The sequence below is a fragment of the uncultured Dialister sp. genome (genome assembly GCA_900314595.1).
Taxonomy (GTDB): domain Bacteria; phylum Bacillota; class Negativicutes; order Veillonellales; family Dialisteraceae; genus Dialister.
In genome coordinates, this window is the sequence record OMVW01000010.1 from 1 (window position 1) to 46,061 (window position 46,061).

Below are 46,061 nucleotides of genomic sequence, written 5' to 3' on the forward strand. Positions count from 1 at the left end.
TCCCGTCTCCCGGACAACGTACAGCCATCTCGGACAACTGCTATTTCAAAGTTGTTTCAAATGCAGTTCAAGCCCGCAGGGCTGATGGAAATATATACTTCGTGCCGCTTCATGAATTGTGCGGCACACCTTCCCGATTCCCGTTTCCCGTCTCCCGGACAACGTACAGCCATCTCGGACAACTGTTATTTCAAAGTTGTTTCAAATGCAGTTCAAGCCCGCAGGGCCAATGCAGGGTGGGTGGGCGGGAATAAAAAATCGTGCCGCTCTACGAATTGTGCGGCACACCTACCCGACTCCCGTTTCCCGTCTCCCGGACAACGTACAGCCATCTCGGACAACTGCTATTTCAAAGTTGTTTCACCTTCAGTTCAAGCCCGCAGGGCCAATGCAGGGTGGGTGGGCGGGAATAAAAAAATCGTGCCGCTTCATGAATTGTGCGGCACACCTCCTCGACTCCCGTTTCCCGTCTCCCGGACAACGTACAGCCATCTCGGACAACTGCTATTTCAAAGTTGTTTCAAATGCAGTTCAAGCCCGCAGGGCTGATGGAAATGGCACACCTACCCGATTCCCGTTTCCCGTCTCCCGGACAACGTACAGTCATCTCGGACAACTGCTATTTCAAAGTTGTTTCAAATGCAGTTTATATACCATTACAGCTTGTTTACTGAAAATTTTCTCCTCGTATGTTATGATAATAAAAATAACAACAAAATAAATTTTAACTTTCAGGGGGAATTATGCAGAAAATCAGAAAAGCGGTCATTCCGGCTGCCGGATTCGGCACCCGTTTCCTGCCGGCTACGAAGGCTATGCCGAAGGAAATGCTGCCCATTGTGGACAAACCCACCATTCAGTACATTGTAGAAGAAATCCTGGCCAGCGGAATCGATGAAATCATTATCGTCAGCGGTCATGCAAAGAGAGCCATCGAGGATCATTTCGATTCCTCTCCGGAGCTGGAACAGCACCTCTATGAAGGCGGAAAAATGGACATGCTCCGGGAAATCAGGAAAATTGCAGACATCAAAGTATTCTACGTCCGTCAGAAACATATGAACGGACTGGGAGATGCCATCAACTGCGTACGGGACTTCATCGATGGAGAACCCTTCGGAGTCATTCTTGGCGATGATATTGTTTACACAGGAAACGGAGAACCGGCCCTCCGGCAGCTCATGGACCAGTACGAAAAGACAGGAGGCACCGTCATCGGCTGCCAGACCGTCCGTCCCGAACAGGTTTCCTCCTATGGAATTATCGACGGAATCAAAACAGACGATCCGAACCTTCTCCGCGTGGCAGATATGATTGAAAAACCATCCATCGAAGAAGCGCCCAGCAACTTTGCAGCCCTGGGACGCTACGTCATCACCCCGGACGTCTTCGATATCCTGGACCAGACCAAACCGGGCAAAGGCGGAGAAATCCAGCTGACCGACGCCCTGAGAGTCATGGCCAAAAACGAAGCCGTTTACGCCTATAACTTCAAAGGCAAAAGGTACGACACAGGAAATAAACTGGGCTTCCTCAAAGCCACCGTCGAATTCGCACTCAGAAGAGAAGACCTGGGCGCCGATTTCAAAGCCTACCTCAAAGAAGTAGTCAGCAAATTCTGATTGGAAATAAAAACACCCTGATGCATAGCATCGGGGTGCTTTTTATTTTTTACATATAAGTTCCCAGTTCCGAGTTTTACATCAACCCACCCGCCCACCCCTCATCAGGCCCTTTGGGCCGGGATTCATCTATCTCACCTGGCACACATGAGGCCGACTGCCCAAACTTACAAGTGACAATTGGCTCTATCGGAAAGCGAGTGGCGGTGGGAGGACGAACACGTCGTAACGCCAGCCATCTCTGTCAACAAAAATCACAAGCAGATAAAACCTTTCGCGATTGGCTCAATCGCAAGCCATGCCCTGCGGCAGGCTCTCCCTGGGGAACACCGCGAAGCGGTGAGAGGGGAGCGACGGGAATTTGCCGAAGGCCAATGCTTCACTCGGATCTCGGAACTTCTATGCAAGCCATTTCGCACCCCTCCCCCTCAGCCTGCTTCGCAGCCAGCTCCTCCAAGGGGGAGCCTTTTCGCTATTGACTAAAAAGTCAGCCTTGCCCGGCGTCCAGCCCTCCTCGAAAGGAGGGCTCCGAGATAGCGGTGGGAGGACGAACAAGTCGAAACGATGGAGCGCAGGAGCGACAAAAATCAAAAGCGGGCGAAAATCCCATCAATACTCGCGGCGCTTTATCATTTTTATGCGCCGCACCTTCCCGATAACCACGATTCACGTCAATCACGATGCGATCATTTGACAATAAGCTGCATCGATATCATTTTAAATTCAGTCAGGCTTCAGATGCTCCCCAGGGGGAGCCAAAGCATCAGGCGGCCGAAGGCTGCCCAAAGGGTCAATCCACCCTGGATAGGGGGGATGCCAAAGGCAGGGGGGATGATTTATGCTTCCAACGCAGTAAGAACTTTTCAGCCACAATTGCAGGGAACCCTTAATCATCCTATCCGTCAGCTGCGCTGACACCTTTCCTATCCAGGGAAGGTTGACCGATTTGCCGCCTTCGGCGGCTTAACCATCCGGCGGCCAAAGGCCGCCTATTCGGGGGGGTGGGCGGGTGGGCTAGTGCAGCCTGCCGAAGGCTAATGTTTGACTGGGAACTGGGAACTTCTATGCGAGCAACTGTGGGCGGGCGGGCTGACAGGACCTGCCGGAGGCTGATGGAAAAATTCGGAACTCGAAACTTATATGTGAGCCAATTTGGGTGGGGGGGCTGATGAGAAACTCGCAACCGGCAGCTTCCATGTGAGCCATTTCGCATCTTCCCTCCTCAGCCTGCACATAAGAAAAAGCACTGACTCAAAAAGCCAGTGCTCTTTTTTATTCGAAATGGAATGTCTCTTTTATCCCCAGCCATTTCGTATCTTTATCCGAAAGGTTAATGGGTGTTCCATCTTCCAGTACGTATCCTTCTCCGGAAGCGTTTCCTTTATATTCTCCCGTCAGTTCCGGCCAGACGATCCCGATTTCCGGATCGTTCCATGCCATTCCCCCTTCGTCATTCGGATGCCAGAAGTCATTGACTTTATAGCAGAATTCTGCCACATCGGAGAGGACAAGGAATCCATGGGCAAATCCCTCAGGAATGAGAAACTGCTTTTTATTTTCTTCGGTCAGTTCCACTCCGTACCATTTCCCATAGGTGGCGGAATGTTCACGCAGATCCACTGCCACATCGAAGACTCTGCCTTTCACCGCACGGACCAGTTTACACTGGGGATAATACTTTTGGAAATGAAGTCCGCGAAGCACGCCTTTCGTAGACATGCTCTGGTTATCCTGTACGAAATTGATATGGAAACCGGCTTCCTCCATATCCTTCTGATTGTAAGTTTCCATGAAATATCCGCGGGCGTCTCCGTGGACAGCCGGTTCGATAATGCAGAGACCTTCAATGCCTCCCACGTTTTTTGTTACTTTAATCTGTCCCATGATTTGTCACATATCCTTTCTGAAGTTTTTATTTTTAGGTTTTAGTTTGTAGTATTCCCATCACTAATGGAACCCACTAAGCACTATAAACTATAAATTATTCAATTCTGATAAATAACGTGCAAGTGCATCCTTCCAGTCCGGCAGCGGAGTAAATCCCATTTTTACCAATTTACTTTTATCGAGTCGGGAATTGAAAGGCCTCTTAGCTTTCGATAAACCATACTCTTCCGTCGTCACAGGAATGACCCTGGTCGAGTATCCCGCCTGGCGATAAATTTCCTTTGTAAAGTCATACCAGGAAATATATCCGCCTTCATTGGTTGCATGGTAATAGCCATACTTATCGGAGAGAATCATATCCACCAGGAGTCTTGCCAGATCATAAGTATAAGTCGGTGTACCAATTTGATCGTTCACAACTCTGACTTCGTCGTGCGTCTTCCCCACGTTCAGCATGGTCTTAATGAAATTTTTCCCATTAATGCCGAAGACCCAGGCGATGCGGACGATGAAATATTTCGTCAGGATGGAAGAAACTGCCTTTTCCCCGTCCAGCTTAGTCTGGCCGTACACATTGAGAGGTGCATAGTCTTTTTCATCCGGATCCCAGGGCTTTGTTCCCTGTCCGTTGAAAACATAGTCGGTAGAAAGATAGAGCATCTTTGCATCCACTGCTTTCGCTGCTTCTGCCAGGTACCGGGTCCCGTCCACATTGACTGCTTTTACCTTTTCCCTCTTATCCTCATCTTCCGCCGCATCCACCGCCGTCCAGGCTGCACAGTGAATGATCGCATCTGGCCGGATAGATTCCACTACTTGTTTTACTGCTTCAAAATCGGTAATATCCAGCTGCACATACTCCATGGAAACCACAGGAGACCCATCCTGCGCACCTCCATAAGAAGCTTCCATCCCGCTTCCTATCCCTTCAATACCTCTTTTATATAACTCATTCATCACATCATGGCCCAGCTGGCCGCTTACTCCCGTAACTAGTACTTTCATGGTATTCGCTCCTTTTTCAATACTACGTCTAGTATATCATATTGCTCCCATTGAAGTTGCCAGATTAACCCATTAAAAAACCCAGTTTCTCAAAATTGCCATGCAAAAAGCCGCCCGTGACTCGCGAGCGACTTTTTGCGTTAACCCGGAAAAGGTCAGAAAGTTCCAGATACACTCTCCTGACATCTCTTAAGACTTTTTTATCTTTCTTTTATGAGAAATCATTTTTCAGTGCCTGCACCCTGATATGAATTAGGCCTCTTATACAACCAGTCTGTAAAAATCTTATACACATCCGTGCTGGGACCAAAAGCCACTGTATGTGGACAAGCACCTTTACTTTTACAGTAATTCTCTAACCTTTGTGCATGATCAATGGCTATTGATTCCTTTCCCTTCAGCTGATCATAAACAGTACCGTCTGATTTCTTATACCCTGGGATATATGTATCCAGACAATGCAACACATCCCTGTTACTCATATATAAACGCGTACTATAGGTAAAATGACAGATATACCATATTTCAAAGCAGGGATTAGAAACAATCAGACGCAAATTATCTTTGTTTAGAATAGCGTCCGCCGTTTTCAACTGCTCATTTTTACGCTCATCGAAATCGGTATCCACCAGGCAGACTGCCAAATCTTCTTCGCCAAGTTCATATTCTTCGTAAACTTCTTTCAGATGTTTGGCCATCGTTGGCGGATCCGTTTCTGTTCCCGGTACCGTCCAGACCAAAGTATCCTTATTCTGAAAATGATGAAAATAAAGGGTTTCTGTCTTATTATTACCTTCTGCACATAAAAGAAGAACCCTATTGGTCTTCCGTTTATTAGTGTTTCTTGCCTTCTTCTGATACCCTTTTATTCTTACCATAAAAGCTCACCATCCCCAATATCCGGAATAGCACCGTAACGTCCCAAAAGGTAAGCTTTTCTCAGATCTTCCTGTCCCCTGTCCGGGAATTCATCCAGAGAATACAACTCTGACTCACCGGTATTCTTGTCTTTCTCAACGAAATAAATCTGATCCCTCCTCATGATTTTGGTAGAAAGCAATTCCGACGTATGAGTAGAAATAATGAGTTGCGAGTGACCTTTATTTATATCGGGGTTATGAAACAACCCAACCAGGAAAAGCACAAGCATTGGATGAAGGCTCGTATCAAATTCGTCAATACATAATATATGGCCACTATTAAAAGCAGCTCTCAATAAAGGGCTTAGACCTAACAGACCCAATGTTCCTTTCGACTCTAAATCTCTGTCCAAAGCATAAGTAGTATTCTCACCACTCTTACGTATCCGATGATTCATCGTGACGGTCCAGGATTGTAACTTATCACCAATCAATGGAGATAAAACAGGAGAAATAGGAGCAGGAATATGCTGTATGATTTCCTCCTTCCTTATTTCTTTGGAATGGAAATCATAATCATCAATATTTATATCTGCTTCATGCAAAAGTTGGCAAACGAATTTTTTTAATTCATGTTTTTCATCCTGTTCATCTTTAGCAAATAATGGTCCGGCCTGCGTCAGAAGTTGTTCATAATTACTAGTATAAGTATCTATTTGGTTAAACCATGAAAAAGGAATAGCCGTTTCTTCGCAGTTCCAAGCAGTAGCCGTCGCAAGGAAAAGTTTATTTTGTGTATTCCGCTTGATTACCTCTGTCAGTTCCTTTCTTAAAGAACGGTGTATATAGTAATCATTTTCTTCGCCAGTCCGCAGTCCCCTTTCAAAAAGAGTTGTCGGACGAGATGACAGGTACTTATACAGATACTCCGTGTATACTCTTTCTTTAGTTGCAGAGAAGCCATAAACATACTTCACGTGGTGAATTGTAAAGACAAACTCAAATGAAGACGGCTGGGACCTGCTTTCCTCATCAAACAGAAAAGGAATAATCCCATTAATTGGCTGACCCTGTTGCATAACATTGGAATTTCTCACCATCAGAATTGCTGCAGTTAAAGCAAAAAAAATATTACTTTTTCCTGCCGCATTGGCACCAAAAATCACAGCTGTCGGAAGGATCCGGCTACCCTTATCCTCAATCAAATTATCACTATGAGCTGTATCATTAGAAGCTTCCAAAGACAAGACAGCACGTTTCTTATAAGATCTGAAATTTTCCACGCTGAATTGTAATAACACAAAAATCACCTCTGATCCTGAGGATTTCACATGAACTTACAAAATTCCATTTAGATTATATCATCCCCCACCACCGTTGAAAAGTCAGAGCCGGCCAGACTTCTGCCCTTACCTGAAAGCAAGATGGAGTATCATTTAAATTTTATAAAAGCCCCAAAGCAGCTCACACCCGAGCCATCTTTTGAGACTTTTAAAATATCTTCCTCTTTTTAAGTATCCCCCACATAATTGCTGTAATCGTTGTTTCCGTAATCATGAGAGACACAGCCGCTCCTTCGGCTCCCCAAAGTTTTATTAGAGGAATGATGATGATCAGATTCAGCACCGCTGCCAGGAAGAGGACTCCGCTGTATTCTTTTTCCATATTAAGGGGCAGCATGGTTTCATAGCCCAGGACGTTGCTCATGGCCACCACCAGTGGGACGAAGGCCATGATCTGAAGGAGGCGGATGGAAGGGATGTACCTTTCCCCGAAAAGCCAGGGCACGCCCCAGGGGGCGAGGAGAATCAGGAGGATTCCGCCTATGAGGCCGCAGGCGATGTAGATGTAGTACTGCTTCTTCAGGAAAGCCAGTGCTTCCTCTTTTGACTTTTCCATCAGTCCGGAAATATAGGGATAGATGGCCAGATTGATGGCGCCCACTCCGCTCCGGATGCACAGGATCAGCTTATCCGCCCCGCTGTAATAGCCGACTATCGTATGATTTGTGAAAATCCCCAGCAGCACGATATCCGTAGTGGTATACAGATTGACTGCCAGACTGGAAATAAAGAGTTTCCACCCGTCCCTGTACAGTTTGAAAATAGTGGAAATATCCGGTTTCCTCAGAAGGCCGGGGAAAGAGCGAAAGAGGAGACCCAGAGAAAGTACACCTGCCATAATTCCCGTGCAGGACATCAGGAACGCACAGACCACATAATCCGAAGGCTCCCGGACCAGGAGGAAAATCCCGCCAAACGTCGTAAACCGCCCCGCCAGATTAAAAATCGTAATATACCGCATCTGCTGGATGCCCTGAAAAAACCATATGGGAAAGAAGACAGTCCCCAGCACGTCCGTATATAAACCTGAAGTCCCATAAAATTATATCCAGGTCGGAACCTCAACTTCCATTGCATCGTAAAGTGAAGCTTGTTTCTTTGTGATCTCAGACAGATGATGAGCTCTGCCTGGCTGCTGGTAATATTCGATGATGTACAGGTCATCAAGCAGGGTCTGCATTGTGTAGGACTTGAATAGATCGTGGTCATCCATGTGCTTCTTGATGTATGACAGGTACATCAGAGCCACAAACTGGATAAACAGCTTACCTCCTATGTTTTCCCTGGAGACTGCAAGCATACCATCTGGATGTTCAGTCATTCTTTCTGATTACCAAAAGATTTGTTAATCAGGTTCTTTTATTGAATATTTTTATAGTTTCCATTAGTTCATTTGTTCTGTTGATTATATAATCACTCAATCTCTTGTTCAGTAATTTGTCCTGAATAGTCCTATATCAGATTATAATATGCATTAAATTTAAATAATTATAAGTAAATTCCGATAAAATCCAGTGTTCGATTTTCCAATTATTTCCCCAAGTCCCTTGAATTACAACAATTAATATACTAAAATATAGCTGAGCAGAGATGCTCCATGAAAAGCGGCATGTTAAGCTGTACTGCATCCAGGCAGGGTAATTTCTGGGACATATTGATATCCGAAAGGGTATCGCGCCCGCACCGGGGAGATAAGGTGAGTCCACGCCGGGGACTTTAATTACCGGCGACTACTGATACCCGGAAGGGCATCGCGGCTGACAGCCAGCATAAAACCGCTTAATTCAAACACACGCATCAGCTGTTATGCTGATGTTTTTTTTGTCAAAAGGCAAGTATGAATAAGGCGAAACTCACTCAAAAGCAAATAAACCAGCTGCAGTTGATCAGGCAGATATGTGCAGCCGCAAAATCATATAAAACCCAGCTTGTCGGTAAGACATTCCTATACATTTTTGATGATAGATATATAGAGGTCATGTTTAAAGTCACAAACTTCCGACACCTTACCGGAGTACAATCATCTTTATCCGCCAGAGAATTTTACATTAAAGCCATCAGAAACCAACTGCAGACCAATCAGATTTCCTTTTCATCCAATCATCCCTATGAGTTGTGCCTGAAAAAGATAACCCATATTACCGACATTGCCAACCTTGCACAGTCGGAATCATTTATGCTTGAAGAAATAACGACCCAAAGCAAGGCCTATAAATTCGGCACCACGGACCTGAACTTCTCCTTATGCCTTGACCTGGAATATGACAATCATCACAATCCCAAAGGCCCCTACTACGTCGCCCAGTCCCTACGTGATGAGGACTGCTTCTCCAGGAGCAAATCAGTCTTTGATATTACACATATATTTGCCAAAAGAAACGACGAAAAACTATATTCCATACCCATTTACCCCAGCCAGCCGAAGCAGCCTGTTCCAGAAACAGTCAAAGCACTGCTCTCGGAAGACCTGCTGAATTCATACCAATGCCTGTAACAACCATGAACTTAAAATTTCATTTCCTCATTTTCATAATTCGCGTGCCAGACCTCCAAAACAGATTTCAGCCAAAACAATGAAACGATTACGACACCATAAAAGCCTTCCCTTACAAGAAGGCTTTTTCCTCCCCAGCCCCTATCTCCCTCGGACGATCTTGGCATCATAGAACACGCCCCTCACCCGGTCCCCTGCCCGCCGGAGATCACAAAGAAACAGCCCCCCTATGCCGCAATGGAAATTGAAATTCTGACCTGGAAATAATGGATTGGCACTTCATCATTCACGCTAAAAGCCGCCCGTGCCCCCACGAGCGGTCTTTCTCCGTTGTCTAAAATTGGTCTTTTTATCTCAGCCATTATTGGTCATTTTATTTGGAAGTTAAAAATATCTTATAAATTATAATTATACCGACTCTTCATAATTATACCGATTCTTCTGCATCTGATTTAACAGTTTTATCTTTTGTTAGAGTTATATTTCCTCGCGTCTGAGGGTATCTATCTGTAAAGTATATTCCATTTAAATACTCTAAATCATCCTTTTTCTCATAATCTAGTATATTAAACCCATTGTACGGCTGTGTATTGATCTCCTTTTCTCTAGTTTGATTTGAATAAGAGAATTGAAGTGAAAAATTGTCCTTTCCTTCATTTTTCAACCAGACCAAATCACTTTTCGAAGACGATTTAGGGAAGTAACATTTACATGTCATTTCTGTCCAGCTTTGTTTTATAACCAGAGTCATATCTACTTTAACCGGGTTACCAAATTTATCCTTAAAATTAGATTCTAACTCACCCTTCCATGTACCATTAAGATCACAAACATTTGTCAGACGTTTAAACAGCGAAAATTTCCATAAATAATCATTAAAAACTTTTGATAAAGCCCCGTATATTAAACCAACGGAAACGGAATTACTCAAAACACCTCCATTAAAAAGTGGCATTATCATTTTCACCAATTGGTCAACAATCCCCAGATTCATTAAGGACAGGCTCAAAAGGGTTACGTTCAATATATATGTTAAAACGATGCTTAAAAGCACGGTATAAAATATGACTTTTGCTCTTATCCTTGTGCTAAGTCCATAATTACTCATTTTATCCTCTTTATATACTGCGATTCTATAAAAAATGGGGATTGAGAAGTAACCTTGCCAACATAAAGATCCGTCTGACCGACAATCACCATAAACAACTCTGGAAACACACTACTGCCATCTTTGAGTATAGTTGCAAGCAGTTGCCGGTCTGTAGTTGAGGGAATTGGCCTTTTTTCCGGGTGCGTATGCCACTCTCCAAGATAATTGACTACGCCCTTGCTATGTTTCCAATACTCATTTATTATCTCTTGTCCTGTTTCTTTACTTCTTACGAAACTAGTGCGAGTTGCTTTATCCTTTTCGGAAGGCTTCGATATGGCTGATATAATATATCTGCTTTTATTCAATTCCTTCTTGCCAAGCAATATCCCTCCACTTTCATTATCCAAGGATGATGTTTGGCAAAAGCGATTAAGCATCTTAATTATATGTTCTGGTATTATTAAGCATGTATCCTTCAGCAAAATTTTCATAATAAATCAATCCACACGATTAATATAAAATCCTGAGTCCATTTTACCTTTCCAGAATGGGTTAATTTCAAAAGATAGACTTTCATCTTTCAAATTTTTCCCAAACCAGGTGTAAACGTAATTTCTAGCTTTATTTTTCTCCACATAAGTATCAGTAAAATACTCCAGAAAATCATAAATAAATTTCTTTAGCTCAATAATTGAGTATGGCATAAAAGTCGATTGACAGCCGGATTCTCTTTTTAGAAACTGTTGGGCATTCTTTATAACCTGATATTTGAAATTCAACTGACTATCAAACAATTCATCATATACTTGCTGATGTTTCGAAATAATTATAGCATGCGCAGCTGCCACAAATGGCTCCACCCAAACAATTATAATTGGCTTATTTATTATGCCAGCATTGAAATCTTTCAGGATTTTATATTCAAAAGGATAATCTCCTACAGCTACAAATACAAAATCCACCTCGTTGAGCTCGATAGACTTTAATTTTAAAAATTCAAAACCATCAATTGCAAATGTACGACAATCAATATTAGGATTTTCTTTGATCAACTTTTCTTTTATCGCATCGACTTTATGGTTTCTTAAATACTCATAACCGCAATAGTGCCTTGCCAGATTATCTGCCTTCAGTGTATCTGCATCTATAAGTGAAAAATGCGATGTGCCGCAATCTTTAAAAGCTTCCACTAAAGAGCTGCCAACAGACCCGCAACCAATAATTGCTATTCGCTGTAACTTTTTCCACAAACCTACGCCTCCGCGATTAAATAATCTTTCCTGATTCATATTAGTTAAACTCATCCGCATAGGGCTGCAAATTTTATTATTATAACCAAGCAGTATGTAAGCTGGAACACGAGCATTTCTAAATCCATGTATCCGCGTCTTTATAATCCGATGCATGAAAGGTAATAGAATAGGCTCTGTCTCACCAATATCAAGAATAACCAAGTGCCTCTTCCCAAGATTATTATCAAGAAACTTATTATATGCTGGAAATGCTTTAGAATCCTTTTTGATCATCGAATAGAATCCCAAATTAGTCTTCGGCAAAGGAAAAGAAATTTCCTGATGAAAAGGTAAATATAGGCACTGAATATAATCATCCTTGGCAGCATTTGTTCCATAAATATGATCATAATAATGCTGAAGCAAAGTACAATTATCCGCAACATAAATAATTTTTTTGAGCCATATTCCAGGTAAAGTCGTAGGTTCATCATGTTTGGAAAGGATGCTTTCTACAATATGAAAATCCTGATCATCAGACTTTAGATTCCAATAGGCTGAAATTTCATCATGAACATCATTCCCGTTTATGCCTTCAAATCCATCTTCAATCGCTTTCCTTGCCAAGTAAAATGTGGACACAATCAAGCCAATTGGATTTTTAATATCAGGAATAGATTTAGAAGTATCAAATAAGCACAACTTACAATCAGAGCCAACATGAGGAAGCTGCGGCAATTTTTTATATGAATCCTGAGCGATATAAATATCCGGGAAAGTATAAGGAAAGGCCTCACCCAATTTGCAAATCAATTCTATTTCATGCTGATGGAGCTGAAAGTGTGCGGAAATTTCACGGCGAGGCAAGGCCAGATTTACCTGAGTAAAGCCAGTATCACCCAGTTTCTCAAGTAATAGTTTATGCAGATCTTCCGTCATGACGGAGTACTCCGGGCATAGATGTTCTTTCATAACAATCTTCTGAATCACCATCCTTCGGATCTTCCCCTAAAGGAAATCTATCGCCAAACAATTCCCGCATCTTCAGGGACGCATCCCTGCGGCTGGTACATACAATAGCATCTGCTAAGCTATCCCTTAAATCCGTCAACCCATCCATGATACGCTTTTTATCTGATTCACTTTTAGCGAGAAATAAGTCGTCATAAGGATCAGCCGGTTTGATACAAGTAAAATTATTACTTAATTCTGTTAGAATTTCATTCACTGTAGTGTAAAGGCCTTTTTCGTCCCGGCCCTCATATACATCAATATTCTCAGCAGCCAGTACCGTGATTTCAATCCCCTTCAATGGAATGCCCGAATAATCTTTCCAGGCCTTAATATACCTTACGATTCTCCTGAGCTGCTCACCATTATCTTTAACTTTATCCCTGAACCAATCAGTTAATGCTTTGGGATCACTCTTTGTCCATCCTTTATTCTTATGTGCCAAATAGGGTACTTCTTCCCAATTATTGTAAATATAAATGGGGTAATCTATGTGATGATCATCTGCATAAACCACCCTGACACATGTATCTTTATCTATCGTTTTATTTGTATGTCCTTCTACAGCGGATTTTATCCAGGTATGTACAGTAAATGGAGCCGGATATTCGTCAGGATCATCATCACTGTAACCCTGAAGATACACACCGTCATCAATATCATACTCATTACCATCAATAGGATTTACTGTAGTCCTCATCGCAAAAGAGCCCTGACCACAAAATTTCGGCTGATTTTTCTTTTTGTATGAAAACCAGCTTTTTATTTCCTTTCGTAATGCATTTCTGCTTTTACGAAGGCTATCCTCCTTACTCTTTGTAAGTTTTATATTATCATCAAATTCACAAAACAAATCGTTAATGTCTGCCATTCTAATCACTGTCTCCTCTGTATAGAAATAAATATATTCCAAACTCTATAAAGATGGTTTTACATTTTTAAAAATGCGTTTGTTTGATTCTCAATATATAGTATCATATCATTATAGCGAATACAATGTATATTCATCATAAGGAGGCCCTTGCCAAAACCAGTCAAAATAAAAGCATCTATTCAAAAGAGCATATGCCTTTTATTATTCTTCTTACATCAAATCCATCTGATATTCCTTAAATTCTTATCCTGAAACATCATTTCACGTGAACATGAATCCCACAATACCGATTTTAAAAATAGCTTAGCTTACTATTTCTTTAAAAAGTCTGTCAAGCTCCCTTCCCTGCCATTTTGCCAATCACAAAAATAATCGTCACAAAAGTTAATATCCTGGATAAAAAAAGAATCCCAGGTTTTTTCTAACGAAATGAAGATACCTGTTGGTGATCCATAAAGAAACACTATTGCACCAATATTGCCGGATATCTTGAGAAATATAACCCCATGGCTAAGAGGTGATAACTGTAGATACTGAAGCAATGGTTCAATAGACTTCTCTAATCCGTTTGGTTTTTGCCCTTTTTCAGCAGGGATAAAATAGTTTCTCATCACATTCTCATTAAGGATGGCATTTCTGAATCCATCAAATCTGGCATCCAGCACAAATTCCTGTCCTTTGATCATCGCCAGGCAGTTGAATACAATTTTTCCCAAAACAATATACATAGACCTGATATCAATTTTTAAACGAATATCCATATTCGCCAATCCCGAATGATACTCTGGCAAGTTGTCAGATTCATCAATATTCATATTATCGGAATTCTTGAGTATCCAACTTTTGATTTCTTCTGTTTTAGCCTCTGCTTCCTGATCCGAACAATTTTCATGTACTCCTATATATAAGGCTTTCCCATCTATACCAAGTATATAGCAATTCTTTAAAGAATCATCATTTTCTCTAACAATTCGTACGTTTCCCTTGCTACTCTTTACCAGATTTGAGAAGTAAGTCATCGCTTCAGCCGATGTTACTATATGAGTTTGATCCCGAAGATCATGTGTAATAGTAACCTGATATTTCCCATCCTCCCCTGTTCCAGCCACTAAAATCTGCCATATAGTACAAGGTACCCTTTTCTCCATATACCCAAGCACTATATGACTGTCCATTCTAATAAACCCTACCTGATGCTTGCGACTATGACTTTTGCGTCCCGAAGGGCCATATAGATTTCTTGGTAAAAAGACATGAACTGCATTGTGTATAAAATTTTCTTCATGTACCGAAAACCGATGATTGACCTCATCACTCACATAACCCTTCGGCAGCATTTTTAAGCCCCCGATAGCCTTTGGGAAAACATGCTCTCTTTCTAAGAAATGTGCCTTCTCATCATCATAGAGTGAATAAATGCATTTGTTCATAACTTGCCCTCCATGAGTATAACTTTTTAATTTTTTATATTCCAAATTACTTACCTTAGTAACTTTTACTGACATCAAATTGATTTCAGTACTCCATTTACTATCAGTATACCATCGATTCACGTGAAAAAATCTCCTCACACAAATAGATACTGTGTAAGGAGATTTTTTATTTCTTATCAAATGGAATTACTTACAATCTTCTTGTAGGAATGGAATACGCTTTATATAAAGCTTTATAATACTTATCCTTCAATGATGGATCCCGGCGGAGTTTATTCATGCAGTCTTTATAGGCTGTGCTTTGATGCGTATTGGATATTATTAATTTTCTTCCGTTAGGGGCTGGAGCGCCATTTTTATCCTGAAGTCCCATAAAATTATATCCAGGTCGGAACCTCAACTTCCATTGCATCGTAAAGTGAAGCTTGTTTCTTTGTGATCTCCGACAGATGATGAGCTTTGCCTGGCTGCTGGTAATATTCGATGAAGTCCAGGTCATCAAGCAGGGTCTGCATTGTGTAGGACTTGAACAAGTCATGGTCATCCATATGTTTTTTGATGTATGACAGGTACATCAGGGCCACAAACTGGATAACCAGTTTGCTCTCGAAGTTTTCCTCGGAACTTATGGATATACGTTTCATGCCCAAGCAATCCTTCAGACTTTAAAAGAACTTTTCAAACAAATCCTTAGTACAGTCAAGCCTCAAAGGCATAGAAATAATTTTAAAAACACAAAAAAGGCAGCAATTATGCGGGTTTAGCGCACTGCTGCCAATGTAAATCATGCTGACCTAGATATAAAAACAAGGGACTTCAGGATATAACTATATAGTGATAATAAAATCAGACTAAATAATAACGTCCCAAGAACAACAATAATGTATTACTGAGCTTTGGGATTTTTTTATTTTCATCTATTATATAGAAGTATCCTGCTTATTTTTGGGAATCGGTCCACGACCAGACATATAATAACACTGATTGCTAGTATGCAGCACCATAAGAGAATAACTTTTAACGGCATAAGCATATGGACCGCTGTCAGCTTCCTGGAGATCAACATACAGAATGGGAAATGAATCAGGTAGATGCCGAAAGAATTTCGGCTGAGCCAGTTCCAAGCTTTTTGAAATGGATAATGCCCTCTACGAGAGAAAAGTTCAAAAATGCATAGAGTACAGATGACCAGAAATCCATAGTTATACCACACATTATAATTGACACCTTTCCAATGAGCAGCCATTTGAAAAACCACTGTAAAAATAAATGATACAAATCCTGCAATTGCCAGAGCAGAAGTAGAAAATTGCTTCAGCATTCCCTTCTTCATACACCAGCCGAGGATGATATAAAGTCCATACATTCCTCCGGCAAAGCCCAGATCAAGGGCGGGCCCCCAGGGTACATCAGGCCTTCCCATTATTCGCCGAATAAGAGAAAGCACAGGCAGCCCGAAAGCATAAACCGAGAGGAGTCCGATAGGAAATCGAAGAATTTTAGAATTCAGGTTATTCAAAGCCCTGGCGGCAAAAGGGATGCATATATAAAGTCCAATAATCATGGGCATATACCACATATGCCCCATCCGTACCTGACGGATTAAAAGAACATCTTCTATGAAGCTCAAATTGTTCCAGTGAGTAAAATGAGCCGCGGGAAGAAATATATCATAAAGGACGATCCAAATTTCTGTAGTCATCAGCATGCCAAGCCAGTTCTTTTTCCAAAAATTTATACACCCTTTTGCATCATAATAACGATCAAGAAGAAGGTAACCAGAAAGGAAAAGAAAGAGAGGAACCCCAAGCCGTCCTATAGTAAACGCTGTTACAGCAAAGCTTGAAGATATCAAACTCATGTTATTCAGTTTAATTGGAATCATGGAATATAAATTTTCTGTGGAATGAACTAAAAGCACCATAAGAATGGCTAAAGCCCGTACCGTATCCAGCCATTCAATTCGCCCATTTTTTCTTGTCTTGCCAAATTTATCCAACATATATCCTCTGCCCTTATCAACCTTCAATAATATAGAAATTCATCTGGAGTATATTACATTTATATTACATACTAATCCCAGGTTGCCTTGTCAACCCCTTATTGAAAATATATAACTCTAAAATTATTTGTATAAATGATGTTCAAATCCTCCAGTGAAAGTTTACATCTTTTGTTCTGACCAATAACTGTAATATTGCTATTATTCCTTATGATAAAAAGCTGTATACCATTTATATAAAAATGATATACAGCTAATATTAAATACTACATCTCAGAATTATATTTTGCATTAATTTCATTTACCAAAAGTGCATATCCCAAGGCTAGCAAAACCCAGTAAGCATATAATACATAAATAGTTTCCCCAATACCCGATGCCAGTATGCCAATCAAGGATATTAAGAAGAACCCGGTATCCATACGATTTTTGTCGTGCCACAATAGTTTCAGAAGGCCAATGATAAGAAATACGGGAGGGAAAAGCCATGCCAGAAGTCCCAGAATGCCGGTTTCAGCAAAAAGGACGGTATAGTTTCCCAGCAATGGAATGCCTACATGAAGAATTCCTTTTTCATGAATTCGCTTAAACCACATTTTCATTTCATATGTCGGTTTACCATAGTGTTTCATTTTGTCGACAACGTAAGGACTGCGTAAATTATAACCCACACCCAATAATGGATGCTCCAAACCCACAGTAAAATCAGCTTTCATTACAGAAAATCTTGTTTTATTACTTCGCTGATCAGAAGAGCCTAAAGATTTTAAATTCGAATCAACATAGGATTGGACGGCAGCATTCATATCTTTCTTTGGCTTTGTTGGCTTTGCAGGACTCTTATTTGGTTGTTTCTGGGCCTGTGAAGGAGTTGCCTTTTTCGTTCCTTTAGTTTGCTGTTGAATTACAGTAGGCTTTGATTCAGACAGATTCGTATATGCGACAAAACCCACCGCACCTGCGAAAGTTATTAATGAAATCAAGCCAATAATCAAAGCATTGATGACAAATTTTCTTGAACGATTATATAAAACATACAATCCTAATAGAACAACTTCTCCTAAAAACAAAGCCACTGCGGTTCTTGCATTTGTTAAAAACAGGAAAAAGGTAAAAGCTGCAATAATGATTCCAACTGCGATTTTCTTTTTAAGATTTATAATTGTTACAAATTCGTACCATAAAAAAGGTAAAGCAAATGAAGCATAAATGCCAAAATGAGAAGGTTCCGGGAAAATAGATCGTAATTGATTTTTCCATAGCAGAGGAGGATACCAGCTTCCATTTTCTTTTATGACATGTAAAATTGGATTAATTATCGTAAGTGCCCTTTTAGCCCATTCAAAATGTGCTAAATAAGCGGTCTCGATGCATGAATAAGCTATCATAACCAATGATGAAATAATGATACACTTAACAACAATATTATAATATTCTTTTACATTCTTACAGCACCAGGTAAAAAGTACATAGGAAGCGCCAAAAGTCAGGAAAGCATTGATTATAAAGAATTTTAAGTACCTGGCAGCTATCCATACTTTAGTCAACTGTGCTGATGTTATCGGTAATCCGTGATGATTTAAAAAATTTAGAACAACTGGAATTTTCTCAATTTGTCCAGGGCCGTGTAAAATGGCATCCATGTAAGGATATATTGTCAACCCATGGCATAGAGAAATAAAAAGAATACAGAAATAAACAAGGAAATAGAAACAAGAATACCTAGCTTCCCGAGTAAATTTCAGGCTTCCGTCTTTATGCGTCTTCCATAAAGTATAGGTTTCAAAAATTAAAGCTGCATATAAAGGATATATAACTAACCTGGATGTATAGTATCCACCCATTCCCCAAAGTGGAAAATTCAAAATTGTCGGAATTTTCGTAAATATGATACATATAACTATCAATGAAAAAAGAATTTTATGTACTTTTTCGATATTTGCCATTTCCCACTCTCCAAATAACAGGTTACACCCTATACAGTTCAATTCATGCCTTATCAACCATTAGATCTTTAAATACTATAACACAAGTCTACTCTTAACCCAATAGATTTTCGCCCCAAAATTAGTAAAAAAATCTTGTTAATTAGCTTTCTCATACTTCATAGTAATTTCTCGATTCAAAGTTTAATGAAAATTTTACCTTTCAGGATATTGTAGAAAATATTTTTCTGGAAGATGGATTAGATTCCCCCATTCGTAATCAGTTTCAGGTGGTGTAAAGCCCGGATGCAGGCCATTAGCAGGCGTAAAAGTCATTTCTCCGAAAAGGGTTTTCCCACTAATAGAATAGAGATCTACACGAACATAATCAAAACCTTCGCTCAGTCTTCTTGCAACGTCAAGCATTTCCTGCCAATTATCCGGACACTGTGGAGAATGGCTTGCATCATAAGAAGGGTAAACTCCTTCTGAAAATGGCAGTTGCTTCCATTCCAAATCAAAAAATGATTCATAAGCTGTATGCTTTTCCAAATTCCGGTCACCAATAAGTTGCAAAAATACAGGTTCCCCATCAAAGCAATGTATTTTATAATCGTAAAGATTACCATCCATCTGCTTTATGAACTTTTCTGCAATAATTTTACGAGGAATATCTCGATACTGCATTTCGAAATTTTCAAAGCAGAATGCAAAGTTCAGTTTCATCCAAAAATCAAACTTGGCTTTGGCAGCTTTAACATCAAAATTTTTTTTATCGGAAACCACAAAATTCATTCCACTGCCATGATTTGTCTTAAGTGCAAACTGATCTGGCAACTTGGAAAAATCAATATCATCAAAACTATCCCATGCACCAAGAAGAGGCACAAGTATATCTTTTCTCCCCGTGCGTTCTTCTACGAAACTGCGAACCAGATATTTATCTGAAAGTTTTGTTTTCAGCGGTGTCGCATCATAAATCTTTAACCACTGTATTTTCTCATCAAATGACTTCGGATTCTGTAAGTTTAAGTCTCTTCCAATCACCTTTTTGAATGTTCGCTTGAGATTCTTCTCAATCTCCGGTAAAGTCATCCTGCTGCAAACTTCTTGTCTCTTTAATAAATATGTTTGACTATCCCCGGTTAGCTTTGATTTTATATGTTCGGCGACAACGCTAAATCCAAATTCTTCCCATTCATCCTTCAGGTTTCCTAAACGCATATGTTAAAACCTCCATTATTAAAAACTTTGTTTCAGACAAACAGCAATCTATCCATATTTCACCCTGTCTTGTAAAATGCACTCCACGTTTATCAGGAGATAATATTTTGTAAATTAATAATTATTCTACTTAAGCACTGTTTTTGAAATTTAGTAAGAGCATATGCCAGCAATAAGCTTCCTATTACCCCGCAGAAAAAGGCGACAAGATTAATTTGAGGAGTATATCCACCCCATGCACTAGCTTTAAAAGCCTTGATATTAAAATTAGAGTAAATATTTACTCCCCTGATAAAATTCGATAGTATATGTAAAACTTCGGAATATTCATGAAAAACGTATGCGTTGCCATGACAGTATAAGTATTTTCAGCTAAAAAATTGATTTCTTTTCTTTCACCAATTTTAGAAGAAAGAAAAAATGATACTTCATACCAAAATAAGATTCCTGTCATTGATGTTATAACCGGCAATATCCAAGAATGAAAATTATTCATTCCCACTGTTGCAGGAAAATTAATATTATAAAAGCATCCTAAAGTTACATTGATACCCACACAAACCAGGCACACTATTAATCTATTAAATCTTTGAATATATGTTTCCAAGTATCGATGGAAATAATAGCCCAAATGAAAGAATTGTAAATAAAATATAGTCCTTAAAGCTGCCAAATAATAAATGTTTCTTTTGTGGTAACCATGCATGCATAAATAAACTGCCAAACAGCCACCTATCACTACGAGAACTAAAAATAAAGTGTTTACGACTAAGTCATTGTATCCAGATTTAGAAGTCGGTAAAATCGAACGCCCAAAATAATGGACCATTTTGAAAACTATATTATAACTAATAGATACCCAGAACAGCATTACCACAAACCACAATGCGCCAGTAATAGAACAGGTCGAATCAACAAGCATTGCATAAATTACCCGATCATGCGACATGGGCTTATACCAATCAACAATGCCAGCTGCTAAAAGAGCATAGCTGACTAATTCACCTATAAATACCCATCCAGCATATGGCACTATAAGCCGTTTTGCTTTATGTATAATATTTGAAATAAATGGCATCGAGTGATAAAAATAACCAGATATAAAAACAAAAAGAGGCATATAAAAAGAATTATAGGGAAATATATTATTTAACATCCCCAACCGATAGCCGGTATGATTATCCACAACCATTAAAATAGCAATGGCCTGCATGTATTGGAATATCTGGTTTCTTTTTGCCATAGGGCTCACATCTTAACAATAAAACAAAAGTGAATTGACGAAATTATTTTTAAATTAAACACTAAAGCGGCTTAATAAAAAATTAATGTGATAATGATAAGCTTTATAAATCCGCCTATCAACCCAGGATTCATAATTTATAAAACAATTAAGGATTAACTATTTATAACTCCCTGTAAGTACAATTTGAATGCTTTCCTAAGATCCTCCCTACGTAATGCAAATTCTACAGTAGCTTTCAAAAATCCCAGTTTATCTCCAGTATCATATCTTTTACCAATAAAATTATAAGCAAAGACTTTTTCCGTATGAGCCATGGCACGAAGTGCATCAGTCAGCTGAATTTCTCCACCTTTTCCAGGGTTCGTCTGATCTAGTACGTCAAACACATCTGGTGTAATGACGTAGCGGCCGAGGGCAGCAAAATTGCTTGGTGCTTCTTCTATTGACGGTTTTTCAATCATATCCTTCACTTTGACCAGATTCGGATCATCTGTAGGAATTCCATCAATAATTCCATAAGCGGAAACCTGTTCCCGTTTAACCGTCTGGCAGCCAATGACTGTACATCCAGTCTTATAATACTGATCCATCAGTTGTTTCAGAGCCGGTTCGCCATTTCCTGTATAAACAATATCATCACCCAGAATGACCCCAAATGGTTCTCCATCCACAAATTCCCGAGCGAGGCGAATCGCATCCCCCAGGCCATTCATATGCTTCTGACGCACGTAGAATACATTAATGGAAGAAATCTTCCGGATTTCCTTCAGCACCGCCATCTTGTTATGTTCATACAGATGCTGCTCCAGTTCCGGAGAAGAATCGAAATGGTCCTCGATGGCCCGCTTCGCATGACCGCTAATGATCAGGATTTCATTGATCCCGCTTTCAATGATTTCTTCCACAATATACTGAATCGTCGGTTTATCTACGATAGGCAGCATTTCCTTTGGCATAGCTTTTGTTGCTGGTAAAAAACGAGTGCCAAATCCGGCCGCCGGAATCACTGCCTTTCTAACTTTCTGCATAGTAAATTACCTCAAATGAGCGCATTAAGATGTAACTTTTTCAGAGTAAAATTAAATCAAAATATGTTTTTTATGTAATACCCAGGCCATTGCTAAAGTCACAAAAGATTCAGTACACATCATAGAAATACAAACCCCAGCTCCATTTGCCAAATATATCAATGGAAAAACGATAATAGTATTCAATACTGCAGAACTGATAATTATTCGGCTAAATTCTTTATTCATACCATATGGCAACATAGTTTGAACGCCAAAGATTTGACTCAACGATACAACAAATGGAATCATAGCCAATAAACGAAGCATTATAATAGAATCTTCATATCGTGTCCCCAATAACAACTGGATAATCGGCCCAGCAAAAATGAGTAAAATGAGTGAAATAATTAAATTCCCACCACAATATAACTTCATTACCCTTCTAATAAAACTAAGTGCCTGATTTTTATCTTTTTCAATCATCTTACTGATATGCGGGTATATAGCTTCTGTTACAGGTGCTAATCCACGCCTTACCACAGTAATAATCTTTTTTGCACTACTAAAATATCCAACTATTGTGTTATTGGTGAGCATACCAAGAAATACAACGTTACTTCCCGTATAAAGATTGATTGCAATATTTGAGGCAAAAATATCCCACCCATCATGCAAAGCTTGTTTTACACCTTCCCATTTTGGAAGGCGGCAAACATCAGGGAATCGTTTCCATAAGAGTATCCATGAAATAAAACCTGCAATAAGAGATGGAATCGACTGTAGCAAAGCTGCCCAAAGGTAATCATCCTCAGATTTCACAATAATAAATATTCCTAAAGCCGTAACAATTCGGGCAATTGCATTGACCAGAGTAATATACTTCATCTGCTGAATTCCCTGAAAAAACCAGACCGGTGATATAACGCTTCCCACTACACCAATATATACAACTAAAAACAGTTCAGGCTCATATGTTGTGTAAGTTCCTGCATACCACAGTAAACATGCAAGAGGAATAACGCTGATCAAGAGCAGCAATATCTTAGCACCAAAGATAGAAGAGAATACACGTCCTCTATCACCCACTTGATCATGCTTGGCAATATCGCGAGGTCCAGTCATATTAAAACCATAATCGGTAAAAAGGTTAAAATATGTAATAATACTTTGGGCAAAAGCAATACTGCCAAACAAACTAATCCCTATCGTTCGAACCAGGTATGGAAAAGTCAAAAATGACACTACATATTCAAAACCTCTAATTGCAAATAAAGAAAAAATATTTTCAATTAAAAGTTTATAATTCTTTATTTTACTCATTTCCACTCCATGAATATAGGAATCAAAATATTTAATTCAAAAAATTTATTATTGGCTATAAATCAAACTTACTTTCTCCTTAGAGAATAAACCAGTCTGAAAATGCATAATCCGAAAGAGTAATTTTTTTGAATCAACCCTAATTTACCTAAATTTATTCTTGAAACATAATTTTTAAATTTTTCTCTGAATGGAGTATCGAAATCTTTTAAAAGTTTATCTTTATCTGAATTACGTATAACAATATATGCTCTGAATAAAAAGTTATACATATTTGATAACTGATTGAAAAGATATTTACTATTAGGTGAGGTAAAATCATTACCATAAATTTCATTATAAAGGGAAAATAGTTTATCTATAACATGCATCAGATCCTCTATATGTTTATACAATCCTTCCGGACTTACACTTTGTCCATCCACTCCTAATCGATGCTGGTAAATTGCTCCCGGGAGAAAAGCCAAAGTTTTACAATTCAACATTGCATAAAAAATTAACTCATTGTCTACATAGAAACAATGCTCACTGATATTTATTCCCGACTTTTTTAATAATTCAACTCGCACAGTCATTGTATGCATGGGATAGGACGGAACTTTAGTGTTTACTAAATCCTTTAACTGGTATAATGTACGTTCTTTGAGATTTCCATACACATGAACCAGGTGTATCGAACCTCCATATACTTTATTGTAATTATTAATAACCACATCAGGGTTTTGATTTTTTAAAAAGGTAATCAATTCATCAAAAGCACGTACGTCAACCCAATCGTCTCCATCTACGATTTTAAAATATTTGCCGCGTGCAGCTTTAAATCCTGTATTGATTGTTGAACCATGTCCACCATTTTCTTTTGCAATTAATCTGATTGTTTCCGGATACCTTTTCTCATACCTGCGAACGATTTCTGCCGTATGATCCTTGGATCCATCATCAACAACAATAACCTCAAAATCATCCAGAAAATTGGATTTTATAAACGAATCCAAACATTGTTCAATTACATCTTCAACATTATAAGCAGCAACTGAAACAGTTAATATTTTACTCATAAAACGCTCCATTTCCTCAATAAAAATATAGTAACAAACTTTTAAATACTACTTGTCAGAAAGGATTTCCCGATAGAACGAGTAAACATTACGAATATTGGATTCATTAGAAAAAAATTGGACTGCCTGTTTTTGCGCAATCTCTGCCATTTTCTGATATGCATTTTTATCCAAGTCAGCTGCTTGAATCATTGCTTTCGCCAGACTCTCTGCTTTTCCCATATAGGGAAATCCTCCCGTAATATCCAGAATTTCCTTTGTCCCACCTGTATTATGACCAATAACAAGACAGCCGGAAATAGCCGCTTCTGCAGTCATACGGCCAAACCCCTCAAAGCGCGAAGCCACAATCAAGGCTCTTGCTTTTCTCATAAATGGCCTTACATCTTTTTGAAATCCTATAAAATCTACAGCTTTTAAACATCCATAACGGTCCGCATCATCTTTTAATTCCTGTATATATTGGGGATCACCAAACCCCGCAATGACTAACCGGTAGTTGGGGTGTTTTTTATAAAATATGGCAAAGGCTTTTACTACTTCTTTATGCCCCTTCTCAGGCGAAATTCGACTGCAGCACAGGAAATAATTTTCTTTATTCAAATCCAGATATGAATCTGTTACGGATAAACATCCATTGTAAATACATCTGGCAGAAAAATCATTTCCCAGATGGAAATACCTGAGGATGTCTCTGGTAATAGCAATTACATAACTATCATGGAGTTTATTTATAAAGCCTTCATAGCTTGGCTCTATTTTCCAGTAAAAATCTTTTGTTTGATATTCTCTCAAATGCCAAATATGGGGAATTCCCAATTTTTTTGCGACTCTATAACCAGCCTGCAGCACGCCGACATTTGTATGGATAATGTCTGGCTTAACCTCGGCAACTATATCTTCCATATCCTTTAATTCCTTATAGGAAGAGTAGGATTTTGAAATCGGATTCTTCTTAAGGATATACTTGACTATCTTTTTAAGTTTTCTAAGCCCATGATAACATGATACATCATCATGCACATAGGAAGTAATGTGAGCATAATAATATTTTTCGATTGCTTCTCCGGCAGATTCTTTAAAACTCACATCAACTAATTTATTTGGTGATGCTATGTAACATTTGACCCCTTTTTCATGAAGCCCTTTAACCAAGTTGATGAAGGAAATATTTCCCCCTCCCATAATGGTTGTATTAAGAACAAAAAGCACTTTCATAATTTCCCCTGATTTGTATTTCCGATATATTTATGAATTACTCATACGGAAATCCATTTACTTTGTAATTCATTCCATCGTTTAATTACTCTTGCCGGGCTTCCCACAGCAATACTGTTTGGAGGAATATCGTGGGTAACGGTACTATGGGTACCAATTATAGTTCCTTCGCCTATAGTTACACCCGGTAAGATTGTAACAAATTCCCCAATCCAGACTCTGTCCCCAATTTTAATAGGCTTCCCTTCTAAAAGACACCGCTTCAATGGCGGTTGAAATGGACTGCTCTGGTTTACTCCTGAATAATTCCCATGGTTATGATCTGTAATGTAAATTTTACTTCCCATAAGGACATCATTGCCTATATCTATCCGAGTTATGCACCCAATATGGACAAATTCCCCTATGCTCACCCGATCACCGATAATAATTTCAGGTTTGAAATGCTGAAGCTGTGTTCCTTTATAAGTATCATAAGCTTGAAGCCAAAGATGCGTTGAAAATCCGCACTGTTTCCCTATATGAATATATTTTTCACCCCCTGTCCTTGCGTTAAGAGGAAGAGCAACACGTGTATGAAAATGATAATAACCATGCAGGTATAGAGGTATCATCCTGCATATATGAACAAAGCGACTTATGATACACATGCTTTATATCCTCAAACCCGATCAGTCAATTACAATTTACAAAACAGCTGAATTTTTTTAACCGTCAATCCCTTTCAAACAGGTCTCTGGTGTAAACCTTATTTTTCACATCATCTAAACAATGATTATACCGATTCGCTATAATTGCACAGCTTTCTTTTTTGAATTTTGCCAGATTATTGACTATGGCACTTCCGAAGAAGATGGATCCGTCTTCCAGGGTCGGTTCGTAGATGATGACTTTCACGCCTTCTGCCTTGATGCGCTTCATCACTCCCTGGATGGAGCTCTGGCGGAAGTTGTCGGAGTTGGACTTCATGGTGAGGCGGAAGACGCCAATCGTTGCATCGGGATCGGAAACGCCTTTTTTCGGGTCAAAACCGGCCAGCTTCAGCACCTGATCGGCGATGAAATCTTTTCTGGTGCGGTTGGAGTCGACTATGGCTTTCACCAGATTTTCAGGAACGTCCGCATAGTTGGCCAGGAGCTGCTTCGTATCCTTGGGCAGGCAGTAGCCGCCGTAGCCGAAGGAGGGGTTATTGTAGAAGAGGCCGATTCTCGGGTCCAGGCAGACGCCTTCGATGATCCGCTGGGTATCGAGGCCTTTGACTTCTGCATAGGTATCCAGTTCATTGAAATAGGAAACACGCATGGCCAGGTACGTATTGGCGAAAAGTTTCACCGCTTCTGCTTCGGTGAAACCCATGATGCGGGTAGGAATGTCAGCTTTGATGGCTCCTTCCTGGAGAAGAGCTGCAAAGGTATGAGCCGCTTTTACCAGTCGTTCATCGGAAAGGTCCGTGCCCACGATGATCCGGCTGGGGTAGAGATTATCATAGAGGGCCTTGGATTCCCTGAGAAATTCCGGGCTGAAGATGATATTTTTCGTGCCCATCTTTTCACGGATCGCCTTCGTATAGCCTACGGGGATGGTAGACTTGATGACCATAATGGCATCCGGATTATATTTCATCACCAGTTTGATGACTGCTTCCACGGAAGAGGTATCGAAGAAATTCTTCTCACTGTCATAGTTGGTGGGGGTCGCGATGATGACCATTTCCGCCTGGGTATAGGCTGCTTCCGCATCGAGGGTAGCGGTGAGGTCCAGTTTCTTTTCTGCCAGGTATTTTTCGATATAGTCGTCCTGGATAGGTGACTTCTTTTCGTTGATGAGTTTGACTTTCTCCGGGATAATATCCACAGCCATCACATGATTGTGCTGGGATAGAAGGGTGGCCAGGGAAAGGCCTACGTAACCGGTGCCTGCAATTGCTATATTCATTAACGTTCTCCAATAATTTAAAATAATTTCTTAAAGATTAAAACTTTTTAGCATACATTTTTTCATAGTAATGAAGATATTCTCCAGAAACGATTGGTTTCCACCAGTCTTCATTTTCCAGGTACCAGTGAATGGTCTTCACGATACCATCGGCAAATTTTGTCTCCGGCAGCCAACCTAGTTCGGCGTGAATTTTTGCAGGATCGATAGCATAGCGGCGATCATGGCCTTTCCGGTCTGTCACATAATGAATCAGACTTTCCGTCTTGTCCAGTTCCTTGCAAATGAGCCGTACGATATCAATATTCGCCATTTCATTATGGCCGCCGATATTGTACACTTCCCCTACTCTGCCATGTTCCAGAATGAGATCGATGGCTTTGCAGTGATCTTCCACGTACAGCCAGTCGCGGACGTTCTTTCCATCTCCATAGACGGGAAGCGGTTTGTCATTGAGTGCATTATTGATCATCAGGGGAATCAACTTCTCCGGAAACTGATAGGGGCCATAGTTGTTCGAGCAGCGGGAAATGGTCACCGGCAGGCCATAAGTCCGATGATAAGCCATTACGAGAAGATCGGCTCCTGCTTTCGAAGAGGAATACGGGCTGGATGTGTGAAGAGGCGTCTTTTCCGTAAAGAAAAGGTCCGGGCGGTCCAGGGGCAGATCACCATAGACTTCATCCGTAGATACCTGGTGATATCTTTCGATACCATACTTCCGGCAGGCATCCATGAGGACAGATGTGCCGATGATGTTCGTCTCCAGGAAAATGGTGGGATTTTCGATGGACCGGTCCACATGGGATTCGGCGGCAAAGTTTACAACAACGTCAGGATGCTCTTCTTCGAAGAGTCCATATACTGCATTCCGATCACAGATGTCCATTTTCACGAAACGGAAATTGGGCTTATCCATGACAGGAGCCAGGGTGGAAAGGTTTCCTGCGTAAGTCAGCTTGTCCAGGCAAATCAACCGATAGTCCGGATGAGCTTCCAGCATATGGAATATAAAGTTCGATCCGATAAACCCGGCACCACCGGTTATAATCATAGTCTTCGTCATAATACCCTCTTAGTTTAAATATTCGTTCTTACTTTTCCTTCAGCTACCGATTTCAGATATTGACCGTAGTGAGTCTTTCCGTATTTTGCTGCATTTTCAAGCAGCTGCTCTCTGGAAATCCACCCATTGACGTAAGCGATTTCTTCCAGCATGGCAATGGGAATACCGGCACGATTTTCTACAGCTTTTACAAAAACTGTCGCATCATAGAGAGAATCGACTGTCCCCGTATCAAGCCAGGCGAAACCGCGGCTGAGCGTTTCCACATGGAGCTGGTCCTTTTCCAGGTAAATCTTGTTAAGATCCGTAATTTCCAGTTCTCCCCGAGCCGATGGTTTTATAGTCTTTGCATATTCACAGACATGATTGTCATAGAAGTACAGGCCAGTCACCGCATAATTGCTCTTCGGGTGTTCCGGTTTTTCTTCGATAGAGACGGCTTTGCCTTCTTTGTCAAATTCAATCACTCCGAACCTCTCGGGATCGTCCACATAGTACCCAAAGACGGTAGCTCCCGATGTCTGGGACGCTGCATGGCGGAGCATTTTCGTCATACCGGCTCCGTAGAAAATATTATCTCCCAGAATCATGGCACAGGAGTCGCCGCCGATGAATTCTTCTCCCAGGATGAAGGCCTGGGCCAGACCGTCCGGAGATGGCTGCACTTTATACTGCAGATTCAATCCATAATGGGAGCCGTCACCCAGAAGGCGCTGGAAATTCGGCAAATCCTGAGGCGTGGAAATGATGAGGATATCCCGGATGCCTGCCAGCATGAGGGTGGACAGGGGATAATAAATCATGGGCTTATCATAAATGGGAAGCAGCTGCTTCGAAGTGACGAGAGTCAGCGGATAGAGACGGGTCCCGCTGCCACCGGCTAAAACGATACCTTTCATAATACACTCCTTAATTTCTGGATTTCATAATAGCTTCTTTAATTGCTTCAAGATAGCTATACTTCCATTTTAAGTCCGGTTCCAAATATGCCCCTTCCGCCCATTCATTCCAAGCATTCAAAAAAATGAAATTGTCATCTAAATCTGTTCTACTATTCATTTCCTTAACCAGATCAATTAACCATGACTCAAATAAGTCTGGCGTTGATCCGTCAAGTATGGTTCCGGTATTTTTCTTTCTTGCTGTATTATCCCACATAGGACATGCGGCACGATACATTCTGCTTGTATTGTGTTTAAAGTATTTCTTATTAACCACAAAATCTTTATAGTCAAGAATTTTTCCATAGAATTCATCACAAACAAATTGTTTGGTCTCATTAATTTGCTTCATATCTTTCAGCTGAGGACCAGGGGCAAACTCACTAACAGCATCAAATCCTAATGATAAATAATCTTTCTCATAATCATCATGATCTGTTAATGAACACATAACATATAAATCTCTTCCAATTTCCTTTTTCACCCATTCCTTCCAATAAGTAATAACTTCTTTTGGAGATGGAACATTGGATGGCTTATGAATGAGAAGCACAGGATTTCCATTTATTGTAATATAATTTTCCTTTAAAAATAAGTTAGTACAAGAACGAATAAATTCTTTATAACTTTCTATTGTAGGGCTTTGTTTAATGAGCGGAACATCGGAATTACCATTCCATTGTTTAGTCCAGTTTGCATTCACCCAGCTAATCATAAATGGAAAATCAATGGATGAATCATTTACGAAGTTATCAAATGGTAAATCCAGTAGTCTTTCACCATCAAACCAATAATAATAGAAACAGAACCCATAAACTCCATGAATTCTAGCCAATTCAATTTGACGATAAATATTATCCTGTACCCTTAAATCATAAAACCCTAATTCTCCCGGGAGTCTTGGTTGATATTGCCCAACATACTGGGCAGCAGCTTTAGAAACATTAGTCCATTCAGTAGTACCTTTCCCCCACCATTTTTCATTATGCTTATCCGGGTAGTACTGTGGGAGGTAAAAAGCTATGAATTTGGGGTCATCTTTCTTTAAGTCAAAATATGGACCCTGTGGAAAATCAATAGAAAAAGAATTACTATAATCCTGAATTGCCAATACCTGTTTCGCATAGGCAACTGTTGAATTCAAGTTCATCTCACCTTTGCTGGTACCTCGCACTAAGCCTTTAATTTTATAAAAACCATTCTCCTTTATAGAATCAGGCAGTGGGCTTTCCCACCAAAGTCTCTTCATTAATGAAAAACAGCGTTTCGAGAATTTTTCATTATTTCGATTCATACATGTACTCCAAAAACATATCTATAACTTAATAAAGATGAAATTAATAAATTTAATTCTGGAAATAAAATTTTGAAAATATTGAAACATTACAAATTATTTCTTATCTTATTTATAATCTAGGACACTTTGGAGGTAATTCTTTGAACTATTAATATAATTTAAAAGATTTTCATCCACATGATTCCAATCAATCTTCTTTTCAAGTATGTCTTCATAAAGCATATCATCCATAGCGCGCTCCTTTAATCCGGCCTCTTCCAGCAGGCTCAAGATTCTTTCGCCATTAGGCTTAGGAACAACACTTACAAAGTTCTTATGCATAATCAGACTAAAAGCCGTAGCATGAAATGAGCCACACACCACAGCTTTTGAATAGTAAATAATAGAAAGAAAATCTTCTGGTCCCATATCTCTAACCATTTGATCGCATTCGCAACGCTTGGTGAACCCACCACATAAAACAACTCTCAAACCTTTATTCTTGTAATACTTTACCAGTTCCGAAATTAGCCGGCTTTTGAGTGGGGGTATGTATATCATTACATAGTCTTTATCCATCCAAGGTTGTTTCTTTATAAAGGGCATGTAATCTTCTTTATTAAGTAGAAACACAGGATCGCATACCCACTCAACTTTTCGATTTAACTCTTTGCTCAATATCCCTGCTGTAGATTTCTCTCTAACTGCGATATGCCGAAAGGCTGGAAGCTCCCTCTTCAGGATAGTCATATTTTCGTTATCAATAACTTTCTTCCCAACAGAGGTAGAATAGGAGATTTTCTCTCCATCTTCTACAAAATGAAGATAGAATGCCATATCATGGCCACATTTATAATCGGTATTCCAAAGCTGATCACTGCCCGCTATAAATACATCTCCTTTAAAATGCGCCTTTTCCAAATCGCTCTCGCTCTTCACTTTTTCAGTTAAATCCATATGACTTTCAATAAAATTGTTGAATTTATAATCTCTGTTGCGAAAATCCTTTCCAAAAAGGATTTTCTTTCCTATAAGCTTCAACCAGGATCCTTCAGTATAAAAATAGTTTGGACGATAATCAATAATCTGTACATTATTATCCTTATTATCCTTCTGCAAATATTTCTGCAAAGCATATGCCTGGAATACGGACCCAGGATTATACATGGCATGTATAGTAATGATTTTAATGTCCATTTCTTTTCCTCCAGGTATGTACTCTATAAATCAGACTATCAGGTAATAGTCTCATTAACCAATGTTTTCGAATTATCCATTTATATTTTTGCTGAAATCTATTTTCTAGTTCATCATACCCTTTATCCCGCCAGATAGATAAAATTTTATCTCTATTTGCTGGTCGTGGTGTCGGGCGTCTTAAGCAGCCATTATTACTTACAATGTCATTAATACCTGTGGCCACTATATGAAAATTTTCTCTGATTTTTTCAATCATCAATTTGCCTTTTTCCGTATTGGTAAGTGTTCCTGAAACATAAACTTCCAATGGAAAGTCTCCTTTGTGATATTGCGACCAACCCCAATAATCACAAATGGTTATATCAGAAGTACGCTTTGTTTGTGCAAAAGGACATGTGTAACAACTTTCTCTATAATTCGCGCCCATCTGAAAGAAATAATTATAACTATCTTCTGCCCAGTAACAAATCCGTTTACTAGAACCTTTAAATTCCATCGAAATAAAATAATTCATATTTTCATGAGCATCATGCTTTGCGCGAAACGTATACTGTATAAGATTACCATTCTTTTTCTGCATTGAGACAAGATAATCATCAAAAAAAGTCTGGCTTGGTACACCATGGCATACCAAATCAACAAGATAGAGATTTTTCGTGTCTATTCTTTTCAGGAACCGTTTTAGAGCCGCTACTTCGCAAGGAGTCCCTGAAAAAAGGACCGGAATTCTTTTTAGAAGATTTCTTTTAACTTCGCGATAAATTTGACCCATATCACTCTGGAGATACTTTGATTTCTGCATTGCTGGGATGTCTTCAAGGTTATCCACTATTACATGGCGTACTTTAAAATTTTCATCCATGATGCAGCCAGCAACAACTCCTCCCTGCCGGATCATCTCCTTAGCCAAAGCTATAAATACTCCGCCTGAGGCAGAATGGAACTGATCATCATCATTTTTATTGCGAAGTGCCCATGCTTCAAGAGGACTATGAAATATGGACTGATCTTCTTTATTCAAAATCGGACATATACTGGAACAGGCACCACAGTGAATACATTTTTTCTCATCTATACAAGGGATAGTAAACCCCATGTCATCCTTGCCATAAGAAAGAGCCCCCACAGGACATATGTTGATGCATGCACCACAGCCACAGCAGTTTTGTTTTTCAAAATCATCACATACGGTCTTTTTCATTTAGTACAATCTCTTTTTGCCACAATTAATTAGACATCTTAATATATGCCGAATTCATGCTTGGAATCAATCTTTCCAGTTTCAATAATATCGGCAATTCTTTCACTGGCATGTCCATCACCATAAGGATTGGATGCATGACACATAGCTCTATATGCCGATTGATCTGTAAGCAGTCTAGTAAATTCTTCATATATTTTTTCTTCGCTGGTTCCTACAAGCTTTAAAGTCCCTGCCCGGATACCTTCTGGCCTTTCTGTGGTATCACGCATCACAAGGACTGGTTTACCAAGGGATGGAGCTTCTTCCTGGATACCGCCGGAATCTGTAAGAATCAAGAAACTGTGCCCCATAAAGTTATGGAAATCAAGGACGTCGAGGGGTTCAATCAAATGAATACGATCCTCACCCTGAAATACTTCCGTTGCAATTTCTCGAACAGCAGGATTCATATGAATGGGATAAATTGCTTTAACATCCGGATGTTCATTCAAAACTCTCTTTATTGCCTTGAACATCTGACGCATTGGCTGCCCCAAATTTTCCCGACGATGGGCTGTAATAAGGATCAAACGAGAGTCTTTCGCCCATTCAAGTTCAGGATGAGAATAGGATTCCCTCACCGTTGTTCTTAAGGCATCACAAGCTGTATTTCCTGTAATCCAAATCTTTTTAGGATCTCGCCCCTCTCTGACAAGGTTATCACGAGAGAGCTTAGTCGGAGCAAAATTATATTGACTAATCAGAGATACTGCTTCCCTATTGAATTCTTCCGGATAGGGAGAGTAAATATTGTATGTTCGAAGGCCAGCTTCAACATGCCCCACTGGTATTTGGAGATAATAGCAAGCAAGTGCTGTAACAAAAGTAGTCGAAGTATCCCCATGAACAAGTACCACATCAGGTTTTGCATTTCCCAGAACTACTTTAATTTTATTCAGAATTTCAGTGGTTATATCAAAAAGAGTCTGTCTGGGTTTCATGATAGAAAGATCATAATCCGGGACAACCCCAAAAACCTCCAGCACAGAATCAAGCATCTGACGGTGCTGACCAGTTACACAAACTATGGTCTTAATATTTTCCCTTGCTTTTAACTCATTCACCAAGGGACACATTTTTATTGCTTCAGGCCGAGTTCCAAAGACCAGCATCACAGATTTCATGTATAACCTCTTTTATGATGAAAACAATACTAAAATTCATTTTGGACTTATAATTCAAGATTCTTGCCACTCGATTTTAAAATCTGGCCAAGGCCGATTTAATTTTACCCTGATCATTTAGAACTTTAGCAATTAATCGTTCTGCAATATCATTAAATTGATCTGGGTCATAAGATTGAATAAAAGATTGCAACCTTACTCTAAGGTCGTCATCTTTATCCAGTGCAAACCCCAAATGATACTTTTCAACAACTTCGGCCAAATATGTTCCAGTAGAAACTATCATAGGTTTCTTAAAAATAATAGAATCATAGAGCTTATTTGGCAGAGCACTGGTCACTTCAATTTTATTATTTCCATATACAGCATTGATAATATCTATATTTTTATAAATATCAGGCTTTTGGTCATTGTTAAAAGCTCCGTCAAAAGAAACATTCGAAAAATGTTCTTTTTCACAATATTCTTTTAGATGACATTCAGGATATACTCTACCTATATATTTAAAGTGAAATTTCAAATCATTTTTTAGCTGATTGATTAATCCTCTATTGATATCCTCATACCGAATAACACCGATGAACCCAATGGTAATTTTTTCCTTGCCTTTCAGAGGCTCTGCCTGAAAATCACCACTAAGATTACTTATATTATGATTAATCATTAACTTTGGGCTATCCTCAAGGAAGCGTAAAAATCCTGCTGATGAAATCGTGGAAAATGCAGAATTATTAATGAGTTTCATTACTCTATTTTTATAAAAGGAATATTTCTCGTAAGTATAATCACGAATATCCAGTACAAAATGACCTTTATACTGATTGAGAAGAACGTCGCTCAGTAAAAAGCCAGGCATGGTATTTAATATAATGATTCTGTCATATCTGCCTCTACGGATAATCTCCTTCAGCGTATTGCGATAGTAAAAGAATGCGGGAATTTTTTTATATTTCTTTCCTCCCAAGGTACAGATTCTGTGAATAATAAATTCATTCCCACTTCTCTCTAATGGAGCATTAGAAAAGCGATCCCAAAACACAATATCATAATCATTACCATTTCCCTTAATGGTATCTTCGTACAGCTTGCTATATGGTGTCATCGTTCTGGGATGAAATGCTGCTATCAATACTTTCATTTTTATCACCCTTAAGGCATGTTCTTCAATTAACTATTTTTTGTAAACTTCCTGAGAATAAATGCCCCACCTTTTTTCAGCCAGTTCTGCTTTTCCAGGAAGGAGACGTTCTGTTCTTTATAGGGAATTCCCTGCTTTTCGAGCCAAACGTCGAGGAGAAGTTCACTGACGAACCCATAGACCCTGGATTCATAGACGTCATAGCCTGTGATGTCCAGCCGTTTTTCCAGTTCGAAAAGGATGCGGAACATCCAGGTGCAGTAGTGATCGTAGCGGTCTTTTCTCATGACGAACATATTAAACATGTGGGCCCAGGTGCGGTTCATCACTTTTTTGAAAGCTGCATCGTACTCCGGGTACATTTCATGGATGATCTGCTGCGTCATGTCCAGGCCTTCTCTGTGATGGGCATGGATGTAATGAGAGTAATTGGATTCGATGTAGTATTTCCGTTTATCAGCAACAACTACACTGTATTGAGACAGGATCTTTTCCCATTCCGCGCCGGTCAGGATCTGTTCTTTTTTCTTTTCTACATTCCTGACTTCTTTCCGGGTAAAGTACCGGCGATAATGGCAAAGTCCGATATAATCGGCATCCAGATTCTTCCACGCCCAATAAATGGCCGTGAGCTCACAGAAATGGGGATTCTTAGCAGAAATGTTGTCGCCCGTGTTGTCCGGAGTGTAACCTAAAGGCTGCTTGCCTTCTGCACCAACGTGGATTGGCAAGTATACAGGATCCTCAGGCATCCAATACTTTTTGTGGGCGGCAACCATAATGTTTATATCCAAGTTCATTCTCCTTGTGCAGATATTAAACTTTTTTGCCAAAGCATAAGGTATCCAAAGCCTTATACTTTTGTGAAATATTTATAAATACTGCTGTAGCGACTAAAGCTGTTAATATACAAACAATTAAAATAATGGCAGGGTAATTAAAAAGAGACGTTTTTAGTAAAATCATACGCATACCAGCAAGGAAAAATATATGTGTACAGTAAATCTGCATAGAGTACTTTCCGCAAAAATCCAAGTATAATCTTATTAATCCCTTTGACCTGCTAATTAGAGCCGCAAGATTAGCTACAAAGTATGTACCAGAAACCGATGTGCAAAAGAATAAATAATAAACGTTTTTGCTATGAGGATTACCTGCCAGTTGCCAAAGATATATAAATTCTATTATCAGGAAAACTATAAGGCTTCCCAATAGATGTGTACCATTGCCATTTATTTTATAATGTAAATTTATTGATGCAATGTAGATTCCAATGGCAAAGTAAATCCAAAAAGAAAACATTAACCGACTTATCCATACATTCGGAATATATGGATTCACAATAAATGCCAACAATGATAGACTCAAAAATAATTTAGTATGTAAATATGCAGGAAAATGTAAACTATTATATATGTAATACAATACAAACATAAAGAACATAATATATAAAAACCAGTATTCACTAAATGGTATATACCAGGAGTTCAAGTAATTATGAAATCCTAATTTTCCATTAATACTTCCACTGGCAAATTCCATAGCACAGGCAGTTATACCCCCCCAGAAAAAATAAGGGTATCCCAACCTCCAAGCCTTTTTTTCAAATGCTTTTTTTATCGGTAAATCCCCCCAGTGTCCAACAAATGCACCAGCAACAATAAAAAATAGAGGCATATCAAAGCTATGAATAATATTTCTTATCGTGCTGATAATCTGTGGATAAAGTAGGTAACTACCAGCTTTACTATCTTGGATGCCAATGGTTCCATGCACTATGACTACAAGAATGATGGTTAAACCTTTTAAAATATCTACCCATTCAATTCTTTGTTTCATTAATAAGCTCCCTATGTAACTCTTTCAAAAATAATAAAAGAATTTAACTATACTTCTACACCTTATCACCAGACGGACAGGATAAGTGAAAATCTCCATACCAGCCTTCAATACGCACCTTTTTGCTTCAAAACTGCTCCAAAAGTACGCCAGATTAAAACGATATCCAGCCAGACGGACCAGTTATGAACATACCAGCTATCCATTCTTACTCTTTCCGGATAGTCGATATCGGATCGACCGCTGGTCTGCCACATACCGGTGATCCCGGGTAGCACCATGTAGTATTCTTTGATGTAATCTCCGTATTTCTCTATTTCATCTTTTACAATCGGCCTTGGTCCCACGAGGCTCATTTCGCCTTTGAGGACGTTCATGAGCTGAGGGAGTTCGTCCAGGCTTGTCTTTCTGAGGAATTCTCCGCTCTTTGTGATGCGGGGGTCATTTTTCAGTTTGAATTCGCGGTCCCATTCTTCTTTGGCTTTGGGGTCGGTGGCCAGGAGGTGTTCGAGGACTTCCTGGGAATTGGATACCATGGACCGGAATTTATAGCAGTCGAATTCTTTTCCGTCTTTTCCGATGCGGCGATGTTTGAAGATGACCGGTCCCGGGGAGTCGTGGTAGACCCAGAAGGCGATGGCCAGAAGGATGGGCGAGATGCAGATACCGCCCACTACGGTCAGAACTACGTCGAATATGCGCTTGAATACCTGATTGACCGGTTTGGCCAGGTTATTTTTGATGCGGAGCATCATGATTTTTTCATCGAAGAAGGAGGCTGCTTCCACATTGCTCATGGGGACTCCTACGAGATTCGGGATGACGGATACGTTTTCAGCCACTGTCTGGGCCCGGTAGATGAGGGCGGAGAGGTCCTCCTGGGAGAGGCCGGGGGCTGCGATGAGGATGTCCCGTACTCCTGTATTTCCTACAATTTTTTCCAGATCTTTGAATCCGCCGAGGATGGGGAAGTATTTCACATAGGCTGATTCGGGATGGTCGTTATCTTCGAGGAAACCGATGGGGAAGTAGGCAAGGCCGGGGGTATTCTTCATTTCCCGGATGGCCGCATCCGCCGATTTCCCTGCGCCCACGATGAGGATGGGTACCTGGAGCCACCGGGCGTGGCGGAGGAATTTCCCGATGATGGGCTTTTCTATGACCATGAATCCATAGGCCAATATGGCAAAAAGGCTCACGAAGAGCCGGGAGACCTGGCCGGTCACGTGGGTGAAGAACATGAGGATGATGGCAAAGCATACGCCCCAGAAGCAGGAGTAAAAGAGCCGCGGCAGGAGCTGCACCAGTTCCATATTTCTGGTGTAGAGGCGGTTCGAAAAGATGAAGACCATGAAGACAAAGGGCACGATAAAGTACTGGTAGAGGGGCGGGATTTCAAAGTTTCCGCCCATGAGGAAATTCCGGAGGGCCACCGCCGCCCCGGAGGCCGCCGCCAGTGCCACATAGTCACCGGCCATGAGTATGAGAGCTGAAAAGAGCCGGGCCCCCGAAGTCCAGTGCGGGACAGCTGAAGAGTCAGAAGTTTGAGTCAAGATAAGCACCCTTTAGGTCAAAAAGCAGTCAGGAAATGCTGAAATATATAATATGCCTATAACAAATTCATTATAACATTTTTATAGACGTTTGAGGAGGAAGGATGGGTAAGAAATGTGTAAAATTGTCATTTGGCCGCATCAGAAGCCTGACTATATAAAAATGTATGTCGTTACAGCTAAGTGTAACATTGTCGCATCGTGATTATCGTGACTGACGTGGGTCGTGTAGGTGCGGCGCATAAAAATTATAAAGCGCCGCGAGTATTTATTTTTCATGGGAGTTCCGGAAAGGGGCGCATGGAAGTTCCGAGTTCCGAGTTCCGAGTCCCGCTTCAGCCTTCGGCGGGTCCCATCAGAAGCCTGACCGTATAAAAATTTATGTCGTTGCAGCTAAGTGTAACATTGTCGCATCGTGATTATCGTGACTGGCGTGACTATCGTGTAGGTGCGGCGCATAAAATTATAAAGCGCCGCGAGTATTTATTTTCATGGGAGTTCCGGAAAGGGGCGCATGGAAGTTCCGAGTTCCGAGTCCCGCTTCAGCCTTCGGCAGGGCGCATGGAAGTTCCGAGTTCCGAGTCCCGCTTCAGCCTTCGGCGGGTCGCATCGGCCCGCCCGCCCACCCACGATCAGGCGGCTTCGCCGCCAAATCGGTCAACCTTCCCCTGATGGGGTGTCACGCAGTGACGGATGGGATGATTGACGTTTCTCTGCATTTCCGGTTGAAAAGCTCATTTTGCTCTAAGCATAAATCTTCCCCCCTGCCCCTTCGGGGCATCCCCCCTTATCAAGGGTGGATTGACCGAACTGCCGCTTCGCGGCTTTTCTTTTGGCCCGCAGGGCGTGAAGAAGGGCGGGCTGATGGAAAACCGGGAACTTCCAGGTGTGCCGCTTAAAAATCAGTGTCTTCAGATAATAAAAAAAGCCCCGAAAGGCAGCAGGGTGCACAATCCCCACTGCTTTCGAGGTTTTTTCCAATGTCGGCGTGTTTCTTTTTCGTTTTTTCATGGTACCATGTGTGAGCGTAGATTTTCTCCTTCCCCGCCTTCTCTGAGAATGGCCACGGCAGGGACTTGCAGTTGAATTTCGTTTGCTCTGACTATATAGTGCAAAAAGCGAAATTTATTTTATTAGAATTTAATTATTTTTTTCAAATAAAATTTCCCGGTTCCCGGAGCGGGGCGCATGGAAGCTCCCGGTTGCCGGGCGTACGTCAGCCTCCGGCAGGCCGCATATACCCACCCGCCCACCCACGAAAAGGCGGCTTCGCCGCCAGCCGGTCAGGCTCCCCCCTGGGGGAGCTGGCTGCGCAGCAGACTGAGGGGGGAGCGATGTTTTGTGAAAATCGTCAGCGTAAAAATGTGGCACTTCACGTTTAGCACATTCCCTTCACTCCCCTCTCACCGCTGTCGCGGAGCTCTCCCCGAGGGAGAGCCTCCTGATCAACGTTAGAGACTTTTAGTCCTTGCACGTTTTGTCAGTTAGCCCCATATGTAGTTTTTAACGATAGCTACCAGGCTCCCCCCTGGGGGAGCTGGCTGCGCAGCAGACTGAGGGGGGAGGGATCCGACGTGAATATGGTCTGAGTCTATTAGTGCTGCTTATCGTCTATCACATTCCCATCTCCCCTCTCACCGCTTCGCGGTGTTCCCCGAGGGAGAGCCTCCTGATCAACGTTAGAGACTTTTAGTCCTTGTACGTTTCGTCAGTTAGCCCCATATGTAGTTTTTAACGATAGCGATCAGGCTCCCCCTTGGGGGAGCTGGCTGCGCAGCAGACTGAGGGGGGAGCGATGTTTTGTGAAAATCGTCAGCGTAAAAATGTGGCACTTCACGTTTAGCACATTCCCGCTACTCCCCTCTCACCGCTGTCGCGGAGCTCTCCCCGGGGAGAGCCTCCTGAACAACGATATAGTCATCTTTCCCGGGTATGTTTTGTCAGTTAGCCTTATATGTGCCTATATTGTTATGCGAAAAGGCTCCCCCTCGGGAAGCCTCCTGATCAACGATAGAGTCAATTTTCCCGAGCACGCTTTGTCAGTCCGTCTTTAGTTTATCTTTGCGTTGACGCGATTGATTATATCCTGGCAGACTCCGGGGTAGTTTTCTTTGACTGCTTTATTGGAGTATCTCACGATTTCAAAGCCCCAGTGCCGGAGCCGGCGGGTGCGCCAGGCATCATATTTCCTTCCTTCTTCGGTAAAGTGCTGTCCTCCGTCAATTTCAATGATGAGTCCCAGTTCCGGGCAGAAGAAGTCAACAATATAATGTCCGATTACTTTCTGATGGATGAAATCGACTGACCATTTCTTGTAATGGAGGAAAAAGCCGTACCACAGGTTTCTTTCTTCAACTGTCATATGCTGCCGGAGTTCTTTTCTCTTTTTCTTCATTTCTTCGCTCACCGGCGCATTCATGCCTTCTACTTTCTCATAGAATTCAAAAGGATCCGCCAGCCATTTCCAGTAATTAAAGTCTTTCAATCTCATCACCTCCGGCTTTTTCTATCAGTATAGCAGAGGTTTTCGCTTTAAGAAAAGGATGATGGGGTAGAAATTTCCCTTTTGACCGGTCAGGCTCCCCCCTGGGGGGAGCTGGCTGCGCAGGCAGTCTGAGGGGGGAACGATGGTTTGTGAAAATCGTCAGCGTAAAAATGTGGCACTTCACGTTTAGCACTTTCCCACTACACTCCCCTCTCACCGCTGTCGCGGAGCTCTCCCCGGGGAGAGCCTCCTGATCAACGATAGAGACTTTTAGTCCTTGTACGTTTCGTCAGTTAGCCTCATGTGTGCTCTTAAACTTATGCGATCAGGCTCCCCCTTGGGGGAGCTGGCGCCGTAGGCGTCTGAGGGGGAGGAATCCGGCGTGAATATGGTCTGAATCTATTAGTGCTGCTTATTGTCTATCTCATTCCCGCCACTCCCCTCTCACCGCTTCGCGGAGCTCTCCCCAGGGAGAGCCTCCTGATCAACGTTAGAGGTTTTTGGTACTTGTACGTTTCGTCAGTCAGCCTCATGTGTGCTCTTAAACTTATGCGGTCCGGCTCCCCCCTGGGGGAGCTGGCTGCGCAGCAGACTGAGGGGGGAGGAATCCGGCGTGAATATGGTCTGAGTCTATTAGTGCTGCTTATCGTCTATCTCATTCCCTTCACTCCCCTCTCACCGCTTCGCGGAGCTCTCCCCGAGGGAGAGCCTCCTGATCAACGTTAGAGGTTTTTGGTACTTGTACGTTTCGTCAGTCAGCCTCATGTGTGCTCTTAAACTTATGCGACCAGGCTCCCCCTTGGGGGAGCTGGCTGCGTAGCAGACTGAGGGGGGAGGAATCCGGCGTGAATATGGTCTGAGTCTATTAGTGCTGCTTATCGTCTATCTCATTCCCGCCACTCCCCTCTCACCGCTTCGCGGAGCTCTCCCCGGGGAGAGCCTCCTGATCAACGATAGAGACTTTTAGTCCTTGTACGTTTCGTCAGTTAGCCCCATATGTAGTTTTTAACGATAGCGACCAGGCTCCCCCCTGGGGGAGCTGGCTGCGCAGCAGACTGAGGGGGGAGGAATCCGAAAATATGGATGAGTATATAGCTGCTGCTTATCGTCTGACACATTACCATCGCTCCCCTCTCACCGCTGTCGCGGAGCTCTCCCCGAGGGAGAGCCTCCTGATCAACTTTAGAGGCTTTTAGTCCTTGTACGTTTCGTCAGTTAGCCCCATATGTGCCTACATACTTATGCGGTCAGGCTCCCCCTTGGGGGAGCTGGCGCCGTAGGCGTCTGAGGGGGGGAGGAATCCGACATGAATATGGTCTGAATCTATTATTGCTGCTTATCGTCTGTCTCATTCCCATCTCCCCTCTCACCGCTTCGCGGTGTTCCCCAGGGAGAGCCCGCGTCTAGCCGTTTGTGTCTTTTGGCATGAATACCTTTTGGAAGTTGATCTCACATGTGCCGGGTAAGGAGATAGGAGTTTTTATTTCCAGCACGTTTAATTGAGAATAGGTATCGATACGAAAATGTTCTGATTTTATCGGATGGTTTCTTTGACAAAGGCTTTTAAACATGCTATCATTCTCAATAACTGAGGGAGTAGCAGCCACTCTGTGGAGATAGTCAACATACTGGCTTTGCCTGGCTAATCTTGAAATTGCGAGACTCGGGTGCGAATTGATCGTGCCTGAGTCTTTTTTGTTATAACAAGCATTAAAGTTGCCAGTTACCAGTTGCCAGTATACCCATCATGTGCAAGATACCTTCAGGTGACAGGAGAAGCAATTATGTCAGATTACAGAAACCTAAAAGTATGGCATAAATCCAGGCAGGTTACGAGGCAGGTCTATTTGCTTTGTCAAAATTTGCCGGACTATGAGAAATTCGGACTAAGAAGCCAAATGCAAAGAGCTGCTGTTTCTGTTTCATCCAATATTACAGAAGGTTCAGAGAGATATCACTATAAAGAATTTATACATTTCCTCGAGTTCGCCAAAGCATCCTCTTCAGAATTGGAAAATCAACTTATTCTCTGCAAAGATCTTAATTTCTTCACATATGAACAAATAAAGCCAACGCTTGAACTCAATTCTGAAGTAAGACAAATGATAAATGGATTGATCAGATATCTTCGTCAACGAACAGCAGAGGAGAAAAATTAATATATTCCTGTAATTGGAAACCTTCAGCAAGTCTCATGAGATCATAGGTAATCCGAGTCTGACAGCTTCAAGACGATTTCGCACAATTTGTTTTCATGACATATGACTCCGCAGCTGCGCAGACTCTGGCAACTGGCAGCTTCAATGCGATTTTACACAATTCATTTTCATGACAAATGCCTCTGCACCTGCGCGGACTCTGGCAACTGGCAACTTTAATGCGAACAAACACAATCCGTTCCTGCACCAGATGACCATGAAGCTGCGTGGACTCTGGTAACTGGCAACTTCAATGGGAATATTAATTACAGTTGGTGATCATTATGGCCTTTATCATAAACAGCATATTACTTGGCATTGGTTTGGCCATGGATGCTTTTTCGGTATCTCTGGCGAATGGCATTCATGAGCATTATATGAAATGGCGGAAGATGTGTCTTATTGCGGGGACCTTCGGTTTCTTCCAGTGGTTCATGCCCATGACCGGCTGGTTCTGCGTCAACTGGGTGGTAGAATTATTTCACAGTATCCTTCCCTACATCCCCTGGATTGCGCTGATTCTTCTCCTGGCTCTGGGTGGAAATATGATCAAAGATGGTCTTTCGGGAGAAGAGGAGGAAATCCAGTCGGCTACGAGTTTCAAGGTGCTTTTTATCCAGGGAATCGCCACTTCTATCGATGCGCTTTCTGTGGGATTTACGATTGCTGAATATAATGTAAGAGCGGCTTTTTTCGCCAGTATCATCATCGGCGTAGTGACGTTTTTCATCTGCATTGCCGGAATCATCCTGGGCCGCCACTTTGGCATGAAGCTGGCAGATAAGGCGACAATCGTAGGCGGACTGATTCTCATAGGGATTGGACTGGAAATATTCTTTACAGCGTAAAAGAGGCGCCCCGGGCGTCTTTTTGTATGTCTACTTGTGAAATGGTATAATGAAGAGTAAGTTTCACCAGTGAAGTATTTCTACGAAAGGATATCAATATGAACGTACTCTTAGCCGGCGGTGCCGGATATATCGGGTCTCATACAGCTGTGCAGCTTTTGAAGGCGGGCCATGAGGTCATTATTGTGGATGATTTTTCCAATTCTTCTCCGGAGGCGATCCGGCGGGTGGAGGAGCTTGGCGGGAAGAAGGTTATTTCCTATGAGGCGGATGTGAAGGATAAGGAAAAGGTCCGTCAGATTTTCAAAGAAAATGACATCGACTGTGTGATCCACTTCGCAGGACTCAAGGCTGTGGGCGAATCGGTCCGCCTGCCTCTTAAATATTATAGAAATAATATAGATACCACCCTCACCCTGCTGGAATGTATGGAAGAAGCAGGCTGCACGCGGTTTGTATTTTCTTCTTCCGCTACTGTCTACGGAGAAGAAAACGATCCGCCCTATGTGGAAACCATGAAGCGGGGCAGCTGCTCGAATCCTTACGGCTGGACGAAAGTGATGATGGAAGAAATACTGGAAGATGCGGCCAAGGCTAATCCGGAGCTTACAGTCATCCTTCTCCGCTATTTCAACCCTATCGGAGCCCATGAAAGCGGACGGATCGGCGAAGATCCCCAGGGCATCCCGAATAACCTCATGCCCTACATCGCTCAGGTGGCAGTAGGCAGAAGAGACCATCTGACCGTCTTCGGCGGAGATTACCCGACGCCCGACGGCACCTGTCTCCGCGATTATATCCATGTGATGGACCTGGCCGATGGACACGTACAGGCCGTGGAATATGCGGAAAACCATAAAGGAGTGGAAATATTCAACCTGGGCACCGGCACCCCTTACAGCGTACTGGATATCATCAAAGCCTTTGAATCCGCTACTGGCGTCAAAGTGAAATACGAAATCGGTCCCAGAAGAGCCGGGGACCTCCCGAAATTCTGGGCAGATTCCACGAAAGCCCAGAAAATCCTCGGCTGGCATGCGAAGAGAAGCCTCGAGGATATGTGCAGAGACACATGGAAGTGGCAGAAAAATAATCCTATGGGGTATGGGGAGTGAGGTTTTAGCCGTTAGACGTTAGAAATAGTTGAAAAGCAGGAATCCATAAGGATTGCCTGCTTTTTCGATATGGAAATGCCGCTTCGCGGCTAGTGTCCGGCTCCCCTCGAAAGGGGAGCTGTCTGCGTAGCAGACTGAGGGGACGAATGTCCGCGCACTATCGGTTCGCGTGAGAGGCGGAGATGCATTTCAGCTGGATTATATACTCTGAGAACGTTAAGGAATTACCCCAAGTGACGTATT

Annotated in this window: 39 protein-coding genes; 5 read left to right on the forward strand and 34 right to left on the reverse strand. The window is 41.3% G+C overall.

Annotation, left to right across the window (positions count from 1 at the left end):
• Positions 1–743: 743 nt before the first annotated feature.
• Entirely contained in the window at positions 744–1,622 is an 879-nt protein-coding gene (gene galU / locus QZN42_RS04655; RefSeq protein WP_296954721.1) for a UTP--glucose-1-phosphate uridylyltransferase GalU, read from the forward strand.
• Positions 1,623–2,894: 1,272 nt separating this feature from the next.
• On the opposite strand, the gene rfbC is transcribed toward galU (QZN42_RS04655), so the two are convergent.
• From rfbC to QZN42_RS04685, 6 genes are all read right to left on the reverse strand, one after another.
• Complete coding sequence (gene rfbC / locus QZN42_RS04660; RefSeq protein WP_296954723.1) at positions 2,895–3,506, reverse strand: dTDP-4-dehydrorhamnose 3,5-epimerase; 612 nt, start codon at positions 3,504–3,506, stop codon at positions 2,895–2,897.
• A gap of 90 nt (positions 3,507–3,596) precedes the next feature.
• Complete coding sequence (gene rfbD, locus QZN42_RS04665; RefSeq protein ID WP_296954725.1) at positions 3,597–4,514, reverse strand: dTDP-4-dehydrorhamnose reductase; 918 nt, start codon at positions 4,512–4,514, stop codon at positions 3,597–3,599.
• Positions 4,515–4,735: 221 nt separating this feature from the next.
• Complete coding sequence (locus QZN42_RS04670; RefSeq protein WP_296954727.1) at positions 4,736–5,392, reverse strand: RloB family protein; 657 nt, start codon at positions 5,390–5,392, stop codon at positions 4,736–4,738.
• Positions 5,386–6,675 carry an ATP/GTP-binding protein gene (locus QZN42_RS04675; RefSeq protein ID WP_296954729.1) on the reverse strand — a complete coding sequence of 430 codons (1,290 nt, stop codon included), beginning with the start codon at positions 6,673–6,675 and terminating at the stop codon, positions 5,386–5,388. Before QZN42_RS04675 ends, QZN42_RS04670 begins: the two co-directional genes overlap by 7 nt.
• Positions 6,676–6,865: 190 nt before the next feature.
• Positions 6,866–7,729 carry an oligosaccharide flippase family protein gene (locus tag QZN42_RS04680; protein ID WP_296954730.1) on the reverse strand — a complete coding sequence of 288 codons (864 nt, stop codon included), beginning with the start codon at positions 7,727–7,729 and terminating at the stop codon, positions 6,866–6,868.
• Between the two features lie 30 nt (positions 7,730–7,759).
• Positions 7,760–8,038 carry a hypothetical protein gene (locus QZN42_RS04685; protein WP_296954731.1) on the reverse strand — a complete coding sequence of 93 codons (279 nt, stop codon included), beginning with the start codon at positions 8,036–8,038 and terminating at the stop codon, positions 7,760–7,762.
• A gap of 516 nt (positions 8,039–8,554) precedes the next feature.
• On the opposite strand from QZN42_RS04685, the gene QZN42_RS04690 reads away from it, so the two are divergent.
• Entirely contained in the window at positions 8,555–9,211 is a 657-nt protein-coding gene (locus QZN42_RS04690) for a PBECR4 domain-containing protein (protein ID WP_296954732.1), read from the forward strand.
• Positions 9,212–9,638: 427 nt separating this feature from the next.
• On the opposite strand, the gene QZN42_RS04695 is transcribed toward QZN42_RS04690, so the two are convergent.
• From QZN42_RS04695 to QZN42_RS04830, 28 genes are all read right to left on the reverse strand, one after another.
• Positions 9,639–10,319: a hypothetical protein gene (locus QZN42_RS04695; protein WP_296954733.1), complete on the reverse strand. Its 681-nt coding sequence runs from the start codon at positions 10,317–10,319 to the stop codon at positions 9,639–9,641.
• A complete protein-coding gene (locus QZN42_RS04700) occupies positions 10,316–10,795 on the reverse strand; it encodes a Mov34/MPN/PAD-1 family protein (RefSeq protein WP_296954735.1) in 480 nt (159 codons plus the stop codon). The genes QZN42_RS04695 and QZN42_RS04700 overlap by 4 nt, the downstream gene beginning before the upstream one ends.
• A gap of 6 nt (positions 10,796–10,801) precedes the next feature.
• Positions 10,802–12,475, reverse strand: coding sequence for a ThiF family adenylyltransferase (locus tag QZN42_RS04705; protein WP_296954737.1), 1,674 nt, complete (start codon positions 12,473–12,475; stop codon positions 10,802–10,804).
• A complete protein-coding gene (locus QZN42_RS04710; RefSeq protein WP_296954740.1) occupies positions 12,456–13,418 on the reverse strand; it encodes a cyclic GMP-AMP synthase DncV-like nucleotidyltransferase in 963 nt (320 codons plus the stop codon). Before QZN42_RS04710 ends, QZN42_RS04705 begins: the two co-directional genes overlap by 20 nt.
• 314 nt (positions 13,419–13,732) lie before the next feature.
• Complete coding sequence (locus QZN42_RS04715; protein ID WP_296954742.1) at positions 13,733–14,851, reverse strand: hypothetical protein; 1,119 nt, start codon at positions 14,849–14,851, stop codon at positions 13,733–13,735.
• Positions 14,852–15,231: 380 nt separating this feature from the next.
• Positions 15,232–15,498 carry a hypothetical protein gene (locus tag QZN42_RS04720; RefSeq protein WP_296954743.1) on the reverse strand — a complete coding sequence of 89 codons (267 nt, stop codon included), beginning with the start codon at positions 15,496–15,498 and terminating at the stop codon, positions 15,232–15,234.
• Positions 15,499–15,767: 269 nt separating this feature from the next.
• The gene (locus QZN42_RS04725; RefSeq protein ID WP_296954745.1) at positions 15,768–16,856 is read right to left on the reverse strand and encodes an acyltransferase; all 1,089 of its coding nucleotides are present in this window, start codon (positions 16,854–16,856) and stop codon (positions 15,768–15,770) included.
• Between the two features lie 266 nt (positions 16,857–17,122).
• Complete coding sequence (locus QZN42_RS04730; protein WP_296954749.1) at positions 17,123–18,802, reverse strand: O-antigen ligase; 1,680 nt, start codon at positions 18,800–18,802, stop codon at positions 17,123–17,125.
• Positions 18,803–18,997: 195 nt separating this feature from the next.
• Complete coding sequence (locus tag QZN42_RS04735) at positions 18,998–20,005, reverse strand: ATP-grasp fold amidoligase family protein (RefSeq protein ID WP_296954751.1); 1,008 nt, start codon at positions 20,003–20,005, stop codon at positions 18,998–19,000.
• A gap of 280 nt (positions 20,006–20,285) precedes the next feature.
• Positions 20,286–21,248, reverse strand: a complete 963-nt coding sequence (locus tag QZN42_RS04740) for an acyltransferase family protein (protein ID WP_296954753.1) — start codon at positions 21,246–21,248, stop codon at positions 20,286–20,288.
• Positions 21,249–21,403: 155 nt separating this feature from the next.
• Positions 21,404–22,279, reverse strand: a complete 876-nt coding sequence (gene galU, locus QZN42_RS04745) for a UTP--glucose-1-phosphate uridylyltransferase GalU (protein WP_296954754.1) — start codon at positions 22,277–22,279, stop codon at positions 21,404–21,406.
• A gap of 51 nt (positions 22,280–22,330) precedes the next feature.
• Positions 22,331–23,581, reverse strand: a complete 1,251-nt coding sequence (locus QZN42_RS04750) for a flippase (protein ID WP_296954755.1) — start codon at positions 23,579–23,581, stop codon at positions 22,331–22,333.
• A 68-nt stretch (positions 23,582–23,649) separates the two neighbouring features.
• Positions 23,650–24,639: a glycosyltransferase family 2 protein gene (locus tag QZN42_RS04755; protein WP_296954757.1), complete on the reverse strand. Its 990-nt coding sequence runs from the start codon at positions 24,637–24,639 to the stop codon at positions 23,650–23,652.
• Between the two features lie 48 nt (positions 24,640–24,687).
• Positions 24,688–25,857: a glycosyltransferase family 4 protein gene (locus QZN42_RS04760; protein ID WP_296954758.1), complete on the reverse strand. Its 1,170-nt coding sequence runs from the start codon at positions 25,855–25,857 to the stop codon at positions 24,688–24,690.
• Between the two features lie 41 nt (positions 25,858–25,898).
• On the reverse strand, positions 25,899–26,507 hold the full coding sequence (locus tag QZN42_RS04765) for a hypothetical protein (protein WP_296954760.1): 609 nt from the start codon (positions 26,505–26,507) through the stop codon (positions 25,899–25,901).
• Positions 26,508–26,571: 64 nt separating this feature from the next.
• Positions 26,572–27,792: a nucleotide sugar dehydrogenase gene (locus tag QZN42_RS04770; protein WP_296954762.1), complete on the reverse strand. Its 1,221-nt coding sequence runs from the start codon at positions 27,790–27,792 to the stop codon at positions 26,572–26,574.
• 37 nt (positions 27,793–27,829) lie between these two features.
• Positions 27,830–28,858 (reverse strand): dTDP-glucose 4,6-dehydratase, encoded by a 1,029-nt coding sequence (gene rfbB, locus QZN42_RS04775; protein WP_296954763.1) that lies wholly within the window; start codon positions 28,856–28,858, stop codon positions 27,830–27,832.
• A gap of 14 nt (positions 28,859–28,872) precedes the next feature.
• Positions 28,873–29,757: a glucose-1-phosphate thymidylyltransferase RfbA gene (gene rfbA / locus QZN42_RS04780; protein WP_296954765.1), complete on the reverse strand. Its 885-nt coding sequence runs from the start codon at positions 29,755–29,757 to the stop codon at positions 28,873–28,875.
• 10 nt (positions 29,758–29,767) lie between these two features.
• Positions 29,768–31,093, reverse strand: coding sequence for a glycoside hydrolase family 99-like domain-containing protein (locus QZN42_RS04785; RefSeq protein ID WP_296954766.1), 1,326 nt, complete (start codon positions 31,091–31,093; stop codon positions 29,768–29,770).
• Between the two features lie 108 nt (positions 31,094–31,201).
• Complete coding sequence (locus tag QZN42_RS04790) at positions 31,202–32,272, reverse strand: polysaccharide pyruvyl transferase family protein (protein WP_296954768.1); 1,071 nt, start codon at positions 32,270–32,272, stop codon at positions 31,202–31,204.
• Entirely contained in the window at positions 32,262–33,476 is a 1,215-nt protein-coding gene (locus QZN42_RS04795; protein WP_296954769.1) for a Coenzyme F420 hydrogenase/dehydrogenase, beta subunit C-terminal domain, read from the reverse strand. Before QZN42_RS04795 ends, QZN42_RS04790 begins: the two co-directional genes overlap by 11 nt.
• Positions 33,477–33,514: 38 nt before the next feature.
• Positions 33,515–34,642: a non-hydrolyzing UDP-N-acetylglucosamine 2-epimerase gene (gene wecB / locus QZN42_RS04800; protein ID WP_296954770.1), complete on the reverse strand. Its 1,128-nt coding sequence runs from the start codon at positions 34,640–34,642 to the stop codon at positions 33,515–33,517.
• A 76-nt stretch (positions 34,643–34,718) separates the two neighbouring features.
• Positions 34,719–35,780: a hypothetical protein gene (locus tag QZN42_RS04805; protein ID WP_296954771.1), complete on the reverse strand. Its 1,062-nt coding sequence runs from the start codon at positions 35,778–35,780 to the stop codon at positions 34,719–34,721.
• Between the two features lie 29 nt (positions 35,781–35,809).
• Complete coding sequence (locus tag QZN42_RS04810) at positions 35,810–36,574, reverse strand: DUF4422 domain-containing protein (RefSeq protein WP_296954773.1); 765 nt, start codon at positions 36,572–36,574, stop codon at positions 35,810–35,812.
• 22 nt (positions 36,575–36,596) lie between these two features.
• Positions 36,597–37,619 (reverse strand): acyltransferase, encoded by a 1,023-nt coding sequence (locus QZN42_RS04815; protein ID WP_296954774.1) that lies wholly within the window; start codon positions 37,617–37,619, stop codon positions 36,597–36,599.
• A gap of 107 nt (positions 37,620–37,726) precedes the next feature.
• On the reverse strand, positions 37,727–39,172 hold the full coding sequence (gene wbaP / locus QZN42_RS04820; protein ID WP_296954776.1) for an undecaprenyl-phosphate galactose phosphotransferase WbaP: 1,446 nt from the start codon (positions 39,170–39,172) through the stop codon (positions 37,727–37,729).
• Positions 39,173–39,916: 744 nt separating this feature from the next.
• Positions 39,917–40,183, reverse strand: a complete 267-nt coding sequence (locus QZN42_RS04825; protein ID WP_296954778.1) for a hypothetical protein — start codon at positions 40,181–40,183, stop codon at positions 39,917–39,919.
• A 1,039-nt stretch (positions 40,184–41,222) separates the two neighbouring features.
• On the reverse strand, positions 41,223–41,657 hold the full coding sequence (locus QZN42_RS04830) for an endonuclease domain-containing protein (protein ID WP_296954780.1): 435 nt from the start codon (positions 41,655–41,657) through the stop codon (positions 41,223–41,225).
• Positions 41,658–43,441: 1,784 nt separating this feature from the next.
• Here QZN42_RS04830 and QZN42_RS04835 point away from each other — a divergent pair.
• The 3 genes from QZN42_RS04835 (at position 43,442) to galE (ending at position 45,818) form a co-directional block, all read left to right on the forward strand.
• The gene (locus QZN42_RS04835; RefSeq protein ID WP_296954782.1) at positions 43,442–43,816 is read left to right on the forward strand and encodes a four helix bundle protein; all 375 of its coding nucleotides are present in this window, start codon (positions 43,442–43,444) and stop codon (positions 43,814–43,816) included.
• Positions 43,817–44,139: 323 nt separating this feature from the next.
• On the forward strand, positions 44,140–44,703 hold the full coding sequence (locus QZN42_RS04840; protein WP_296954784.1) for a manganese efflux pump: 564 nt from the start codon (positions 44,140–44,142) through the stop codon (positions 44,701–44,703).
• Between the two features lie 98 nt (positions 44,704–44,801).
• Complete coding sequence (gene galE / locus QZN42_RS04845; protein WP_296954786.1) at positions 44,802–45,818, forward strand: UDP-glucose 4-epimerase GalE; 1,017 nt, start codon at positions 44,802–44,804, stop codon at positions 45,816–45,818.
• Positions 45,819–46,061 lie beyond the last annotated feature (243 nt).

Excerpts from the sequence above, each read along its gene's own strand:
- rfbB (WP_296954763.1), bottom strand. The coding sequence starts at position 28,858 with ATGACGAAGACTATGATTATAACCGGTGGTGCCGGGTTTATCGGATCG.
- QZN42_RS04690 (WP_296954732.1), top strand. The coding sequence starts at position 8,555 with ATGAATAAGGCGAAACTCACTCAAAAGCAAATAAACCAGCTGCAGTTG.
- galU (WP_296954721.1), top strand. The coding sequence starts at position 744 with ATGCAGAAAATCAGAAAAGCGGTCATTCCGGCTGCCGGATTCGGCACC.
- QZN42_RS04815 (WP_296954774.1), bottom strand. The coding sequence starts at position 37,619 with ATGAAACAAAGAATTGAATGGGTAGATATTTTAAAAGGTTTAACCATC.
- QZN42_RS04765 (WP_296954760.1), bottom strand. The coding sequence starts at position 26,507 with ATGTGTATCATAAGTCGCTTTGTTCATATATGCAGGATGATACCTCTA.
- QZN42_RS04790 (WP_296954768.1), bottom strand. The coding sequence starts at position 32,272 with ATGGACATTAAAATCATTACTATACATGCCATGTATAATCCTGGGTCC.
- QZN42_RS04685 (WP_296954731.1), bottom strand. The coding sequence starts at position 8,038 with ATGACTGAACATCCAGATGGTATGCTTGCAGTCTCCAGGGAAAACATA.
- QZN42_RS04805 (WP_296954771.1), bottom strand. The coding sequence starts at position 35,780 with ATGAAAGTATTGATAGCAGCATTTCATCCCAGAACGATGACACCATAT.
- QZN42_RS04740 (WP_296954753.1), bottom strand. The coding sequence starts at position 21,248 with ATGGCAAAAAGAAACCAGATATTCCAATACATGCAGGCCATTGCTATT.
- galE (WP_296954786.1), top strand. The coding sequence starts at position 44,802 with ATGAACGTACTCTTAGCCGGCGGTGCCGGATATATCGGGTCTCATACA.
- QZN42_RS04670 (WP_296954727.1), bottom strand. The coding sequence starts at position 5,392 with ATGGTAAGAATAAAAGGGTATCAGAAGAAGGCAAGAAACACTAATAAA.
- QZN42_RS04835 (WP_296954782.1), top strand. The coding sequence starts at position 43,442 with ATGTCAGATTACAGAAACCTAAAAGTATGGCATAAATCCAGGCAGGTT.
- rfbA (WP_296954765.1), bottom strand. The coding sequence starts at position 29,757 with ATGAAAGGTATCGTTTTAGCCGGTGGCAGCGGGACCCGTCTCTATCCG.
- QZN42_RS04735 (WP_296954751.1), bottom strand. The coding sequence starts at position 20,005 with ATGCGTTTAGGAAACCTGAAGGATGAATGGGAAGAATTTGGATTTAGC.
- QZN42_RS04700 (WP_296954735.1), bottom strand. The coding sequence starts at position 10,795 with ATGAAAATTTTGCTGAAGGATACATGCTTAATAATACCAGAACATATA.
- galU (WP_296954754.1), bottom strand. The coding sequence starts at position 22,279 with ATGCAGAAAGTTAGAAAGGCAGTGATTCCGGCGGCCGGATTTGGCACT.
- QZN42_RS04705 (WP_296954737.1), bottom strand. The coding sequence starts at position 12,475 with ATGACGGAAGATCTGCATAAACTATTACTTGAGAAACTGGGTGATACT.
- QZN42_RS04695 (WP_296954733.1), bottom strand. The coding sequence starts at position 10,319 with ATGAGTAATTATGGACTTAGCACAAGGATAAGAGCAAAAGTCATATTT.
- QZN42_RS04730 (WP_296954749.1), bottom strand. The coding sequence starts at position 18,802 with ATGGCAAATATCGAAAAAGTACATAAAATTCTTTTTTCATTGATAGTT.
- rfbC (WP_296954723.1), bottom strand. The coding sequence starts at position 3,506 with ATGGGACAGATTAAAGTAACAAAAAACGTGGGAGGCATTGAAGGTCTC.
- QZN42_RS04725 (WP_296954745.1), bottom strand. The coding sequence starts at position 16,856 with ATGTTGGATAAATTTGGCAAGACAAGAAAAAATGGGCGAATTGAATGG.
- QZN42_RS04720 (WP_296954743.1), bottom strand. The coding sequence starts at position 15,498 with ATGAAACGTATATCCATAAGTTCCGAGGAAAACTTCGAGAGCAAACTG.
- QZN42_RS04825 (WP_296954778.1), bottom strand. The coding sequence starts at position 40,183 with ATGAAAAAACGAAAAAGAAACACGCCGACATTGGAAAAAACCTCGAAA.
- QZN42_RS04755 (WP_296954757.1), bottom strand. The coding sequence starts at position 24,639 with ATGAGTAAAATATTAACTGTTTCAGTTGCTGCTTATAATGTTGAAGAT.
- QZN42_RS04760 (WP_296954758.1), bottom strand. The coding sequence starts at position 25,857 with ATGAAAGTGCTTTTTGTTCTTAATACAACCATTATGGGAGGGGGAAAT.
- QZN42_RS04710 (WP_296954740.1), bottom strand. The coding sequence starts at position 13,418 with ATGGCAGACATTAACGATTTGTTTTGTGAATTTGATGATAATATAAAA.
- QZN42_RS04715 (WP_296954742.1), bottom strand. The coding sequence starts at position 14,851 with ATGAACAAATGCATTTATTCACTCTATGATGATGAGAAGGCACATTTC.
- QZN42_RS04840 (WP_296954784.1), top strand. The coding sequence starts at position 44,140 with ATGGCCTTTATCATAAACAGCATATTACTTGGCATTGGTTTGGCCATG.
- rfbD (WP_296954725.1), bottom strand. The coding sequence starts at position 4,514 with ATGAAAGTACTAGTTACGGGAGTAAGCGGCCAGCTGGGCCATGATGTG.
- QZN42_RS04785 (WP_296954766.1), bottom strand. The coding sequence starts at position 31,093 with ATGAATCGAAATAATGAAAAATTCTCGAAACGCTGTTTTTCATTAATG.
- QZN42_RS04750 (WP_296954755.1), bottom strand. The coding sequence starts at position 23,581 with ATGAGTAAAATAAAGAATTATAAACTTTTAATTGAAAATATTTTTTCT.
- QZN42_RS04770 (WP_296954762.1), bottom strand. The coding sequence starts at position 27,792 with ATGAATATAGCAATTGCAGGCACCGGTTACGTAGGCCTTTCCCTGGCC.
- QZN42_RS04795 (WP_296954769.1), bottom strand. The coding sequence starts at position 33,476 with ATGAAAAAGACCGTATGTGATGATTTTGAAAAACAAAACTGCTGTGGC.
- wecB (WP_296954770.1), bottom strand. The coding sequence starts at position 34,642 with ATGAAATCTGTGATGCTGGTCTTTGGAACTCGGCCTGAAGCAATAAAA.